The sequence below is a fragment of the Streptomyces typhae genome, assembly GCF_009755605.1.
GTDB classification, from domain to species: domain Bacteria; phylum Actinomycetota; class Actinomycetes; order Streptomycetales; family Streptomycetaceae; genus Streptomyces; species Streptomyces typhae.
In genome coordinates this window covers 1-57,671 of sequence record NZ_WPNZ01000027.1, presented here as the reverse complement: position 1 = coordinate 57,671, position 57,671 = coordinate 1, and the positions used below count along the sequence as shown (strand labels likewise).

Here is a 57,671-nt window from a genome sequence, read left to right as displayed (position 1 = left end):
TCGGAGGTCGCCGACCAAGACGTACCGCCGACCTCCCACCCGCTGCCGCTGACGAACGTCATGCGCGCGGACGAGGTCCGTCCGTCGCTCACCCCCGAGCAGGCGCTCTCCGGAGCCCCGGCCCAGGAGCAGCAGCGTTTCAAGGTGCCGCAGATCCTGGGGGAGGACTAACCACCATGACGGACAGCAACATCATCAAGCTGGGCGCGGCCGAGATCGCCGCGAAGATCGCCGGTGGCGAGCTGACGGCCGTCGAGGTCACCGAGGCGCACCTGGCCAGGATCGACGCCGTCGACGAGAAGGTGCACGCCTTCCTGCACGTCGACCGTGAGGGCGCGCTCGCGCAGGCCCGCGCCGTCGACGAGAAGCGCGCGCGGGGCGAGAAGCTCGGCCCGCTCGCGGGCGTCCCGCTCGCCCTGAAGGACATCTTCACCACCGAGGGCGTCCCGACCACGGTCGGCTCCAAGATCCTCGAAGGCTGGATCCCGCCGTACGACGCGACGGTCACCCGGCGTCTGAAGGCCGCCGACGTGGTCATCCTCGGCAAGACCAACATGGACGAGTTCGCCATGGGGTCGAGCACCGAGAACAGCGCCTACGGCCCGACCGGCAACCCCTGGGACCTGACCAGGATCCCCGGCGGCTCCGGCGGCGGCTCGTCCGCCGCGCTCGCCGCGTACGAGGCCCCGCTGGCCATCGGCACGGACACCGGCGGCTCCATCCGCCAGCCCGCCGCCGTCACCGGCACGGTCGGCGTCAAGCCGACGTACGGCGGCGTCTCGCGATACGGCATGGTGGCGTTCTCCAGCTCCCTGGACCAGGGCGGGCCGTGCGCCCGCAGCGTCCTGGACGCGGCCCTGCTGCACGAGGTCATCGCCGGGCACGACCCGCTGGACTCGACGTCCGTCGACGCCCCGGTGCCGCCGGTCGTGGAGGCCGCCCGCAACGGCTCGGTCGCCGGGATGCGCGTCGGCGTCGTCAAGCAGTTCCGCGGCGAGGGCTACCAGGCCGGTGTCGTGCAGCGCTTCGACGAGTCGGTGGAGCTCCTCAAGGGGCTCGGCGCCGAGATCGTCGAGCTCGACTGCCCCTCCTTCGACCTGGCCCTCTCGGCGTACTACCTGATCGCGCCGTCCGAGTGCTCCTCGAACCTCGCCCGGTTCGACGCCATGCGCTACGGCCTGCGCGTCGGCGACGACGGCACGAGGTCCGCCGAGGACGTCACCGCGCTCACCCGCGAGGCCGGCTTCGGCGACGAGGTCAAGCGCCGCGTGATGCTCGGTACGTACGCGCTCAGCTCCGGCTACTACGACGCGTACTACGGCAGCGCCCAGAAGGTCCGCACGCTCATCACCCGGGACTTCGAGAAGGCCTTCGAGCAGGTCGACGTCATCGTCTCGCCGACGACGCCCACCACCGCCTTCCCGATCGGCGAGCGCGCCGACGACCCGATGGCGATGTACCTGGCGGACCTGTGCACCATCCCGACCAACCTCGCGGGCAACGCCGCCATGTCGCTGCCCTGCGGCCTCGCGCCGGAGGACGGCCTGCCCGTCGGGCTCCAGATCATCGCCCCCGCCATGAAGGACGAGCGCCTCTACAAGGTGGGTGCGGCCGTCGAGGCCGTCTTCGTGGAAAGGTGGGGCCACCCGCTTCTCGAGGAGGCACCGTCGCTGTGAGCAACAAGGCACTGTCCAAGGCCAAGGGCTTCAAGAAGTCCAGGACCGGTACGTATCTGTCCATCGGCACCACCGCGTTCGGCGCGCTCAGCACGCTCAAGCAGGTCAAGAAGGCCCGCGCCGAACACGACACGCTCAAGCTCGTCGACGCGGTCGTCTCCGCAGCCGCCATCGTCACGGGCATCGCCATCCTGGTGCGTGAGCTGAAGCGCATCGGCGACGACGACGTTCTGCTCGGCTGAGAGGGAAGTTCCAACACCGTGACTGTCACGACCACCCCCGATCTGGTGCCGTACGAGGACGCGCTCGCGACGTACGACCCGGTCATGGGCCTCGAGGTCCATGTCGAGCTCGGCACCGAGACGAAGATGTTCTGCGGCTGCTCCACCGCGCTCGGCGCGGACGCCAACACGCAGACCTGCCCCACCTGCCTCGGACTGCCCGGCGCCCTGCCGGTCGTCAACGAGGTCGGCGTGGAGTCCGCCATCAAGATCGGCCTCGCGCTGCACTGCGAGATCGCCGAGTGGTGCCGTTTCGCCCGGAAGAACTACTTCTATCCGGACATGCCGAAGAACTTCCAGACCTCCCAGTACGACGAGCCGATCGCCTTCAACGGCTATCTGGACGTCCAGCTGGAGGACGGCGAGGTCTTCCGCGTGGAGATCGAGCGCGCCCACATGGAGGAGGACACCGGCAAGTCGACGCACGTCGGCGGCGCGACGGGCCGTATCCACGGCGCCTCGCACTCCCTGCTCGACTACAACCGCGCGGGCATCCCGCTCATCGAGATCGTCACCAAGCCGATCGTCGGTGCCGGGGAGCGCGCCCCCGAGGTCGCCAAGGCCTACGTCGCCGAGCTGCGCGAGCTGATCCGGGCCCTCGGCGTGTCCGAGGCGCGGATGGAGCAGGGCCAGATGCGCTGCGACGTGAACCTCTCGCTGCGCCCGCACGGCCGGGAGAAGTTCGGTACGCGCTCCGAGACGAAGAACGTCAACTCGCTGCGCTCCGTGGAGCGGGCCGCCCGCTTCGAGATCCAGCGGCACGCCGCGGTGCTCGACGCCGGCGGCACGATCGTGCAGGAGACCCGGCACTTCCACGAGGACGACGGCTCCACGACGTCCGGCCGGGTCAAGGAGGAGGCGGAGGACTACCGCTACTTCCCCGAGCCCGACCTGGTGCCGGTGGCCCCGTCCCGCGAGTGGGTCGAGGCCCTGCGCGCGGAGCTGCCGGAGCTGCCGCTGGCCCAGCGCAACCGGCTGCGTGAGGAGTGGGGCGTCTCCGCCCACGACATGCAGTCGATCCTCAACGCCGGTGCGATCGGCCCGATCGTCGCCACCATCAACGCGGGCGCGGACGCCGTGTCGGCGCGCAAGTGGTGGATGGGAGAGCTGGCGCGCAACGCCAACGAGCAGGGCGTGGACCTCGGTTCGCTGCCGATCACCCCGGAGCACGTGGCGCGCGTCTCGGCGCTCGTCGCCGCGGGTGAGCTGAACGACAAGCTGGCCCGCCAGGTCATCGACGGCGTCCTCAAGGGCGAGGGCACGCCCGACGAGGTCGTCGAGAAGCGCGGTCTGAAGGTCGTCTCCGACGAGGGTGCGCTGACCACCGCCGTCGAGGAGGCCATCGCCGGCAACCCGGCCATCGCGGACAAGATCCGCGGCGGCAAGGTGGCCGCGGCCGGCGCCCTGGTCGGCGCGGTCATGAAGGCCACCCGCGGCCAGGCCGACGCGGCCCGCGTCAAGGAGCTGATCCTGCGACAGCTCGGCGTCGAGGGCTGACGGCCCGAGCGCTTCTGGAGCAGCTCCGGAGCTTTTCCGCAGCGGAGAGGGGCCCCGCGACTTCCGAGTCGCGGGGCCCCTCTCCGCTGCGCGGAAGGCGTTCACCGCGACTTCGGTCCGCGGCCTTCCCCGTGCCATCGGGAGTCACTACCGTCCCAGCTCAAGAAGCCAATGGGTCAATGGACAACCATTGGGTACCGACTGGAGGTTGGGCGTGGCGGAGATATCGCGCAGGCGAATGATGGCTGTGGGCGGTGGCGCTCTCGGGGCCGCCGCGGTGGGTTCCTTCCTGCCGCCGTCCCTCCAGGAGGCGCTCGCCAAGACGCCGCCGAAGGGCGGGCTCGGCGCGATCGAGCACGTGGTGATCCTGATGCAGGAGAACCGGTCCTTCGACCACTACTTCGGGTCGCTGCGCGGGGTGCGCGGCTTCTCCGACCGCAACGCCCTGCGACTGCCCGGCGGCAAGAGCGTCTTCGAACAGCCCGCGGGCCTGCGTACCGTGCTGCCCTTCCCGGTCCGCGAGGCCGCCGCAGCCCAGCAGAAGGACCTCCAGTACATCGGCGCCCTCGACCACTCCTGGAGCGGCGGCGCCAAGGCCTGGCACGACGGCTGGATGGACGGCTGGGTCACCGCCAAGACCGCGGCCACGATGGCGTACTACACGCGCGAGGACATCCCGCTGCACTACGAGCTCGCCGACACCTTCACCGTCTGCGACGCCTACCACTCCTCCATCCACACCTCCACCAGCCCCAACCGCAACCACCTGTGGAGCGGCAAGACCGGCTTCGAGGCGAACGGCAAGCGGGCCGTCGGCAACGACGCGTACGACGAGGGCAGACACCCCGGGTACGGCTGGAGCACCTACGCGGAGCGCCTGGAGAAGGCCGGGGTGAGCTGGCAGACGTACACCGAGTGGGAGAACTTCACCGACAACCAGATCGAGTTCTTCACCACCTTCAAGGCGATCGCGCGCAAGGTCCTCGCGGGGACCGGCCACACCTACATGGAGGCCTTCTACGCCAAGGTCCGCGACGCCAAGGACGAGGCGGAGCGGGACAGGCTGCTCGCCGCGCTCGACGCGGGCGTGAAGACGCTGAGCAGGCGCGAGCGATCCCTGTTCGAGCGTGGCCTGCGCCGGGTGCCCACCGGCAGGCTCGCCGAGACGTTCGCCGCCGACGTCGCGGACGGAAAGCTCCCCCGCGTCAGCTATCTGGTGCCGTCCGCCCTGGACTCCGAGCACCCCTCGGTGTCGTCCCCCGTCCACAGCGCGACCATCGTCTACAAGATCCTCGACGCGCTCGCCTCGCACCCCGAGGTGTGGCGGCGCACCGCCGTCTTCATCAACTACGACGAGAACGACGGCTTCTTCGACCACGTGCCGCCGCCGGTGCCCGCGGCGGGCAACCAGGAGGAGTACTGGGAGGGCCGGCCGACCGGACTCGGCGCCCGGGTGCCGATGCTCGTCGTGTCGCCGTGGACCGTCGGCGGCTATGTGTGCTCCGAGGTCTTCGACCACACCTCCGTCGTGCGCTTCCTGGAGAAGTGGACGGGCGTGCGCGAGCCCAACATCGGGGACTGGCGGCGCACCGTCGCCGGTGACCTCACCAGCGCCTTCGACTTCCACCGCGGCTACCGCCAGCCGGAGGTGGAGCAGCCCGGCGAGATCCCCGTGTTCTCCGGGCGCTGGCAGCCGAAGCCGCCGGAGAAGCAGTCGATGCCGGTCCAGGAGCCGGGCCTCCGCCGGGCCCGCCCGCTGCCCTACCAGCCGGACGCCGACCTCAGGCGCGCCAAGGACGGCACCCTGAAGGTGCGCCTGCGCAACGGCGGCCGGCGCAGCGCGCACTTCGCGCTGTACCCGTACGCGGCGGAATTCCCCGTACCGCAGCATCAGGACGTGGCGCACGAGGGCTCCTGGGCCCTGCCGGAGAAGAGTGACGCCTACCACTTCACCGTCACCGGGCCGAACGGATTCCGCCGCGAATTCACCGGACGCGGGGAAGGCGCGGCCGCGCTCTCCTCGGCGATCACCCGGCGCGAGATCCACCTCACGCTGGCCAACCGGGGCAAGGAGCCGTTGGTCTACACGGTCCGGCCGCTCGGCTATGTGGAGGAAGCGGACGTGCGGCGCCGGACCCGCACGGTACGGGTCAGGGCGGGGAGCAGCCGGACCCTGGCCTGGGCCACCGGCGACGAGCGCGGCTGGTACGACGTCGAGGTGACCGTCGAGGGCGACGAGGGCTTCAGGCGCCGCCTGATGGGGCACATCGAGAACGGGCGCGCGAGCGTATCGGGCTGATCCACCGGGGCCCGCGACACCCCTTGTGACCTTGTGACTAAGGACACGAAAGGGACCAAGGATCTCCAAGGGCTGCAAAAGTGTCTGGACATGGGTCATGTCCACTTCGGTGAAGATCGCGGCATAAGCGAAGATCTTCGGTGGAGGTCACGGCGACCCCGCTGAAGATCCGCGAATCACCCAGGGAGCCAGTCCGTGGCAGCACTAGCCCGGTGGTGCGTACGGCACCGCCTTGTCGCCGTCCTGCTCTGGCTCCTGGCCCTCGGCTCCACCGCCGCCGCGGCCGCCGCGGTCGGCTCCGCCTACTCCAACGACTACGAAGTCCCGGGTACGGAGTCCGACCGCGCGTCCCGGCTGCTCGCCGAGGGCTTTCCCGACCTCGGCGGGGACGGCGATTTCGTCGTCTGGCACACCGGCGCCGACCAGACGGTGCGCGCCGCGGCCGTCGAGCAGACCATGACCGAGACCCTCGACCGGATCGCGGAGCTGCCCGGGATCGCCTCCGTGGCCGGCCCCTACACGGACGGCGGCAGCGGGAGCGCCGCCCGGATCAGCGCGGACGGCCGCACCGCCTACGCCACCGTCACCTTCCGCGAGCAGCTCGACTCGGTCGACCCCGCGCAGGCCGAGGCCCTCGTCGCCACCGCGAAGGCCGCCGCGGCCGACGGCCTCGACGTGGAGCTGGGCGGCGGCGCGATCGGCCTCACCGAGTCCAAGAGCGCCAAGACCGCAGAGATCGTCGGGGTGGCCGTCGCCGCGGTCGTCCTCTTCCTGGCCTTCGGCTCCCTGGCCGCCTCGCTCCTGCCCATCGCGACGGCGGTCGTCTCCGTCGGCACGGCGTACGCGGGCATCGTGCTGCTCGGGCACGTCATGACGGTCGCGGACTTCGCCCCGATGCTCGGCACCCTCATCGGGCTCGGCGTCGGCATCGACTACGCGCTGTTCATAGTGACCCGGCACCGCAAGGGCCTCAAACGCGGCCTGCCGGTGGCCGAGGCCGCCGAACAAGCCGTCGCCACCACCGGCCGGGCCGTGGTCTTCGCGGGCGCCACCGTCTGCATCGCCCTGCTCGGCATGCTGATCCTGCGTCTCAGCTTCCTCAACGGCGTCGCCATCGCGGCGTCCCTCACCGTGATCCTCACCGTCGCCGCGTCCGTGACGCTGCTCCCGGCGCTGCTGTCCCTCATCGGCCCGCGCGCCCTCAGCCGCCGCGAGCGGCGCAGACTCGCCGAGCGCGGTCCTCTCCCGGAGGTGCCGACCGGGCTCGCGGCCCGCTGGTCGGCGTTCGTGGAACGGCACCCGAAGGCGCTCGGCGGCGTCGCCGTCGCCGTGATCGCCCTGCTCGCCGTGCCCACCCTCTCTCTGCACCTCGGCACCTCCGACCAGGGCAACAACGCGTCCACCGCCACCACCCGGCAGGCCTACGACCTCCTCGCCGACGGCTTCGGCCCCGGCGTGAACGGCCCCCTCACCCTCGTCACCGAGATCCACGGCGCCGCGGACCGCCTCGCCCTCGACAACCTCGGCGCCACCCTGAGGGCCACCCCCGGCGTCGACTCCGTGAGCCCCGTGACCTACGGCGACGGCGCGGCCTTCCTCACCGTCGTGCCCGACTCCGCCCCGCAGTCGCAGCGCACCAGCGACCTCGTCGACCGGCTGCGCTCCGACGTGCTGCCCCGCGCCGGGACCGGCACCTCCCTCGACGTGCACGTGGGCGGCGTGACCGCGGGCTACGACGACTTCGCGGAGATCATCGTCGGCAAGCTGCCGCTGTTCGTCGGTGTCGTCATCGGCCTCGGCTGCGTCCTGCTGCTGCTCGCGTTCCGCTCGGTCGGCATCCCGCTCAAGGCCGCCGTGATGAACGTGGCGGCCGTCGCCGCGTCGTTCGGGGTGGTCGTGGCGGTGTTCCAGTGGGGCTGGGGGAGCGAACTCCTCGGGCTCGGCCGGGCGGGTCCGATCGAGCCCTTCCTTCCCGTGATCATGGTGTCGGTCCTCTTCGGCCTGTCCATGGATTACCAGGTGTTCCTGGTCAGCCGGATGTACGAGGAGTGGCTGGAGACCGGCGACAACCGCGTCGCGGTCCGGGTGGGCCTCGCCGAGACCAGCCGCGTCATCAACTCCGCGGCCGTCATCATGATCTCGGTCTTCCTGGCGTTCGTGCTCAGCGGGGACCGCGTGATCGCGATGTTCGGCATCGCCCTCGCGGCGGCCGTCGCCCTCGACGCCTTCGTCCTTCGCACGCTCCTGGTCCCGGCGCTGATGCACCTGCTCGGCGGCGCCAACTGGTGGCTGCCCGCCCGCCTGGACCGCTGGCTGCCGCGCATCAGTATTGAGGTGCCCGAGCCCCGGCATCGTGCGAGGATCCCCGGGCGGCGCGATCGGCAGGACGAACGTTCGCGCCTGCCGATGTGACATCGAGCGGCACGGGAGCGCGCGGTAGGGCGCGCGGGCGTGCCGGAACGTGTGAGGAGCGGGGATGTTCGCGATATCCGTGGGCGAAGGGGCCGAGCTGCGGCCCCTCGAACCCTGGCAGGCCGAGGAGCTCCTGGCCCATGTGGAGCGGGCGCGGGAGTACGCGGGGCCCTGGGTCCCGTTCACGGTGAAGGTCACGGACGTGGAGTCGGCACGGGCCCACCTCCAGCACTTCGCCGAGCGGCAGGCCGCCGACACCGGGCGGTTCTACGGGATCTGGCTCGACGGGACCCTGGTGGGCGGCGTCCTCTTCCGGATCTTCGACACCGCCACCGACTCGTGCGAGGTCGGTGTGTGGCTCGAACCGTCCGCCGCGGGCCGCGGCCTGATCACCAACGCCACGCGCGTCATCGTCGACTGGGCAGTCGACCGGCGCGGCATGCACCGCGTGGAGTGGCTGGTGTCCTCGCGCAACGAACGCAGCAAGAACCTGGCGAAGCGGCTCGGCTTCGTGCGGGACGGGGTGCTGCGGGAGAGCTTCCCCTGGCAGGGGATCCGGCACGACATGGAGGTGTGGTCGGTCCTCGCGCCGGAGTGGCGCGCGGCCCGCGACGCCCGGCGGGCGGCGGACGCCGGGACCGCCGACGGACCGAGTTAAGGCGGCTCTCAGAATGGGCCGGTCGCGGTAAGGGAGCTCTCAGACTCCGTCCGTACGGTGCGGGGCATGGGAACCAAGGCAGTTGACGAGACCGTGGACACTTCCGCGGCCGGCGCCGAAGGCGCCCCCGGGGCCGACGTCGAGGGCCCCGGGGGCCCGCAGGGCGCCGAGGTCACCAAGAGCGGCGAGCAAACCCGGAGTACCGCCGACGCCGACGCCGAGGGCGGCGCGGCGGGCGAAGCAGCGTACGACGAGTCCGACGACGAGCCCGACGACGCGGACAGCGCGGCCGAAGGCGCGGTCGGCGAGCCCGCGGCGGCGTCCGCCGGGGTCGGCCAGGGCGCCGGTGCCGTCGTCGCCGCGGCCCTCGGCGTCGTCGGCCTCTCCGGCGGCTGGCTCGGCACCGTCGCCTCCGCGCGCGAGTCGCTCATCGGCCAGCTCAAGACCTCGCGGAGCGCGAGCGTGGCCGACCAGGTCCAGCAGGTGTACGGCGACTCCTGGAGGACGACCGCGCTGATCGGCGGGTTCTTCGCGCTCGCGGCCCTGGTGGTCGGCGTCGGCGTGCTGCTGCGGCCCGCGTTCGGCGACCCGGAGCGGGTACAGGCGCCGTGGATCAAGTCGGTGGCGTGGGGCGGCGTCGCGCTGGGCGTGATCGGACTCGTCCTGGCGATCGCCAAGTACACGGACCTGCTGCTCGGGCTGCCGTCGACGAGTTGACCCCACAGGGCCTCTCCTCGTCCTTGAGGCCCTCCTCAGGCCCCCCGGCCCCGGCACCTCAGACCCTGAGGCCGGGGCCTAAGGCCGTGCCGGCGCACCCCTAAGGCCCCCGCCCGCCCCAAGATGCGGCAGGCTCCCGATGTGGCGCACCCCCCTCACGGACGACAGTGGACCCATCGCAGCAAGCGATCACGGAACACTCCACCGAGAACCCAGGGGAACGCCATGAACGAGACGTTTGCGTACGAACTGCACGGAATCCGCACCGCCGAGCTGGCACGGCAGGCCCAGCACGACCGCCTCGTACGGGAGGCCAAGCGGGCCCGCCGCGGTGGCCGCAACGGCAGCCACGAAGCCGAGAGGCGGGTGAGCGCGACGAGGGCCACGGACCGCTTCACGCGCGCCGCATGACGACCACGGGGGTGTCGTCAGGAGCGCGGCCGGGGGCGGAACCAGAGCCCCCGGTTTCGCCCACCGGGAAACGCGCTGCCGTGAAGTCCCAGGTCTGTGCCATGCTCACGACCGTGGAAACCAGGTCCGTCAGCCCGGTGTTCGTCGGCCGAGCCGGCGAACTGGGCGCACTCGACGACGCGCTCGCCCGCGCCGAGGCCCCCACCGCGGGCCCGGCGGGCGAGCCCCAGGCGCTGCTGATCGGCGGGGAGGCGGGCGTCGGCAAGACCCGCCTCCTGGAGGAGTTCGCCGCCGGGGCCTGCGTGCGCGGCGCGGTCGTCGCCGTCGGCGGCTGCGTCGAGATCGGCGCTGACGGGCTCCCCTTCGCCCCGTTCTCGACGGCCCTGCGCACCCTCCGCCAGAAGCTGCCGGAGCAGTTCGCCGCCGCCGCGTCCGGCCAGGAGGAGGAGCTCGCCCGGCTCCTTCCCGAGCTGTGCGACGCGGTGCCGCGCCCCGGCACCGGCGGCAGGAACGGCGAGGAGGCCATGGCCCGCCTCTTCGAGCTGACCGCCCGCCTCCTGGAGGCGACGGCCGCCGAACACACCGTCGTCCTCGCCATCGAGGACCTGCACTGGGCCGACGCCTCCACCCGCCACCTCCTGTCGTACCTCTTCCGCACGCTGCGCCGCGGCCGCCTCGTCGTCCTCGCCACCTACCGCTCCGACGACATCCACCGCCGCCATCCGCTGCGCCCCCTGCTCGCCGAACTCGACCGTCTGCGCACCGTCCGGCGCGTCGAGGTGAGCCGGTTCAACCGGGACGAGGTCGGCCGCCAGATGGCCGGGATCCTCGCGGCCGAGCCCGCCCCGGCCCTGGTCGACGACATCTTCGAACGCTCCGACGGCAACGCCTTCTTCGTCGAGGAACTCGCCGTCGCCTCGCACGGCGGCAGCTGCGCGGGCCTCACCGACTCGCTGCGCGACCTGCTCCTCGTACGCGTGGAGGAACTGCCCGAGAACGCCCAGCGGGTGGCGCGGATGGTCGCCGAGGGCGGCTCGACCGTCGAGTACGACCTGCTCGCCGAGGTCGCGCAGCTCAGCGAGGACGACCTGCTCGACGCCCTGCGGGACGCCGTCGGCGCCAACATCCTGATCCCCTCGCGCGACAACGGCGGATACCGCTTCCGGCACTCGCTGGTCCGCGAGGCCGTCGGCGACGATCTGCTGCCCGGCGAGCGCTCCCGCATCAACCGCCGCTTCGCCACCGCCCTGGAGGCCGACCCCGCGCTCGTCGCCCCCGACCAGCGCACCACCCGCCTCGCCGGCTACTGGTACCACGCCCACGACGCCGCGAAGGCCCTGCCCGCCGTCCTCGACGCCTCCGTCGAGGCCCGCCGCAGGCACGCCTACGCCGAACAGCTGCGGCTCCTGGAACGCGCCATGGAGATCTGGGACGGCGCCCCCGACGACGTCCGCGTCCGGCTGCGCCCCGTCGACTACACCGAGGTCTATCCGCCCTGCGGCTGCGACCCCGAGACCACCTCGCTGCGCTATCTGGACCTGATGGCGGAGGCCGCCGTCGCCGGTCGTCTCTGCGGTGAGCGCGAACGCGCCCTGAAGATCACCAAGCGGGCCCTGCGGCTTCTGGACGACGACACCGACGAGCCGGACGCGCTGCGCGCCGCCTGGTTCTGGGTGCAGCGCTCCCGGCTCGTGCAGAGCCTCGCCCGCGGCGACGGCTGGAAGGAACTCGCCACCGCCCAGGACCTGGTGCGGGGCCTGCCGCCGTCGGTCGTGCACGCCGAGGTGCTCGCCATGGTCGCCGGCTGGTCGATGCTCCACGAGCCGGGTCCCGACGCCTTCGCCGCCGCCGAACAGGCCGTGGAGTACGCGCGCATGGTCGGCGCCCGCGACATCGAACTGACCGCGCGCCTCACGCTCGGCGGCCTGATGGTCGACGCGGGCGACACCGCGTCCGGCTTCGCCGAGCTGTTCGACGTACGGGAACAGGTCGTCGCGAGCGGCAGCGTCGGGCAGATCGGCCGCACCTTCATCAACCTGCCCTCCGTCCTCGAAGGCGCGGGGCGCTCCCGCGAGGCCGTCGAACTCCTGGACGAGGGCATCCGGCTCGCCCAGCGGTACGGACTCCTGGAGTCCGAGCCCTGGATGTGGTCCAACCACGCCGAGTCGCTCTACGCGCTCGGCCGCTGGCAGGAGGCCGCCGAGTCGGCCCGCCGCGCCGGACTGAGCGCTAAGCCGCGCGGCGGTGCCTGTCTGCGCCTGGCCCATCTGGCGCTCGCCCGCGGTGACATCGCCGAAGCGGGCGGGCGGCTCGCCGAGTCCCGCAAGCACTTCGGCACCCACGACCCGCTGCCGCAGAACGTGCTGCCGCTGCGCCGCGTCGCCATCGGCGTCGCCGCGGGCGAGGGCCGCATCCTCGACGCCCGCGCCGAACTCGCCAGGGCAGTCGCCGAGGGCTTCCCGCCCGGCACCCAGCGCTACGGCTGGCCGCTGCTGCTCGCCGCCGCCACCGCCGAGGCCGACGCCCGCGGCCTGGCCGTCGCCGAGCCCGGCCGCGCCGACACCCTGGACCTCATCCGCACCACCGCGAAGTCGCTGCCCGCGAGGGTCCCGGTCTGGCAGGCGTACGAGCTCTGGGTCCGCGCCGAACTGCTGCGCGCCGAGGGCCGCGCCACCCCCGACGACTGGCTCGCGGTCCTCACCGCCACCGGCGGCATCGAGCGGCCCTACGACCTCGCCCGGGTGCGCCACAGGCTCGCCGAGTCGCTGCTCGCTTCTGGCGTGGGCGCCACCGCGGGTGCCGGGGCGGGCGCGTCCGGCTCCGCGTCGGCTTCCGGGGTGGGCGCGTCCGGCTCCGCGGGCCCGGCTGCGGGCTCCGCTGCGGGCTCAGTGCCGGGCTCCGCGTCCGGTGGGGGCGACGCCGAGCGTGACCGGGCCGCCGAACTGCTCCGGCAGGCCGGTGCCGTCGCCGAGCACTTGGGGGCCCGGCCCCTCGCCGACGCCGTCGCCCGCCTCGCCCGGCGCGCCCGGCTCTCTCTCACCGGCACGCCGCCGCCCGCCCCCGCCGGCTCCGCCGAGGCCCTCGGCCTGACCTCCCGCGAGCGGGACGTTCTGCGCCTGGTCAGCGTGGGCCGCACCAACCGGCAGATCGCCGAGGAGCTCTTCATCTCCCCGAAGACCGCGAGCGTGCACGTCTCCAACATCCTGGGCAAACTCGGCGTGGCCGGCCGAGGGGAGGCGGCGGCTCTCGCACACCGCCTCCACTTGTTCGACGCCCCGTAAGGGGCGCGGGGAGCTGCGCGCTCAGCGCGCGAAAAGCCGCAGACGTGTCTGCCGAGCGGGCACGCAGACGCGTCTGCGGCTTCTCTGTGGCCGGCCGCGCCGTTCCCCGCGCCCCTTACGGGGCACGGCTCGCTTACGCTGGGAAGGGCAGGATCACCGTCCGGCCCAGGAGGCGCAGTGTTCAACGTGTTCGAGCAGCTCTTCGCGCCGGGGCGCAAACACACGGACGACGAGAACAAACGCCTGGAACTGTCCCGGGTCGACGTGGACGACGGCGACCCGGGCCGCGGCCCGATCGACCTCAGCTCCGGCACCGTCGTCGTCCGCGTACCCCGGCAGAGCACCCCGCGGGACCCGGAGGGCGTCCCGGACCACGGTCCAGAAGAAGACGGCGCCTAGACCCGAGGCGCACTACTTCACCCGGACCTCCAAGATCTTGTCGTCGCCCTTCTCCGGCGTCCCCCGGGAATCCGTCTCGCTCGTGACCAGCCACAGCTTGTCGCCGCCCGCGGCGACCACCGTACGCAGCCTGCCGTGCTTCTCGGTGAGGAAGGCCTCCGTCCCCGGCTCGCCGCTCACCCCGCGGACCGGGATGCGCCAGAGCCGCTGCCCCCGCAGGCCCGCCATCCAGACCGAGCCCCGCGCGTAGGCGATGCCGCTCGGGGAGGCCTCGGACGTCTTCCACTGGGCGACGGGGGAGTGGAACTCCCCCGAGTCGCCGTCGCCCTTGCCCTCGACCTCCGGCCAGCCGTAGTTGTCCCCGGCCTTGATCTCGTTCAGCTCGTCCCAGGTGTCCTGGCCGAACTCCGCGGCCCACAGGCGCTTGTCCTCGCTCCAGTCCAGGCCCTGGACGTTGCGGTGGCCGTACGAGTACACGGGGGAGTCGCCGAAGGGGTTGCCGGGGGCGGGTTCGCCGTCCGGGGTCAGGCGGAGGATCTTGCCGCCGAGGGACTTCTTGTCCTGGGCGAGGTCCGTCTCGCCGGTCTCGCCCGTGCCCGCGTACAGCATCTTGTCCGGGCCGAAGGCGATCCGGCCGCCGTTGTGGATCATGCCCTTGGGGATGCCCTTGAACACCGTGTCGGGCGCGCCGAGTTGCTGGCCGGAGGGCTTCTTCTCGTCGTACAGCATGCGGGCGACGCGGTTGTCGGACTCGGTGGTGAAGTACGCGTACAGCTGGTGGTCGGAGGCGTACGTGGGGGAGAGCGCGAGGCCCATCAGGCCGCCCTCGCCCGCGGCCGCGACCCCGGGGACCGAGCCGACCTTCGTCTTCTTGCCGGTGCTCCCGTCGATCCGGGTGATCGTGCCCTCGTCGCGCGAGGACACCAGGAGGTCGCCGCCGGGCAGCGGGGCCAGGCCCCAGGGGGACTTCAGGTCCGTGGCGAGCGTCTTGGTGACCTCGGCGGAGCCCTTCTCCGGCGGCGCGTCGGCGCCGTCTCCCGGGCCGTCGCCCGAAGGGGAGGCTCCGGACTCGGCGGGGCCGGACTCCGCGCTCTTGCCGCTCCAGGGGCCGTCGCCGTCGTCGTCGGAGGAGCATCCGGCCGCGAGGAGCGCGGCGGTCGTCAACACGGCGGTGAGGGCGGCACGTCGTGAACGGCGGGCACGGTGGATAAGGACGGTACTCAGCACGGTCGGGATCCCTTCGGCGCGGCACTTCTCCTGTTCATACACCGCAGCCTCCCCTCAGGTTCCCACCACCGCACCCCCGTGGCGTTCCGCTTGCGTTCCGCTTCCGGTCCGCGCCCGCCCCGCGCGGCCGGGCCCACGGAGACGCGGTCCGCGCCTCGCGCGGCCGGGCCCACGGCGACGCGGTCCGCGCCTCGCGCGGCCGGGCCCGCGGCGACGCTGCCACGGCCTCAGTCCCACGACCCCTGCGCGGGCGGCAGCGCCGCCAGTTCCGCCCAGTCCCCGGCCGTGAGGCGCAGCCCCGCGGCCTCCGCGTTCTCCCGCGCCCACCGGTCCCGCTTGGCACCGGGCACCGGCACCACCTGCGGCCCCTGCCCGAGCACCCACGCGAGCGCCACCTGCGCGGGCGTCGCGCCGTGCCGTTCGGCCACCCGGCGCAGGCCCACCACGAGCGGCTGGTTGGCGGCCATCATCTCGGCGGTGAACCGGGGGTGCCTGGCCCGCAGATCGTCCGGCTCGAAGCCCTGCCCCGGCGTCAGCGTGCCCGTGAGGAAACCGTTCCCCAGCGGCATCGCGGCGAGCAGCCCCACGCCGCGCGCTGCGCACCACGGCAGCAGCGACTCCAGCGCCTCCGGCGACCACACCGACAGCTCGGCCTGCACCGCCGTCACCGGGAAGACCTGCTGGACGCGTTCCAACTGCCGGATCGTGGCGTCGTAGAGACCGGTGCGCGCCCCCGCGCGCTGCCCGGCCCTGCGGCCCGCCCGCGCCCCCACCGCGCACATCCCGAGCGCCCGCACCTTCCCGGCCGTCACCAGCTCGGCCATCGCGCCCCACGTCTCCTCGACGGGCACCTCGGGGTCGGCGCGGTGCAGTTGATAGAGGTCGATGGTGTCGGTCTGAAGGCGTCGCAGCGAGGCGTGGCAGGCGCGTTTCACATAGCCGGGGCGGCCGTTGGCGACGATGTGCTGATCCCCGACGAGCAGCCCGCACTTCGTCGACACGAAGGCCTCCGCGCGGCGCTCCTTGAGGACGCGGCCGAGCAGCAGCTCATTGGTGAAGGGCCCGTACATGTCCGCCGTGTCCAGGAGCGAGGAGCCGGCGTCGAGCGCCGCGTGCACGGTCCGCAGCGAGTGCTCGCCGTGCTGCCGCGAGCCGCTGTACGCCCAGTTCATCGGCATGCAGCCGAGTCCGACGGCGCCCACCCCGAGCGCCCCGGCGCCGATCGTCCTGCGCTCCACCTGGCCGTACCCTCCCCTGTCCGGTGATCTTCGTCCGGGCGGCCCCCAACGTAACCTCTGCGTTCCCCCGGGCCGCGTGCGGCCTGTGCGCACTAGCCTCCTGAGCATGACGACAGACGTATGGCTGCCATGGGAAGCATCCGACCTCCAGGGACTGCCCGACGCCTCCGCATCGGGTCTCACCTACCGATTCTGGAACGGCAGCGAGGAGTACCCCGCCGACCCCGCCGACTGTGTCTTCTACGGCGTTCCGTACATGATCGATCCCGAGATCTGCGTACGCCCGCTGCCCAGGATGACGTCGCTGCGCGTGGTACAGACGCAGACGGCGGGCGTCGACCACGTCCTCGCCGCCGTGGAGGGGCTCGCCCCGGGAGTGCGCCTGTGCAACGCCCGCGGGGTGCACGAGGCCAGCACCGCCGAGCTGGCGCTGACGCTGACCCTCGCCTCCCTGCGGGGCATTCCGCGCTTCGTGGAGGGGCAGCGGGTACAGGAGTGGCGGCAGGGGTTCTATCCCGCGCTCGCCGACAAGTCCGTTCTCATCGTGGGCTACGGAGCGATCGGGTCGGCGATCGAGGACCGGCTCGCGGGATTTGAGTGCGCGCGGGTGGCGCGCGTCGCGCGCTCCGGGCGCACAACGGAGCGCGGTCTGGTGCACCCGCTCGCCGAGTTGCCTCGACTGCTGTCCGAAAGCGACGTCGTCATCCTGTCCACGCCCCTCACCGAAGCGACTCGTGGCCTGGTCAACGCCGATTTCCTGGGCCATATGAAGGACGGCGCACTTCTTGTCAACGTGGCGCGCGGTCCGGTGGTCGACACCAAGGCGCTCCTCGCCGAACTGGAGACCGGCCGCATCACCGCCGCCCTCGACGTGACCGACCCGGAACCGCTGCCTCCGGGGCATCCGCTGTGGCAGGCGCCCGGCGTTCTGATCAGTCCGCACGTGGGCGGCCCCACCTCGGCTTTCGCCCCGCGGACCAGGCGTCTCCTGGCCGCTCAGGTGAACCGGTACGCAGCCGGAGAACCCCTTGCCAACGTCGTTCTGACCACGTCGTGACACAGGGGCGCGGAAACGGTGGGGACCCGTTCCCGTACGCTCCGCAGCCGCCCGCGTGCGCCGCGTGTCTGTATTGACGCCGACAGTCACGCAGAGTAGAGCAGCCCTGTCCCTGAGTGACGAGACTGGTGTATCGTCCCCGGCAAGGGGCTGCGCCGGACATCGCCCGGCGCTGGGGATTGAGCAACAGAACTGCGTAGGGGGGCGACGGGCGATGCACGGCCTATGGGCGAACGATCCGACGCGGCGGGACGACCGCCGACGACTCTCGCGCACACCGACCCGCAGACACCGACCAGGTGTCCGGCGCCGTCACTCCCTGTGCAGGTCCGGCCGACAGGACACGCGTCCGTCGAGCCCGCGCCCGCCGGGCCGTGGCCGAGCGCCCGGACACGGAGCGTGCCCGAGCACGCCGCCGGTGCACTCACCGTGTGCGTCCCCGCGCAGGACCGCGCGGCGGACCAGCGACTTCCGTACGGTGAGCCCGCCCTGTCGGGGCCCCGCACCGCGGCGCGCCCGCGCAGGCGCCTTCGCAGAGGGACACGCACGGAGCGGAGCGGGCCGGTGAGCGGGCAGTCGGTCTCCGTGACCGTCCTGGAGGGCGGGCTCAGGTCGCCGCTGCCGTCGTCGGGAGCGCCGATGGCCCGCCGCCCGGCCCCGAGCGGCGGCACGGGACTGCTCTCGCAGGTCATGCTGCTCCTCGTCTGCGGCGGTTACGCCACCGGATCCGCGCTCGGCTGGGGATCGGACCGACTCGCCCTCATCATGGGCGACTTCGGCCTCAGCGCCGCCGCCGCGACCGCCGCCGTCTCCTGCTTCCGGTACTCCCGCACCCGTCGCAGCCGCTTTCGACCCGCATGGCTGCTCTTCGCGCTCTCCTCCGCGATGGCGGCCTGCGGCAACGGCGTCTGGGGCTGGTACGAGGTCGTCCTCGGACAGCCCGTGCCCAGTCCGGGCTACGCGGACCTGTTCTTCCTGTGCTTCGCGCCGCCCGCCATCATCGGGCTCCTCGTCCTCGCCAAGCGGCCGGTCACCAGGGCCGGCTGGGTGTGCCTCGGGCTCGACGCCTGGCTCATCGGTGGTTCGCTGCTCACCCTGTCGTGGAGCCTCGCCCTCGCGCACAACGCGCAGTTCGAGGGCCCGAGCGTCGCGCACGCGGCCCTGTCGCTGGCGTATCCGCTCCTGGACATCGTGCTCGTCAGCATGGTCCTGGCGCTGCACTTCAAACGGTCCTCGGCCAACCGCACCGCCGTGAACACCGCCATCGGCGCCCTCGCCCTCACGGTGATGTGCGACGCGCTGTTCACCTCGCCGCTGCTGCACTCCAGCTACCGCTCGGGGCAGCTTCTCGACGCGGGCTGGTTCGCGGGATCGCTGCTGCTCGCCTACGCGCCCTGGGCGACGACCCCGCGCGGCGAGAGCCCACCGCGCCCGGTACGCCGGACGTACGCGCAAGGACGCCTCCAGGACGGGCGGGGCAGGGAACTCGCCGACGGCCCCGGCCGTGACGTCCCGGACGGGCGGGGCCGCGACGTCCCCGCCGCAGCCCGCGCCGGAGTCTCCGTCACCGGGCCCGCGGGAATCCCCGCAGGGCGCGGCCGCGAGCGCGACGGCCGCGACGCGCGGGCCGGGGACCGGCCGGGTGAACGACCCGGGGACCGCCCCGGCGAGCGCCCGGCGGAGCGCGGCGACGGCCGCGGGCGGTATGCGACGACCCGGCCCATCGCCGGATCGCTCGCCGCCCTCACGCCCTACCTGGCCGCAGCGGTCTGCACCCTCGGGATCCTCTACAACGTCCTCAACGGCCGCAGCGTCGACGAGGTGGTGCTGCTCACGGCCGGCACGGTCGTCCTCGCCCTCGTCGTGCGCCAGGGCATCATGCTGCTCGACAACATCACGCTGACGCAGGAACTGGCCCAGAAGGAGAATCACTTCCGCTCCCTGGTGCAGGGGTCGAGCGACGTCATCATGATCGCCGCGCCGAGCGGCATCCTGCGCTACGTCAGCCCCGCCGCGGCCGGGGTGTACGGCCGCGAGGCCGACGAGCTCATCGGCTCCGAACTGGCCACGCTGATCCATCCGGAGGACCTCGGCCGCGTCGTCCACGAAGTGCGGCGCTTCCTCACCGCCAACCCGGTGGAGGAGCCGACCACCCGCATCGAGTGCCGCTTCAGGTCCGGCACCGGCGACTGGCTGAACGTGGAGTCCACGGTCAACCGCCATCACGGCGGCCTCATCTTCAACAGCCGTGACGTCACCGAACGCGTGCGCCTCCAGGCGCAGTTGCAGCACAACGCCGAGCACGACCCCCTCACCGACCTGCCCAACCGGGCACTGTTCACCCGCCGGGTCGCCGCCGCTCTCGGCGGTCGCAGGGTCACCGACCGGGGCACGGCGGTCCTCTTCATCGACCTCGACGGATTCAAGGCCGTGAACGACACGATCGGGCACCAGGCGGGCGACGAGCTGCTCATCATGGCCGCGCAGCGCCTCCAGGAGGCGGTCCGCAATTCGGACACCGCCTCCCGGCTCGGCGGTGACGAGTTCGCCGCGCTCATCGTCGGCGACGGCACCCGGGACCAGGCCGCGCGCGAGAAGCACATCTTCGAGCTGGCCGACCGGCTGAGAATCCGCCTCTCCCAGCCTTACGAGATCGGTGGCAACGACGTCCGGGTGGCCGCGTCCATCGGCGTCGCCTTCGCCGAACCGGGCGTCGGCGCGGGCGAGCTGCTGCGCAACGCCGACCTCGCGATGTACCGCGCGAAGGCCGCGGGCAAGGGCCGCGTCGAGTTGTACGCGCCCCAGATGCAGGCCGACGTCGCCCGCAAGGCGGAGCTGGCGACCCGGCTGCGCAGCGCCCTGACCGACGGCGAGTTCGTGCTGCTCCACCAGCCCGTGGTCTCCCTGGAGACCGGCCGGATCACGTCGGTCGCGGCCCAGGCCCGCTGGCGCTCGGCCCAGGGCATCCTGTTCACGCCCGCCGAGTTCCTGCGCACCGCGGACGGCGGCGACCGCGCCGCCGAGCTGGGCCGCTGGCTCTTCGAGGAGGCCGTGAAGCAGGCCGCCGAGCGCGGCAGGACCGGCCACGCGGTGCCCGTCAGCGTACGGGTCAGCGCGCGCCGCCTGGTGGACCGCTCGCTGCCGCTCGGCTCCGTCGAGGCGCTGCTCACGCGGCACGGACTGCCCTCCGGCGGTCTCGTCATCGAGCTCGCGGACAGCGACCCGAGCGTGTCCCTCGACGATCTGGAGCGCCGTCTCGCCTCCTTGCGGAGGCTCGGCGTCCGGATCGCGCTCGACGGCTTCGGGAGCGGCTGCGCGGCGATCGGGGCGCTGCGCAGGCTCCCCATCGACGTGCTGAAGCTCGACCGCGGACTCGTCGAGGGCGTGGTGGAGTCGGCGCGTCTGCACAAGATCACGTCGGGGCTGCTGCGGATCGCGGGCGACCTCGGCCTCTCTTCGGTGGCCGAGGGTGTCGATCTGCCCGAGCAGGTCACGGCCCTGCGCGGGATGGGCTGCACCCACGGGCAGGGCATGGCGTTCTCCGGGCCACTCGACGAGTACCGGCTGCGGCGCGCTCTGACGGTGGCGGAATATCCCCTTCCGCTCGGCCCCGTCGGGGCCGTCCGAGTGGGTGCCGCCATGGCCGAAAGTGTGGGCTACCGCGACGGTGCACCGATCCTCAAGGCGGCCTCGGTAGCGTACGGAGAGTCGGCGGCGCAGTTCGTCGGGCCCACCACACCCTTCGGTGGCGCGGGCACCTGCGTGGCTGGGTCGGCGGCCGGTTCCACGTCCTATGCGCGCTCACATAATGAGACGCCCGTCCCACCTACTTGACAGGTGTGGCGGGCCGGAGGGAAGGTCAGAGCCATGCGCACCCGAATTCTCGTACTTGGAAAGCGCGTCGGCTGAAGCTGGGACGCCCCGGTCCGGACACCGGAGATCACCAGCGACCGCACCCGGCGCGCTCCCCTCGCTTGCCTCACGGCACGAGGGGTTTTTTGTTGCACCGGAACCTGCCAAACCCTGGCAAAAACCCCGCGACACCCCCGCAAAGACCCTCAGCTTCGAGAAGAGAATGCCGATGACCGAGCAGGCCACCGGGGCCCATCCGCAGCCGCGGCCCCGATCCTCTGGACCGCAGTCCGCCCCCGTCGAGCACGTCACGGGCGCGCAGTCCCTGATCCGTTCTCTCGAGGAAGTCGGGGCCGACACGGTGTTCGGCATTCCCGGGGGTGCGATCCTGCCCGCGTACGACCCGATGATGGACTCCACCCGGGTGCGCCACGTCCTGGTCCGCCACGAGCAGGGCGCCGGTCACGCCGCCACCGGGTACGCGCAGGCCACCGGCAAGGTCGGGGTGTGCATGGCGACCAGCGGCCCCGGTGCCACCAACCTCGTCACGCCCATCGCGGACGCCCACATGGACTCCGTCCCGCTCGTCGCGATCACCGGCCAGGTGGCCTCCAAGGCGATCGGCACGGACGCCTTCCAGGAAGCGGACATCGTCGGCATCACGATGCCGATCACCAAGCACAACTTCCTGGTCACCAAGGCGGAGGACATCCCGCGCACCATCGCGGAGGCCTTCCACATCGCGTCCACGGGCCGACCGGGGCCGGTGCTGGTGGACATCGCCAAGGACGCCCTTCAGGCCCGCACCACGTTCTCCTGGCCGCCCCAGCAGGAGCTGCCCGGCTACCGCCCGGTGACCAAGCCGCACGCCAAGCAGATCCGCGAGGCCGCCAAGCTGATCACCGCGGCCATGCGCCCCGTCCTCTATGTCGGCGGCGGCGTCATCAAGGCCGGGGCCACCGCCGAGCTGAAGGTCCTCGCCGAACTCACCGGAGCGCCCGTCACCACCACGCTGATGGCGCTCGGCGCGTTCCCCGACAGCCACCCGCTGCACGTGGGAATGCCGGGCATGCACGGAGCGGTCACCGCCGTCACCGCGCTCCAGAAGGCCGACCTGATCGTCGCCCTCGGCGCCCGCTTCGACGACCGCGTCACCGGCAAGCTGGACAGCTTCGCCCCGTACGCCAAGATCGTGCACGCCGACATCGACCCCGCCGAGATCGGCAAGAACCGCGCAGCGGACGTCCCGATCGTCGGTGACGCCCGCGAGGTCATCGCCGATCTCGTGCAGGCGATCCAGGCCGAGCACACGGCCGGTCACACGGGCGACTACACCGCTTGGTGGGCCGACCTCAACCGGTGGCGCGAGACGTACCCGCTCGGCTACGACCACCCGGACAACGGCCAGCTCTCGCCCCAGCAGGTGATCGAGCGGGTCGGCCAACTGGCGCCGGAGGGAACGATCTTCGCCGCCGGCGTCGGCCAGCACCAGATGTGGGCCGCGCACTTCATCCAGTACGAGCAGCCCTCCACCTGGCTCAACTCCGGCGGCGCCGGGACCATGGGATACGCGGTCCCCGCGGCCATGGGCGCCAAGGCCGGGCAGCCCGACCGCACGGTCTGGGCGATCGACGGCGACGGCTGCTTCCAGATGACCAATCAGGAACTCACCACCTGCGCCCTGAACAACATCCCGATCAAGGTCGCCGTCATCAACAACGGTGCCCTCGGCATGGTCCGCCAGTGGCAGGCGCTCTTCTACAACCAGCGCTACTCCAACACCGTGCTGCACAGCGGCCCGGACGCGGACGGCAAGCAGCCGAGCGCGGGCACCCGTGTCCCTGACTTCGTGAAGCTGTCCGAGGCCATGGGCTGTTACGCGATCCGCTGCGAGGACCCGGCCGACCTCGACAAGGCCATCGAAGAGGCCAACGCCGTCAACGACCGCCCCGTCGTGATCGACTTCATCGTCCACGAGGACGCCCAGGTCTGGCCGATGGTCGCCGCGGGCACCTCCAACGACGAGGTCATGGCCGCCCGGGGCGTGCGCCCCGACTTCGGCGACAACGAAGACGACTGAGAGCCCAGGAAGAGACCCCGCCATGACGCCCATGTCCAAGCACACGCTCTCGGTCCTCGTCGAGAACACCCCCGGCATCCTCGCCAGGATCGCCGCCCTCTTCTCCCGCCGCGGCTTCAACATCGACTCCCTCGCCGTCGGCGTCACCGAGCACCCCGACATCTCCCGCATCACCATCGTCGTGAATGTCGCGGACCTGCCGCTCGAACAGGTCACGAAGCAGCTCAACAAGCTGGTCAACGTCCTGAAGATCGTCGAACTCGAACCGGGCTCGGCCGTCCAGCGCGAGCTGGTCCTCGCCAAGGTGCGCGCCGACAACGAGACCCGCTCGCAGATCGTCGAGATCGTCCAGCTGTTCCGCGCCAAGACCGTGGACGTCTCCCCGGAGGCCGTCACCATCGAGGCCACGGGCAGCAGCGACAAGCTGGAGGCCATGCTCAAGATGCTGGAGCCCTTCGGCATCAAGGAGCTGGTGCAGTCCGGCACCATCGCCATCGGCCGCGGCTCGCGCTCCATCACCGACCGCAGTCTGCGCGCGCTCGACCGCTCCGCGTGACGGCGCTCCACCGGACCGCGCCACACTGACCCTGTGCGCGCGGGAGCGGCGCCTGGCTCCCGCGCGCGCCCGGGGCCGGTCCCGGATGGCGAGACCCGACAACTTCCCTCATCCAGCCCGCCGTACGGTGGGACGCAACACCAGCACACATAGGAGATTCCCAGTGGCCGAGCTGTTCTACGACGCCGACGCCGACCTGTCCATCATCCAGGGCCGCAAGGTCGCGGTCATCGGATACGGCAGCCAGGGCCACGCCCACGCCCTCTCGCTGCGCGACTCCGGTGTGGACGTGCGGGTCGGCCTGCACGAGGGGTCCAAGTCCAAGGCGAAGGCCGAGGAGCAGGGCCTGCGTGTGGTCACGCCCGCCGAGGCCGCCGCCGAGGCCGACGTCATCATGATCCTGGTCCCGGACCCGATCCAGGCCCAGGTCTACGAGGAGTCCATCAAGGACAACCTGAAGGACGGCGACGCCCTGTTCTTCGGGCACGGCCTGAACATCCGCTTCGGCTTCATCAAGCCCCCGGCCGGTGTCGACGTCGCCATGGTCGCCCCCAAGGGCCCGGGTCACCTGGTGCGCCGTCAGTACGAGGAGGGCCGCGGCGTCCCGTGCATCGCGGCCGTCGAGCAGGACGCCACCGGCAAGGGCTTCGAGCTGGCTCTGTCCTACGCCAAGGGCATCGGCGGCACCCGCGCGGGCGTCATCAAGACGACCTTCACCGAGGAGACCGAGACCGACCTCTTCGGCGAGCAAGCCGTTCTCTGTGGTGGTACGTCCGCCCTGGTCAAGGCGGGCTTCGAGACCCTGGTCGAGGCGGGCTACCAACCGGAGATCGCCTACTTCGAGTGCCTGCACGAGCTGAAGCTCATCGTCGACCTGATGTACGAGGGCGGCCTGGAGAAGATGCGCTGGTCGGTCTCCGAGACCGCCGAGTGGGGCGACTACGTCACCGGCCCGCGCATCATCACGGACGCCACCAAGGCCGAGATGAAGAAGGTCCTCGCCGAGATCCAGGACGGCACGTTCGCCAAGAACTGGATGGACGAGTACCACGGCGGTCTGAAGAAGTACAACGAGTACAAGAAGCAGGACGAGGACAGCCTCCTGGAGACCACGGGCAAGGAGCTGCGCAAGCTCATGTCCTGGGTCGACGACGAGGCGTGAGCCGCCGCGGCGCGGACGCGGTGCCGGGTTCCCCCCCGGTGTCGTGTCCGCGCCGCCGTCGTGGGTTTCCGGGGCGCCGCCCCGGCCCCCGCTCCTCCATCGCCGGAGGGGCTTGATGGTGCGCGGACCGGGCGCGAGGTGCCGGTCCGTGTTTGTCCGCGATGGCCGGCCACGTCCGGGTGATCCTTCCGGTCAGGCGCAAGCAGTGCCCCGACGCGCCACTAGACTGCACTCCACATACGCGTCAGGCCCACAGCGTCGTGCGTCTTCCACGCGGCAAGCACCCTCCACCGCCTGCGGCCGTCGGGACGGCCGTCCGCATTGGACTTGTGAGGACTCACGTGAGCACTGCTGCCAACGGCAAACCGGTCGTACTCATCGCTGAAGAGCTGTCGCCCGCGACCGTCGACGCCCTGGGCCCGGACTTCGAGATCCGGCACTGCAACGGCGCGGACCGCGCCGAACTGCTGCCCGCCATCGCCGACGTCGACGCCATCCTGGTCCGCTCCGCGACCAAGGTGGACGCCGAGGCTGTCGCCGCCGCCCGCAAGCTGAAGGTCGTGGCCCGCGCGGGCGTCGGCCTGGACAACGTCGACGTGGCCGCCGCCACCAAGGCCGGCGTGATGGTCGTCAACGCCCCGACGTCCAACATCGTCACCGCCGCCGAACTGGCCTGTGGCCTGATCGTCGCCACCGCGCGCAACATTCCGCAGGCCAACACGGCCCTCAAGAACGGCGAGTGGAAGCGCTCCAAGTACACCGGTGTCGAGCTCGCCGAGAAGACGCTCGGCGTCGTCGGCCTCGGCCGGATCGGCGCGCTCGTCGCGCAGCGCATGTCCGCGTTCGGCATGAAGGTCGTGGCCTACGACCCCTATGTACAGCCCGCGCGCGCCGCCCAGATGGGTGTGAAGGTCCTCTCCCTCGACGAACTCCTCGAGGCCTCCGACTTCATCACCGTGCACCTGCCGAAGACGCCCGAGACCCTCGGCCTCATCGGTGACGAGGCGCTGCACAAGGTCAAGCCGACCGTGCGCATCGTCAACGCCGCCCGCGGCGGCATCGTCGACGAGGAGGCGCTGTTCTCCGCGCTGAAGGAGGGCCGCGTCGCGGGCGCCGGCCTCGACGTGTACGCGAAGGAGCCGTGCACCGACTCCCCGCTCTTCGAGCTCGACCAGGTCGTGTGCACCCCGCACCTCGGCGCCTCCACCGACGAGGCCCAGGAGAAGGCGGGCATCTCCGTCGCCAAGTCGGTGCGGCTCGCGCTCGCCGGTGAGCTGGTCCCGGACGCCGTGAACGTGCAGGGCGGCGTCATCGCCGAGGACGTGCGCCCCGGACTGCCGCTCGCCGAGAAGCTCGGCCGGATCTTCACCGCCCTCGCGGGCGAGGTCGCGGCCCGCCTCGACGTCGAGGTGTACGGCGAGATCACCCAGCACGACGTGAAGGTGCTCGAACTGTCCGCGCTCAAGGGCGTGTTCGAGGACGTCGTCGACGAGACCGTCAGCTATGTGAACGCCCCGCTGTTCGCCCAGGAGCGCGGCGTCGAGGTGCGACTCACCACGTCCTCGGAGTCGCCCGACCACCGCAACGTGGTCACGGTGCGCGGCACGCTCGGCGACGGCGAGGAGATCGCCGTGTCCGGCACCCTGGCCGGGCCCAAGAACCACCAGAAGATCGTCGCCGTCGGCGAGTACGACGTCGACCTCGCGCTCGCCGACCACATGGTCGTGCTGCGGTACGCGGACCGGCCCGGCGTCGTCGGCACCGTCGGGCGCGTCCTCGGCGAGGCGGGCATCAACATCGCCGGAATGCAGGTCGCCCGCGCCGACGTGGGCGGGGAGGCGCTCGCCGTCCTCACGGTCGACGACACGGTGCCGCAGCCGGTGCTCGGTGAGCTCTCCGAGGAGATCGGCGCCACCTCCGCCCGCTCGGTCAACCTGGCCGACTAGGGCCGCCTGGCCCGCTGCGGGGGATCGGCCTTCGGCCTCGTCCGCAAACGCCGGACGGGCTTGGAACGCATGCTGCCGCCCGCCCCCCTCAGGGGCGGGCGGAGTCGTGTTCCAAGGGCCGCTACCGCAACCGTGACGCCTTCAGGACCATGTGCAGGAGCAGCCGGTCCTCGCCCTCGTCCAGGTCGAGCTTGGTGAGCTGCTCCACGCGCGAGAGGCGGTAGTACAGCGTCTGGCGGTGGATGCCCAGCTCCGCCGCCGTCCGGCCCGCCTGGCCCGCGAGGTCGAGGAAGACCTCGGCGGTGCGGGCCAGCTCCCGGTGCGCCGGGGTCAGCAGCGCGCGGCCCACCGCGTCCCCGGCCGCGTCGCCGGGCAGCGCCGTGAGCAGGCGGTAGGGGCCGATGTCCGACCAGCGGGCGAGCGGCCCGAGCCGGGGCTCGGCGAGCGCCGCGCGAGCCGCCGCCGCGGCCTCGCCCCAGGCCGCCCCGAGGTCGTCGAGACCGGTCCTCGCCTCCGCGACCCCCGCCGCCGCGCCCCGGCCCGCCGAGTCCACCAGGCGCGACGCCACCGTGACCGCGGGGGTCACGGCGTCCGCCGACCGCAGCCGTACGAGGACCGCGAGCGACTGCCCCGCGGCGGCCCCCCGGGCCCAGGGCACCGTGCACAGCGCCGTGGCCCCCGGCACGGTGCGCAGCGCGGGCGTGTCCTCGGGGTTCACCATCGGCCACGGCGCCACGCACACCACCGCGTGCAGGCCCTCGCCGCGCGTCCCCAGCGCCGTGCGCAGCTCCGCCACCGCCATGTCCCGCTGCCAGCCACGCTCCGCCGTCAGGACGGCACGGAACTCCCGGGTCAGGTCCGCGCCCGCCTGCGCCTCGTCGGCGAGCAGCGCGCCGATCCGGGCGGCCACCTCCATGGCGGCACCCAGCTGCCCGTCCGTGGGGCCCGGCTCGTCGTCGAGCAGCCAGACGTAGCCGAGGGCATAGCCCCGATGGCGTACCGGGAGACAGATCCGGCCGCGGTGCACGCCCGCCTCCGGGGTGGGCGGAATACGGACGGGGCTCGTGGCGCGCGTGATGCCGAAGCTCTCGAACCAGGCACGGACCTGGGCGGTGGAGCGCCGGGTGAGGATCGAGCGGGTCCTGACCGGGTCGAGGTCCGGCGCGTCCAGGCCGTCGCCGCCGTCGTGCGCGCCGAAGGCGATCAGCTCGAAATCGCGGTTCTCCAAGGTCGCGGGCGCACCGAGCAGGGCCGAGATCTCGTCGACCAGTTCCTGGTAGTCGCCCTTCACCCGTCGTAGCCCTTCGCTCGCGCCGTGCCGTCGTGCCCTGCCGTGGCAGATCCATTGTCGCCCAGCCCGCGACCGGACTCATACATCTGTCTGAGATCCAGCGCACGGATGCGTGACAGGTGTCGATAGCTCAGGATCGGCGGGATCCTTAGGTTTCACGGTGGTTCTCCGTGCCGTACCAGTTCTGTCGCAAAAACGACGCCGGTGCGGCACTCGTTCGTACTCCCGTGGAGGTGCCCGTGCTGGGTCCCGTGATCCTTGCCGCGTCGCGCAGTGACAAGATGCGCCGTTTCGTGTCGGCGGCGCCGGGCACCAAGCAGGTCGTCGACCGGTTCATCGCCGGTGAGACGGTCGACCAGGTGGTCCCGGTGATCGTGGACTCCGCCGACAAGGGCCTCGAGGTCACCCTCGACGTCGTCGGTGAGGACATCACCACCCCCGAGCAGGCCACCGCCGCCCGGGACGCCTACCTGGAGCTGGTCGGCCGTCTGAAGGACCTCGGCCTCGGCGAGCGCGCCGAGATGTCCGTGAAGCTGTCCATGTTCGGCCAGGCGCTGGAGAACGGCCACGACCTGGCCCTCGCCAACGTCCGCCCCGTCGTCGAGGCCGCCGCCGAGATCGGCACCACCGTCACCCTCGACGCCGAGGACCACACCACCCTCGACTCGATGTTCGCCATCCACGAGGAGCTGCGGAAGGACTTCCCGAAGACGGGCTGCGTCATCCAGGCCTACCTCTTCCGCACCGAGGACGACGCCCGCCGCCTCGCCGCGAACGGCAGCCGCGTACGCATCGTGAAGGGCGCCTACAAGGAGCCCGCCTCCGTCGCGTACCAGGACAAGCCGGAGATCGACAAGGCGTACGTCCGTATCCTGAAGATCCTGATGGACGGCTCGGGCTACCCGATGATCGGGTCGCACGACCCGCGGCTCATCGCCATCACCCAGGAGCTCGCGCGCCGTGCCGGGCGCAAACTGGACGAGTACGAATTCCAGATGCTGTACGGCATCCGCAGCGACGAGCACCTGCGGCTCGCCGCCGAAGGCCACCGGATGCGCGTGTACACCGCGTACGGCACCGACTGGTACGGCTACTTCATGCGCCGTCTCGCGGAGAAGCCCGCCAACCTGCTGTTCTTCGCGCGGTCCGTCCTCACCAAGGGCTGAGCCCGCCGCCCGGCCGCCAGATTTCCCCCGCACAAAGGAGTTACGGAACTCATGGACGCTGTGACCCAGGTCCCCGCCCCGGTCAACGAGCCGGTCCACGGCTACGCCCCCGGCTCCCCGGAGCGCGCCCGGCTCGAGACCAAGCTCAAGGAGCTGTCCGAGAACCCGATCGAGCTGCCGATGACGATCGGCGGCGTGAAGCGCCTCGGCGGCGGCGAGCCCTTCCAGGTCGTGCAGCCGCACAACCACAAGGCCGTCATCGGCACCGGCCGCCACGCCACGCAGCAGGACGCCCAGGACGCCGTCGACGCCGCCCTCGCGGCCGCCCCGGCCTGGCGCGCCATGTCCTTCGACGACCGCGCCGCGATCATCCTGCGCGCCGCCGAGCTGCTGTCCACCACGTGGCGCGAGACGCTGGCCGCCTCCACCATGCTGGGGCAGTCCAAGACCGCCCAGCAGGCCGAGATCGACACCCCGTGCGAGCTCGTCGACTTCTGGCGCTTCAACGTGAAGTACGCCCGTGACCTGCTCGCCGAGCAGCCCCCGGCGAACTCCACCGGTGTGTGGAACCGGCTCGACCACCGCCCGCTCGAGGGCTTCGTCTACGCCATCACGCCGTTCAACTTCACGGCCATCGCCGGCAACCTGCCGACCGCCCCGGCCCTGATGGGCAACGTCGTCGTGTGGAAGCCGTCCCCGACGCAGACCCACGCCGCCGTCCTGCTCATGCAGCTCCTGGAGGAGGCGGGCCTGCCCAAGGGCGTCATCAACCTCGTCACCGGCGACGGCATCGAGGTCTCCAAGGTCGCCCTGCACCACCGCGACCTGGCCGGCATCCACTTCACCGGCTCGACCCCGACCTTCCAGCACCTGTGGAAGACGGTCGGCGAGAACATCGCGAAGTACCGCACCTACCCGCGTCTCGTCGGTGAGACCGGCGGCAAGGACTTCGTCGTCGCGCACCCGAGCGCCGACCGCGCGATCCTGAAGACCGCGCTGACCCGCGGCTCCTTCGAGTTCCAGGGCCAGAAGTGCTCCGCGACCTCGCGCGCCTACATTCCGGCCTCGATCTGGAACGACGGCTTCAAGGAGGAGTTCGCGGCCGAGGTCGACGGCATCAAGATGGGTGACGTCACCGACCTGTCGAACTTCATCGGCGCCGTCATCGACGACCGCGCGTTCGCCAAGAACAAGGCGGCCATCGACCGCGCCAAGGCCGACGAGACCTGCACGATCGTCGCGGGCGGCAGCTACGACGACTCCGTCGGCTACTTCGTGCGCCCGACCGTCGTCGAGTGCACCGACCCGGCCAACGAGGTCTTCTCGACCGAGTACTTCGGCCCGTTCCTCGCCGTGCACGTGTACGACGACAGCAAGGCCGACGCGTACGAGGAGATGCTGACCCAGATGGAGTCGGTCTCCGACTACGCGCTGACCGGCTCGGTCATCGCGGGCGACCGCGCCGCGGCCGCGTACACGATGGAGAAGCTCCGCTACGCCGCGGGCAACTTCTACATCAACGACAAGTCGACCGGCGCCGTCGTCGGCCAGCAGCCCTTCGGCGGCGGCCGCGCCTCCGGCACCAACGACAAGGCCGGCGCCCCGCAGAACCTTCAGCGCTGGACCCTGACCCGCGCCATCAAGGAGACGCTGGTCCCGCCGACCGAGTACGGCTACCCCCACATGGGCTGACGCCCCACCGGGGTGCCCCTCTCCTGAACACCCCCTGAACCCCGCCCCCGGCCCGGGCCCCACCCCGGCCGGGGGCGGCGTCGTGTGCGGCTGGCCCCGCCGTACCCGTCAGACCTCCACCAGGACCTGGTTCAGGGACTTGCGTACGAGGTCGGGGACCTCGCAGTCGGGCGCCGGATAGCCGACGGGGATCACGGCGAACGCCTTCTCGTTCTCGGGGCGGCCGAGCACCTCCGACAGGAACCGCATCGGGCTCGGCGTGTGCACCAGGGCGGCGAGGCCCGACAGGTGCAGCGCGGAGAGCAGCATCCCGACGGCGATGCCCACGGACTCGTCCACGTAGTAGTGCTTGTGCTTGGTGCCGTCCTCGCCCAGCCAGTACCGCTGCTGGAAGACCACGATCAGCGCGGGCGCGTCCGTCAGATGCGGCTTCACCTCGTCCGTGCCGAGCGGGCGCAGCGCGGCCAGCCACTCCTCACCGAGCCGCCCGTCGTAGGAGATCTGCTCCTCGTGCTCGGCCGCCTCCCGTATCAGACGGCGCACCTCGGGGTCCTGCACCAGGACGAACGTCCAGGGCTGCTGGTGCGCGCCCGACGGCGCGGTGGCCGCGCAGGCCACGGCGTCCCGCACGACCTGCGGGGGCACGGGGTCCGTGGAGAACTGCCGCACCGTGCGCCGCTCCCGCATACGGGACTTCAACTCGGCCGCGTGCGCGAGCGATTCACCCGCGGGCATACGGGCGGGACGGTAGGGGACGGAGCGGTAGGGCTGCCCGTGGATGGGGGTCCAGTGCTTGTCGGGGTGCCCGTCGGAGTGCTGGTCGGCGTGCTCGGCGGGGCGTCCGGTCTCCGGCTTGCTCTGTTCGGTATCAGACATGCTGCGATTCTGGGGCGGAGGGCCCGGGAGCGCCATGGTGCGTACCAATCTTCACGCGGCGGTGGCGCGTCAGCTCCGCTTCGCGACGACGACCGCGAGGCCCGCCGTGCAACCGGTGCCGAGCAGGACCGGGTACGTGCCGTAGAAGCGCCGCCACCGCTTCGCGGACCTCGTCGGGCGTCACCGTCGGCGGCAGCGGCTCGCCGATACGTACGCGCACCAGGGCCGGGCGGAGCCTGCCGTGCTTGGGGAGCAGGCGGTCCGTGCCCGCGATGCCGACGGGCACGACGGGCACGCCCGCCCGCCGGGCCAGGACCAGGGCGCCCTTGTGGAACGTGCCCAGCTCGCCCGCGCGGGCCCGGGTGCCCTCCGGGAACAGCACCACCGCACGGCCCGCGCGCAGCGCGCCCTCCCTGGCCAGGAGGTCGTCCATGCCACCGCCCGTGCGGCGCACGGGGAACCCGGCGGCGAGCCGGGAGCAGAAGCGCCTGCGCCAGGGCGAGGCGAACCAGTAGTCCGCCGCGGCGGCGATCGTGGGGGAGTGGGCCGCGTCCAGGGCGGCGAGGAGTGCCGCCGTGTCGGCGTGGGAGGAGTGGTTGGCCACGACCACGCAGCCGCCGCGCGGAAGGCGGCCGCGGCGGCTGACACCGCCGGTGAGGGTGAGCAGGGTCCACCACAGGGCCCGGCGGAGGCGGGCGGCGAGGCGTCCGGCCGCCCGCCTCCGCCGGGGAGTTCCCGTCTGCGGCTCCTGCTCGTACCGGGTCTGCCGGGTCTGCGGTTCCTGCTTGTACCGGACTTGCCGGGTCCGCGGTTCCTGCTCGAACCGGGCCTGTGGGGTCCGCTGTTGCCCGTACCGGGCCTGCCGGGTGTCCGCCTGCCGGGTGCTCACAGCGTCACCGCCATCGCCATCGGCAGCGCGAGCAGCAGCGAGTCGACCCGGTCCAGGAGGCCGCCGAAGCCGGGCAGCCAGGTGCCCGCGTCCTTCACGCCCGACTCCCGCTTGACCATGGACTCCAGCAGGTCGCCGAGGACGCAGCCGGTCAGCACCGCCGCCCACAGCAGGGGAGCGAAGGCGCCCACGGCCGCAAGGCCCGCGGCCGTCGCGGCGGCCGAACCCGCCACCCCCGCCCACGTCTTGTTCGGGGACAGCGGAGAAAGGGGACGGGCCAACGGGCCGCGGCGGCCCAGCGCCGTGCCGCCGCACCACGCGCCCACGTCACCGAACGCCACCGCCACGCCCACCGCGACCGCCGTGTCCCCGAGCAGCACCAGACCGGTCAGGGACAGCGGGATCCACAGCAGCCCGAACACCGTCCGGCTCGCCCGCGTGAAGCCGTGCCCCGCGTCGCCGGAGAACAGCGCGGGCAGGACCGCGAGCAGCAGCAGCGCCCCCACGGTCCGGGCGTCGAGCAGGTCCACCGTACCGAGCAGGTCCAGCGTGCCGGGCAGGTCCACCGTGCCGAACAGATCCACCATGCCGGACACGTCCAGCGCGCCGAGCGCCGCCGGAGGCCGCCACCCGGCCGTCGCGAGCGCCGCCGCCGGGAGCAGCACGGCCGCCGCCCACAGCACCGCGCGCTCACCCCGCGGCAGCCCGGTCATCCGCGCGTACTCGGCTACGGCGACCACCCCGAGCCCGGCGGCGAGCAGGAACGCGCCCCCGGGCCCCGCCCAGAGCGCGCCGAGGAACACCGGTGCCGCGAACGCCCACGTCCGCCAGCGCCTGCGCAGCTCGGCCCGCATCCGCACCCGGGCGGGCAGCGCGGCCACCGCGACCCCGCCGGCGCCGAGGACCCCGGCGACCACGGGCACGGCCCGCGCCGCCGCCTCCCCCGCGAGCAGTGCCGCACTCATCGGACCACCGGCTCCCGCGACCGCCCGAGCTCCCCGCACAGCCGGGCGCACCGGATCACGACCGTCAGCGCCGAACCCGCGGCGATCACCGCGAGCACCGGCACCCACAGGCCGGAGGCCGCCGCGACGACCACCAGGGCGCACCGTTCCGTCTTGCCGACCGGGCCGCCGTTGAGCCGCCCCGCGCCCGCCGCCGCGCCCGCGAGGGACACCCACGAGGGGAGCGTCGCCGCCAGGGCCGCCGTCACCACGAGCCACAGCGGAGCGAGGGTGAGGAACCCCGCGAGCATCACCGAGTCCGCCGCCCGGTCACCGAGTTCGTTGAAGAGGGCGCCGCGCGGTGTGCTGCGGCCGGTGTCGCGGGCGAGGGCGCCGTCGAGGTTCGCGCACGCCAGGCGCGCGGCGAGCAGCACCGCCACGGGGAGCGCGGCGAGCGGCGCGGGCAGCCACGCGAGGGCGGCCGCGGCACCCGCCGCGCACCCCACGCCCGCCGCCGTCAACGCGTCCGGCGACACCGCACGCCGGGCCAGGGCGCCCCGCACACCGGCGAGGCGCCGCGCGTACCAGGGCTTCAACGCGTACAGGCCGAGGCCGGAAGCGCGGGAGGGCCCGGGAGCGTCGGAGGGCCCGGACGCGTCGGAGGGCCCGGGAGCGCCGAAGGGTCCGGGAGAGCCGGAGGAACCGTTCATACCTTCGACTCTGCCGCCGCGCGGGACACCGGATAATCGGGATGCGTACTCAATCGGGCTCTGAGTACGGTGAGCCCGTGACCGCACCCCTCGCCCCTTCAGGGAGCCACGAAGCTCCCCGCGCCGCCCTGCGTACGGCCCACACGGCCGATCTGGCGGCCGCCGAACTCACCGCCGCCCGCGCCCTGATGGACCTCGCCTTCGAGGGCGACTTCAGCGACGAGGACTGGGCGCACGGCCTCGGCGGGATGCACGCGCTCCTGCACGACGCCGACGGCACCCTGCTGGCGCACGGCAGCGTCGTCCAGCGCCGCGTCCTGCACAACGGCCGCTCCCTGCGCGTCGGTTACGTGGAGAACGTCGCCGTGCGCCCCGACCGGCAGCGTCAGGGCCACGGCGGCCAGGTGATGAGCGCCCTGGAGCGGATCGTCGACGGCGGCTACGACCTCGGTGTCCTCTCGCCGTCCGACGAGGGCGAGAAGCTGTACCGCGCGCACGGCTGGGTGCCCTGGCCGGGCCTCGTCGGCACCCTCGGCCCGCAGGGCGTCGAGCACATGCCGGACGAGGACGCGCCGATGCTGTGGAACGCCGACCTCGACCCGGCGCACCCCCTGCTCATCGACTGGCGCGACGGCGACGTCTTCTAGCGGGCCAGGGGCCCTTCCAGCGGGCCGGAGGCCCCGGGGCCCCGCCGGTCCCAGGCGTCCGCGGCGCCCGCCGCGGCCGACGAGCGCACGATCATCTTGCCCGTGTTCTCGCCCCGCAGCATCCCGAGGAAGGCCGTCACGATCCGGTCGAAGCCGTCCACGACCGTCTCGTCGAGCGCGATACGGCCGGACTGGATGTGCGGCACGGCGAAGTCGTACAACTCCTCCTGGAGATCGCGGTGGTTGCGTACGTGGAAGCCCTCCATGCGCAGGCTCTTCTCCACGATCTCGGTGAGGTTGCGGGGCGCGGCCAGCGGCTGCGGGTCGTTGTACTGCGCGACGGTGCCGACGCGCACGATGCGCCCGAACTCCCGCAGGGACCAGATCGCCGCCTCCAGCTGCTCGCCGCCCACGTTGTCGACGTACACGTCGAGGCCGTCGGGCGCGGCCTTCGCGAGGAGCTGCGCGGCCGGTCCTTTGTGGTAGTCGAAGGCCTCGTCGTAGCCGACGTGCTCCTTGAGGTGGGCCACCTTCGCCGGTGACCCCGCGCTGCCGACGATCCGCCCGGCGCCCATGACGCGGGCGAGCCGCGCGGTGGCCGTGCCGACGCCGCCCGCCGCCGCCGAGACGTACAGGTCCTCGCCGGACCGGAGCCGGGCGACGCGGGTCAGGGCCACGTACGCGGTCAGACCCGTACCGCCGAGGATGCTCAGATACGCCGAGAGCGGCACCCCGTCGAACGCGGGCAGGCGGCGCACCTCCTGCGGAGTCACCACCGCGTGCGTGCGCCAGCCCTGCCGGTGGAAGACGATCTCGCCCTCGGCGAGGTCCGGGGTCCGCGACGCGGTGACGCGGCCGATCGTGCGGCCTTCGAGGGGTGCGTGCAGCGCGAACTCGCCATCCATCATCTCGCGGTGGTACGGGTCGACGGACCAGTAGAGGTTCTCCACCAGGGCGGTGCCGGGCGCGGGCGCGGGCACCGCGGACTCCACGAACGCGAAGTGCTCGGGCGTGGGGAAGCCGTGCGGGCGGGTGGTCTGGTGGACGGTGAGGGCGCGGGCCCCGGCGGTGGTGTTCATGGCGCCGACCGTAGGCGGGGAATGCGGGGGCGCGGCAGAGGGTTCGGTTCATGGAACGCGCCGGACCATGAGCGCGCCTCATGGAACGACAGCGGCACCCGAGCGGTACGAGAACGAGGGAACGACAGCGTTACCCGAGCGGTACGAGAGCGGTACCCGAGCGGTACGAGAACGAGGGGGGACCCGGTGGCCGAGCACGATCTCGCCCCGCACGAACTGCGGGTCGTCGTCGCCGTCGAGCAGGCCCGCAGCTTCTCCGGCGCCGCCCGGGACCTCGGCCTGACCCAGTCCGCGGTCTCGCACTCGGTGCGCGGCACGGAGAAGAAGCTGGGCGCCGTCCTCTTCGAGCGCGGCCGCAGGGGTGCCGTGCCCACCCCGGCCGGCGAGCGCGCCGTGGCCCACGCCCGCCGCGTGCTCCGGCTCCTGGAGACCCTCGCCGCCGAGACGCGCGCCGCGGCCGCCGCCGAAGCCGCAGGCGGTGGCCCCTGTGCCCCGGACGGCGGCACGGTCGCGGGCCCGCTGCGCATCGCCGCCTTCCGCAGCGCCGCCCTGCATCTGCTCCCGCCCGCCCTCGCCGCGCTGCGGGCACGGCACCCCGGCATCGAGCCCGAGGTCCGCGTGGTCCGCGAACTGGGCCGGGGCACCGCGGGCGAGGTCGCCGACGGGCGCGCGGACATCGGCATCGCGACCATCGGTACCAGCTCGCCGATCCCGCGGGGCCTCGTCGGCGGCGTGCTCGTCGAGGAGCCGTACAGCTTCGTGCACCCTGCGGGCCACCCCGCACCGCGCACCCTGCCGCTCGTCGACTGGGCGGAGAACTGCACCTCGTACACCCGCGACTGGTGGGCGGGCCAGGACTGGATCCCGCGGGCCACCACCCGGACGGAGGACGACGGCGCGGTGCTCGCGATGGTGAGCGCCGGGCACGCCATGGCGATCATGCCCGCCCTGTCCCTGACCGGAGCGCCGCCGTCGGTGGCCGTGGTCGACCTCGGACCGGCGCGGCCGACCCGCTCCGTGGGCTATGTCACCACCTCTGAGCAGGCCGGATCCCAGGTGGTCCGGGCGCTGATCCGGGAGCTGCGGGCCCTGCGGGCACAGCCGTAAGCGGAACAGCGGGCGGTCGTCGGGCTCCCGCCGTCTCAGATAGTAGGAAGCCCGACTATTTGTAGAGACAAGAAGCCGAAGCTGTCCTAGCGTTGTAGGAGCCGAACGTCTCGCTCGATCAAGCGAATGGCGGTCGAGAGCCGGGCACCGCGCAGGCGAACCCTGTGGCCCTTGCTCCCCGCCCCTTCCGGCGTCTCGAAAACCGCCGCTTCCGCGCCGCTCTTCGAGCCCGCGGAACCGCACTCCCGGATGCCTGATCAAAGGAGTCGATTTCTCATGGCCGAGACGACCGTCCGCCGAGTCCGCCACACCGCCCGTGGCAACGAGTCCGAGCGCAAGAACGCCGCCGCCGCCCTCCAGCGCGCCCTCGACCGCAGGGACAACGGCGGCGAGACGGGGCACTGAGCCCCGCCCCACCACCCGCACCACCCCCGGGCGCGGCTACTTCCCGCGCGCTATCTCGAAGTGGTCCACCCGCTCGCCGGTCTCGGCGAGCGCCGAGACCGTGAGCTTCGGGCTCGGCCCGGCACTCACCTCCACGGCGAGGAACGAGAAGCCGGTGTAGCGCACCCGTGACCACTCGACCGTGTCGGGGTCGGGCAGGTGCTGCTTGGTCCAGTGGAACGTGAGGATCGTCCCCTCGTCGTGCTCGTGGCCCTCGTAGCTGTCCCTGACCCCGACCGGGAAGCCGTACAGGTCCTTGCCGGCGCCGCCCGCGGTGACGTACACGATGCCGTCGCGCGTCGGATCGGTCGACGCGCCGACCGGCACCGGCTTGCCGACCTCGCCGCCCTTGACGGCGTCGGTCCGCTCGTACACGTGGTTGTGGCCGTTGATCACCAGGTCCACCTGGTGCTTGGTGAACAGCGGCAGCCACGCGTCGCGCACGCCGCCGTCGGACGCGTGCGTCGACGTCGAGTACATGCAGTGGTGGAAGAACACGACGACGAAGTCGATGTCGTCGTCCGCGCGCAGCCGCCCGAGCCGCTCGTCCAGCCAGGCCGTCTGCTTGCCGTCCGAGTAGCCCTTGTTGGCCGTGATCTCGTACGAGACGTCGTTGGCGTCGAGGGCGACGACGCCGACGTTGCCGTAGCGGAACGAGTAGACGCCCGGCGCCCGCTCGGGGTCGAAGCCGTTGTCGGGCAGCGACCAGCGGGCCGACTGGCCGCCGTAGCCGTTCGGCGAGTACCACGCCTCCATGTCGTGGTTGCCGGTCGTCACCATCCACGGCACGGACTTCGCCACCGACTCGGTCTGGGCGAGGAACTGGTCCCACACCCGCGCGTCGTAGGTGTCGCCCTCCTTGCCGTGACCCGTGGTGTCCGCGTAGCAGATGTCGCCCGCGTGCAGATGGAACGCCGGGTTCTGCCCCAGGATCAACTGGTCGTTGGCCAGCGCCTCGTAGCTGACGCCCTGGTCGCCGAAGGCCGTGAAGACGAACGTCTCCGGGCGCGCGGGTGCCGTGCGGAACGAGCCGATGGTGGACATCCGCTCCGGCGACGCCGGGTCGAAGCCGTCGTGGCCGACGCCGTAGTAGTACGTCGTGCCGGGACGCAGGCCGTCGAGGGCCGCGTGCAGGTAGTACTGCTCGACCTTCGGCAGTCTGCGGGAGAGCGCGGGCGTATGCAGGTCGCGCACCTCCGCCTCGATCTTCTCGCTCAGCTCCCAGGGCGCGGTCCCCACCCGGATGTAGGGGTCCTTCACCGCGAGCGGCACCTGCCAGGAGACCCGCATCTGTGTGCGCGGATCGCTGCCGAAGGCGAGGTGCCGGCCGAAGGGCGCCACCATCCGGCCGTCGACCTTGGCCGCCGGCCCGCGCTCCACGGCGAGGGGGGACGCGGCCGGCGCGCGCTCGGCGTGGGCGCTGCCCGAACTGCCGGCGAGCAGGCCCGCGCCGCCCGCGGTGACCATGGAGGAGACGAGGACCTTGCGGCGCGACAGCTTCCGGCGCAGGTACTCGTGCTGCTCCGGCATGCTCAGGCGCTGCGCGAGGTGCTCGGGGATGCCGACGTTGGGAGTGTCCATGACCAGTAACTTCCCAGCGGCTCCCCATCCGCGGCCCACACCGCGGTGAACTCCTGTGGACCGGAGGGGAACCGGCCGGAGCGGACCGGGGCGGGCCAGGGAGGACCGGGCCGCCCGGCGCGCACACTCGACTGTCCGCATCATGGACGGCGTGTGTCATGGGATGGGACGAGGAGTACGGTGCCGACATGTCTCGCAGCATCGATCTCGCAGTGATCCCCGGTGATGGGATCGGTCAGGAAGTCGTGGCCCAGGGGCTCAAGGTCCTCAACGCCGTCCTCCCCGAGGACGTGAAGCTGGAGACCAAGGAGTACGACTTCGGGGCCCGCCGCTACCACGCCTCCGGGGAGACCCTCACCGACGCCGACCTCGCGGACCTCAAGGCGCACGACGCGATCCTGCTCGGCGCCATCGGCGACCCCTCGGTCCCCTCCGGCGTCCTGGAGCGCGGCTTCCTGCTCAAGCTCCGCTTCGCCTTCGACCACCACGTCAACCTGCGCCCGTCCCGGCTGCTCCCGGGCGTCGCCACGCCCCTCGCGGGCCAGCCCGAGATCGACTTCGTCGTCGTGCGCGAGGGCACGGAGGGCCCCTACACGGGCAACGGCGGCACCATCCGCAAGGGCACCCCGCACGAGGTCGCCACCGAGGTCTCCGTGAACACGGCCTTCGGTGTGGAGCGCGTCGTCAGGGACGCCTTCGCCCGCGCCCAGGCCCGCCCGCGCAAGAAGCTGACGCTGGTCCACAAGAACAACGTCCTCGCCTTCGCGGGTCACCTCTGGACGAACGTCTTCAACAAGGTCGCCGAGGAGTTCCCCGAGGTCACCACGGACTACATCCACGTGGACGCGGCGACGATCTACCTCGTCACCGACCCGGGCCGATTCGACGTGATCGTCACCGACAACCTCTTCGGCGACATCATCACCGACCTCGCCGCGGCCGTCTCCGGCGGCATCGGCGTCGCGGCCTCCGGCAACATCAACCCGAGCCGCGAGTTCCCGTCGATGTTCGAGCCGGTGCACGGCTCGGCGCCCGACATCGCGGGCCAGGGCAAGGCGGACCCGACCGCGACGGTGCTGTCCGTCGCCCTCCTTCTGCGCCACCTCGGCTACGACGACGAGGCGAGCAGGGTCGAGGGAGCCGTCTCCGCCGACCTCGGCGCCCGCGGGGACTCCCGCCGCACCACCGACGAGATCGGCACCGCTCTCGCCGTACGCGTAGCGGGCTGACCCGCCGGCTGCTCCCACGTCACAGCAGGCCGCCGGGTCGCACCAGCACCCGGCGGCTTCTCCTTTGCGGCCACCGGGTGTCACCATCGAACCCAGGGCCGCCAGGACCGCCGTTTCATTCGAGCCGCACCACGAGCGATAATCGGACGTGGGGCCGCGAAGCGGCGTATGCCCGTACGCCGTGCAAGCGCGCGTGCGAGCACGAGCGCGGTCCGTCACACACAAACCGGTGAAGGACACGCAACCATGACGACGCCCTCGATCGAGCTCAAGCCCACCTCGACCCCGGCCCAGGCCGCGGAGCGCGAGGCGATCCTGGCCAGCCCCGGGTTCGGCCGCCACTTCACCGACCACATGGTGACGATCCGCTGGACGGAGGGGCGCGGCTGGCACGACGGCCAGCTCGTGCCGTACGGCCCGTTCTCGCTCGACCCGGCGACCACCGTCCTGCACTACGCCCAGGAGATCTTCGAGGGCCTGAAGGCCTACCGCCAGCCCGACGGCTCCGTCGCCCTGTTCCGCCCCGAGGCCAACGCCCGGCGCTTCCAGTCCTCCGCGCGCCGCATGGCCATGCCGGAGCTGCCCGTCGAGACCTTCATCGAGGCCTGCGACGCCCTGGTCGCGCAGGACATCGACTGGGTGCCCGCGCACGGCGGCGAGGAGTCGCTCTATCTGCGCCCGTTCATGATCGCCACGGAGGTCGGGCTCGGTGTGAAGCCCGCCAACGAGTACCTCTTCGCGGTCATCGCCTCGCCCGCGGGCGCCTACTTCCCCGGCGGTGTCAGGCCCGTGTCCATCTGGCTCTCCGAGGACCGCGTGCGCGCCGTCCCCGGCGGCATGGGCGACGCCAAGACCGGCGGCAACTACGCCGCGTCCCTGCTCGCCCAGGCCGAGGCCGCAGCGAAGGGCTGCGACCAGGTCGCCTACCTCGACGCCGTCGAGCACAAGTGGGTCGAGGAACTGGGTGGCATGAACCTGTACTTCGTGTACGGGGACAAGATCATCACCCCGGAGCTGACCGGCTCCCTGCTCGCGGGCATCACCCGCGACTCCCTCCTGTCCGTCGCCCGCGACCTCGGCTACACCTCCGAGGAGCGCCGCGTCTCCATCGACCAGTGGCAGGCCGACACCGAGAACGGCACGCTCACCGAGGTCTTCGCCTGCGGCACCGCCGCCGTCATCACACCGGTCGGCACGGTGAAGTCCGCGCGCGGCGAGTGGGCGCAGAGCGGCGGCGAGCCCGGCGAGGTCACCATGAAGCTGCGGGACGCGCTGCTCGACATCCAGCGGGGCGTGGCGGCGGACCCGCACGGGTGGATGCACCGCCTGGGCTGAGCCCCCACCCGCATCCCGCACGCACGCCGACGAGGGCCGGGTCCGGCAGTCACCGACTGCCGGACCCGGCCCTCGTCATGCCGGGGCGACCCCGCGGGCAAGGGCGGGACACTGCGCGGCCTCGGCGAGCAGGAGGCCCGGCCCTTCCCGCGCAGGGGCCACTGGGGGAAGGACCGGGCCGGTCACCTGGTGGATCGGCGGCTGGAACAGCCGCTGGACGAGCCGGTGGATCAGCCCGTGAATCCGGCGGTGATGGAGGTGAACTGCCAGGACGGGCGATCGCGGTTGACCGCCCAGAAGGCGAGGCGGCCGATGTGGTGGGCGTTGGACCAGTCGCGGATCTGCGTCCAGATCTGCGGCGTGGTCACCTCGCCCACGTCGCTGTTGCCGTTCATGCCCGAGATGCCGATGTGCGCGTAGGCCTCGGCGTCGGACCAGCCGTACACGGCCTTGAGCTTGTTCTTGAGGCCCTCGGTGGACTTGACGGTGTTGCCGTACATGTCGGCGTGGCCGCCGAAGTTGAACGGCATGATCGTGAAGTTGTCGATGTTCGCATCGAGGGCCTTGGACCGCTCGATGAGGCGGTTGCCCCAGGAGTTGGGCCCGGTGTTGAGCGTCGGGAAGGTGAGGATCGTCCTGAGGCCCGGGTTGTTCTGCTTGACGATCTTCAGGGCGCCGAGGACGCGGTCCTGCACCGCCGGACTCTCGAACTCGTCGGTGTTCTCGATGTCGACGTCGACCGCCTTGAGCTTGTAGGCGTCGATGACCTTCTGGTACGCGCCCGCGAGCGCCTGCGGGGTGGAGCAGTTCGGGCCGAGCTTGTTGCCGCTCCAGCCTCCGATGGAGGGGACGATGTCGCCGCCCGCGGCACGGATCGCCTTGATGGTGGTCTCGTCCACGCCGCCGGTGAGGGGGCGTTGGCTGTCCCAGGCGGGGTTGCAGCCGTTGCGGGCGAGGATGAACGCCATCGTGAACCACTTGATGCCGGTGGCCCGCATGACCTCGGTGGCGCTCGGCGGGTTGCCCCAGCCGAGGTAGAGGTAGGGGGCGGCCTGCACGAAGCCGGGGGCGCGGGCCTCGGCGGGGGCGGCCGCGGGTGCGTCGGCTGCCCGTGCCGGGGCGGTGAGGGCGGTGAGCGGGACGACCAGGGAGATGAGCGCGGTCGTGAGCCGCAGCGGGAAGCGTCTGGCTGTGGGGGTTCTCAAGGGCACTCCCTCGAGTGGGTTTCCGGATGGGGGTGTGGTGCCGAACGCTGTACGGGACGCGAGGCTATTGGCATGGACCAATCAAGTCAACGGTCTGGACCAATTCCCGGACGGCCTCGCTCCTAAGCCCGTCCGGGCAACGAGGGCGGGGCGCGAAGCGCCGATGCCCCGCGGGATCGCTGGTTAGAGTGCCGCTCTAACAGTTAGAGTGCCGCTCTAACCGATGGTCGGCCACGGCCGTCGGCGATGACTGCCGCCCACGGCCGGCGGCGGTGACTCCCAACCACCGATGCGAGGTGCGGCGGCGTGCGACTGACCCCCACGGAGCGCGACCGGCTGCTGCTCTTCGGCGCCGCCGAGCTGGCGAGGGCCCGCAGGGCGCGCGGCCTGAAGCTGAACGTGCCCGAAGCGACCGCCCTGATCGCCGACACGGTGTGCGAGGCCGCAAGGGACGGGGCGCGGCTCGCGGAGGCGATCGAGCGGGCGCGGTCGGTGCTCGGCCCCGACGACGTGCTGCCGGGCGTCGCCGACGTGGTCACCGAGGTGCATGTGGAGGCCGTCTTCGACGACGGCTCGCGGCTCGCCGTGGTCGCCGACCCCGTGGGCGGCGGCTCGCTCGGCCCGGACGCGCCCGGCGCGCTGCGGCCCGCGCCGCCGGATCCGGAACCCGGCCCCGCCCTCACGCTCACCGTGCGCAACACCGCGACCGTGCCCGTCAGCGTCACCTCGCACTTCCACTTCTTCGAGGCCAACCCGCGGCTCGACTTCGACCGCGGCGCCGCCTACGGCATGCGGCTGTGCGTGCCCGCCGGGTCGTCCGTGCGCTTCGCCCCCGGGGACACGGCCGAGGTCGGCCTCCTGCCGATCGGCGGCGACCGGATCGCGATCGGCTTCGCGGGTCTCGTGGACGGACCCCTGGACGCGCCGGGAGCACGGGACGAGGCCCTGCGGCGCGCCGCGGCCTGCGGATACCTGGGCGCGCGCACGCCGTACGAGCACCACCCCGAGACCCCCGAGGAGGGCGAGTGATGGACCCCTACGAGTACGCCTCCGTGCACGGCCCCCGCGCCGGTGACCGCCTCGTCCTCGGTGACTCCGGGCTCGTCGTGCGCGTCGAGTCCGACGCCCAGCGGCCCGGCGACGAGTTCCTCGCCGGGTTCGGCAAGACCGCCCGCGACGGACTGCACCTGAAGGCCGCCGCGGTGCGCGAGACCTGCGACGTCGTCATCAGCAACGTCGTCGTCGTCGACGCGGTGCAGGGCATCAGGAAGGTGTCCGTCGGCATCCGCGGGGGGCGGATCCACGCCATCGGGCGGGCCGGCAACCCCGACACCCTCGACGGCGTCGACGTGGTCGTCGGTACGGGCACCTCGATCGTGTCCGGCGAGGGCCTCATCGCCACCGCCGGTGCCGTCGACACCCACGTGCACCTGCTGTCGCCGCGCATCATGGAGGCCTCGCTCGCCTCCGGCGTCACCACCGTCATCGGGCAGGAGTTCGGCCCGGTATGGGGCGTCGGCGTCAACTCGCCATGGGCGCTGCGGCACGCGTTCAACGCCTTCGACGCCTGGCCCGTGAACATCGGCTTCCTCGGCCGCGGCTCGTCCTCGCACGCGGCGCCGCTGGTCGAGGCACTCGCCGAGGGCGGGGCGTCCGGCTTCAAGGTGCACGAGGACATGGGCGCCCACACCCGCGCCCTGGACACCGCGCTGCGCGTAGCCGAGGAGCACGACGTCCAGGTCGCCCTGCACAGCGACGGCCTGAACGAGTGCCTGTCGGTCGAGGACACCCTGCGCGTCCTGGACGGCAGGACCATCCACGCCTTCCACATCGAGGGCTGCGGCGGCGGTCACGTACCGAACGTCCTGAAGATGGCGGGCGTACCGAACGTCATCGGGTCCTCCACCAACCCCACCTTGCCCTTCGGCCGCGACGCCGTCGCCGAGCACTACGGCATGATCGTCTCCGTCCACGACCTGAAGACCGACCTGCCCGGCGACGCCGCGATGGCCCGCGACCGCATCCGCGCCGGGACCATGGGCGCCGAGGACGTCCTGCACGACCTCGGCGCCATCGGGATCACGTCGTCGGACGCGCAGGGCATGGGCCGCGCGGGCGAGACCGTACGCCGCACCTTCGCCATGGCCGGAAAGATGAAGGCCGAGCTCGGCCCGAGCGAGGGCGACGGCCCGCACGACGACAACGGCCGCGTCCTGCGCTACGTCGCCAAGCTCACCGTCAACCCCGCCATCGCCCACGGCCTCGCCCACGAGATCGGCTCCATCGAGGTCGGCAAGCTCGCCGACATCGTGCTCTGGCGCCCCGAGTTCTTCGGCGCGAAGCCGCAGCTGGTGCTGAAGTCCGGCTTCCCCGCGTACGGCGTCGTCGGCGACCCGAACGCCGCCACCGACACCTGCGAACCCCTCGTGCTCGGGCCGCAGTTCGGCGCGTACGGCGCGACGCCCGCCGACATCTCCGTGGCCTTCGTCGCGCAGGCCGCCGTCGACCAGGGCAACGACACCATGCCCACGCGCCGCAGGCGGGTCGCCGTCCGCGGCACCCGCGGTATCGGCCCCGCCGATCTGCGCCTGAACTCCCGTACCGGAGCCGTCGACGTCGACCAGGACTCCGGCCTCGTCACCCTCGACGGCGACCCGCTGCGCTCGGCGCCCGCCGACTCCGTCTCCCTCAACCGCCTGTACTTCCTGTGAGGACCCCGCGATGACCTTCCGCATGCCCGCCGAGTGGGCCCCGCACGAGCGCACCTGGATGGCGTGGCCCGGCCCCAACCCCACCTTCACCACCGAGCGGGAACTCGCCGACGCGCGCGCCGCCTGGGCCTCCGTGGCCTGTGCCGTGCGCCGCTTCGAGCCCGTCACGATGGTCGTCGGCACCGGCCAGAGCGCGTCGGCCCGCGCGCTCCTCGGCCCGGACGTGGACCTGGTCGAGCGGGACCTCGACGACGCGTGGATGCGGGACATCGGCCCCACCTTCGTCCGCGACGGCGACCGGCTCGCCGCCGTCGACTGGACGTTCAACGGCTGGGGCGCCCAGGAGTGGGCCCGCTGGGACCACGACGCGAAGGTCGCCCGGCACGTCGCCGACCTCGCGGGCGTCCCCGTGCACTCCTCGCCGCTCGTCAACGAGGGCGGCGGCATCCACGTCGACGGCGAGGGCACCGTGCTGCTCACCGACACCGTGCAGCTCGGCCCCGAGCGCAACCCCGGCTGGACCCGCGAGCAGGTCGAGGCGGAGATCCACGCCCGCATCGGCACCACCAAGGCGATCTGGCTGCCGCGCGGCCTCACCGCCGACTACCCGGGGCACGGCTTCGGCACCCTCGGCCATGTCGACATCGTCGCCGCGTTCGCCGCGCCCGGCGTCGTCCTCGTGCACGCGCAGCGCGACCCCGCGCACCCCGACTTCGAGGTGAGCAAGGAGGTCGTCGCGACCCTGACGGGGCAGACGGACGCGCGGGGCCGCACCCTGCGGCTCGTCGAGGTGCCCGCGCCGACCGCCCTGAAGGACGACGAGGGCTTCGTCGACCACTCGTACATCAACCACTACCTCTGCAACGGCGGCGTCGTCCTGTGCGCCTTCGGCGACCCGAACGACGAGATCGCCGCGGGCATCTTCCGCGGCCTCTTCCCCGACCGGACCGTGACGCTCGTCGACGCCCGTACGATCTTTGCCGGGGGTGGTGGCATCCACTGCATCACCCAGCAGCAGCCGAAGGTGTGACCAAGGAGTACGAGGAGTACGGGATGGCCGGTCCGGCCCGCGCGCGGAAGAACGCCCCACCGCGTGAGGACGTCATGGCGGCCGCCATGGAGATGATCGCCGAACGCGGCCTGGAACAGCTCACCATGGCCGCGCTCGGCCGCGAGGTCGGCATGAGCAGCGGCCACCTCCTCTACTACTTCGGCTCCAAGGACGAACTGCTGCTCCGCACCCTGGAGTGGAGCGAGGGCAGGCTGGGCGCCGAACGCGGCCGGCTCCTCGCCCGCACGGGCCCGGTGCGGGCCCGCCTCGACGCGTACGTCGAGCTGTACGTGCCCGACGGGCACCGCGACCCGCACTGGACCCTCTGGCTGGAGGTGTGGAACCGGTCCCTGAACGCCGACGAGAAAGGCCGGGACCGGCAGGCCGCCATCGAGCGGGCCTGGCACCGCGACCTGGTGGCGCTGCTCGCCGAGGGCGTCTCGCGCGGCGAGTTCGGGGCCGTCGACGCCGACCGCTTCGCGACCCGCCTGCGGGCCCTCCTCGACGGCTTCTCCATCCATGTGGCGATCGGTCTGCGCGGCACCTCGCGGGACCAAGTCCTGTCCCACGCAAGGGAGTTCCTGGACGAAGCGCTGGTCCCGAAGAGCTAGCGGGCGTTCTGCGTACGGACGCGTGAGGGGCCGTGGAGGTTGTACGTACTCCAGCGGATTGCGGGCCGCCGGGGGGCGCGCTTGTATCCGGGTGGGCCCTCGGCGCCGGGCCGGGGGAGACGCGTCCGACGCGTCCACACGGACTTCGGGCGCTCCGAGGGGATTCCGGGGGGAATCATGCACAGAGCCGTACATCTGGTGTCCGCAGCCGCTCTCACCACGGTGCTCACCGCCGTCGCGTTACCCTCGGCGGCGCAGGCCGCCCCGTCCGCCCCGTCGTACGACCGTCGCGCGCCGCACATCGAGCGCGTGAGCGTCGCCGCAGACGGCACCGAGGGCAACGGTGCCTCCGGTGGCGGGACCGTCACCACCGACGGCGGCCACGTCGCCTTCAGCAGCGCGGCCACCAATCTCACGCCCGACACCTATCCGCGGCCGCAGAGCTCCGCGCACGTCCGCGACCAGGCGTCCGCCGAGGTCACCAGGATCCGCGACAGCCTCACCGCCCCCGACATCAGCGACGACGGCCGCTTCGCCACGTACCTCGACTGGGGCACCCACACCACGGCCTCCTTCGTGGTCGACCTGAGCACGGGGGAGAAGCGCCGCGTCGACGCCAAGGGCTTCAAGGAAGGCTCCGGCGAGGCCGCGATCAGCGCCGACGGCCGCTACGTCGCCTACGTCCTGCGGCCGCAGCACCCCGCGGACCCGTACCGCGTCGAGGTCTACGACTGGACCACGAACACCCGCGAAGTCGTCAGCGAGGGCCCGCCCGACGCCGCACGCGACATGGTGAACCCCTCGATCAGCGCCGACGGCCGTTACATCGCGTACGAGGACGCGGGCACCAAGCAGGTCTGGGTCCGCGACCGCACGACCGGAACCCTCACCCGCGTCGACGACGGCACCGCCGCCACGCTCGTGGAGATCAGCGGTGACGGCCGCACCGTGGCGCTGAACTCCGCGAACGGCGCCTACGTACGCGATCTGCGCACCGGCAAGGTGCAGCACTGGTCCGGCACCACGGCCAGGGCACTCGGCCCGGAGGGCAGGCACCTGCTCTACACCGACGACGCCTCGACGCTGCGCCTGCGCGACCTGCGCACCGGCGACGTGCAGATCGTCGGCACCGGCTCGGCCGTCCCCGGCTCGGTCGGCGCCAAGGGCCGCACCGTCGTCTTCTCCTCCGGCGAGACGGACCTGGTGCCCGGCGACACCAACGGCCTGAACGACGTCTTCAAGTGGACGCGCCGATGACGCGATCCCGCGAGCGATCGCGCCCCGCGGCCCTGTGGACGGCGGTGCTGGGCCTCGCGCTCGGCACCGCCCCGCTCGCCGCCGCCACGACCGCGCACGCGGACACGGTGCCCGCGACCGCCCACGCCCCCGCAGCCCCGGCACACGCCGCCCCCCGCCTCGAACGCCTCAGCACCGCCGCCGACGGCACCCAGCTCGACGGCGCCTCCGGGGGCGGCGCCCTCAGCGCCGACGGGCGCCACGCCGCGTTCGTGACCCGCGCACCGGCGCTCGGCTGCGACCAGTACTCGCCCTGTCTGAAGGTCGAGGACCTGACCACGGGCACCCTGACCGGCATCGACCTCGGCAGCGGCCACCTCTACGGCAGCCCGCTCCTGAGCGCCGACGGCAGCCGGGTCGCCTTCACCGCGACCAGACGGTTCGCCGCGCCCTACCTGTACGACCGGGCCACCGGCACCGCGACCCGCCTCTGGCCGCAGAACCCGCCGGGCTCCAACGAACTGGGCGCCGTGCACGCCCTGAGCCCCGACGGCACCCGCGTCGCGTACACCCTCGGCAACCGCCACGGCACCCAGCACGCCCGCCTCCTGTACGTCCGCTCCACCACCACCGGCACCGACGAGCTGATCTCGGGACCGGAGGAGGGCTGGAAGGGCGCGGCGTCGGTCACCGACGACGGCAGCCGCGTCGCGTACCAGATCGGCGGCCACAGCGAGGGCCCGGACGACACGGCGGACATCTTCCTCAAGGAGCCCGCCACCGGCATCCGCACCCAGCTCGACACCGGCCTCGGCACCGCCGAGCTGCTGCGCCTCACCGACGACGGCCGCCGCGTCCTGTTCACCGCGCAAGGCGGCCTGTACGTCCACACCGTGCGCACCGGCACCACCGAGCGCGTCGCGGAGGGCCGCGCCAGGTCGGTCACCGCCGACGGGCGGTACGCCGCCCTGTCGGACGCGGCCGGGCTGCGCCTGCTCGACCTGCGCACCGGCCGCGGCGAGACCGTCGGCCCCGCCGACGCCCAGGCCGCACCGGGCGCGGTGGCGGCCGGGGGCCGCGCCGTCGTGTTCGGCTCGGAGGCCGCCGACCTCGTGCCCGACGACACCAACGGGGTGGCGGACGTCTTCCTGTGGACGGCGGGACGCGGCCGGCCGTAGCCGCACGGACGGGTCCCCGGTCGCCGGACCGGGGACCCGTCCGCCACGCCGCCCGCATCGTGAGACGGGGCGGCGCGGGCGGCCCCGGCTGTGGCAGGCTGCCGTGCATGCTCGTGTTCGCCATGATTATTGGCAGCAAGCGCGCCGGTCCGCAGTGATCGCCTCGTACACATCACGTACGGGCGGACACCGTCGTCCTCGACCCGCGCGCAGACCTCTCGCACCGCGAGGGGTTTTTTCGTTTTCCGGCCCACCCACGACCGGGAGACGGAGCGCGAGGGATCATGGGGGGTGGTGGAACCGGTCCTCCCGGTACACCGAGATCCGACACAGGAGCCAGACAGCATGACGGAGAAGAGCAGTACTCCCGACGATTCCTTTCATGTGTTCGACACCACGCTGCGCGACGGCGCACAGCGTGAGGGCATCAACCTGACCGTCGCGGACAAGCTGACCATCGCCAGGCACCTGGACGACTTCGGCGTGGGCTTCATCGAGGGGGGCTGGCCCGGCGCCAACCCCCGCGACACCGAGTTCTTCGCCCGCGCCGCAGCCGAGATCACCTTCAAGAACGCCCAGCTCGTGGCCTTCGGCGCCACCCGCAGGCCGAACGCCAAGGCAGCCGACGACCCGCAGGTCAACGCGCTCCTCGCGTCCGGCGCCCCGGTCGTCACGCTGGTCGCCAAGTCCCATGACCGGCATGTCGAGCTGGCCCTGCGCACCACCCTCGACGAGAACGTCGAGATGGTCCGCGACACCGTGTCCTATCTGCGCTCCCAGGGCCGCCGGGTGTTCGTCGACTGCGAGCACTTCTTCGACGGCTACCGCGCCAACCCCGAGTACGCCAAGGCCGTGGTGCGCGCCGCCGCGGAAGCCGGCGCCGACGTCGTCGTGCTCTGCGACACCAACGGCGGCATGCTGCCCGCCCAGGTCCAGGCCGTCGTCGCCACCGTCGCCGCCGACACCGGCGCCCGGCTCGGCATCCACGCCCAGGACGACACGGGCTGCGCGGTCGCCAACACCCTCGCCGCCGTCGACGCGGGCGCCACCCATGTGCAGTGCACCGCCAACGGCTACGGCGAGCGCGTCGGCAACGCCAACCTGTTCCCGGTCGTGGCCGCTCTGGAGCTGAAGTACGACAAGCGGGTCCTGCCGCAGGGCGCCCTGCGGGACATGACCCGTGTCTCGCACGCCATCGCGGAGGTCGTGAACCTCGCCCCGTCCACGCACCAGCCCTACGTCGGCGTCTCCGCGTTCGCCCACAAGGCGGGCCTGCACGCCTCCGCCATCAAGGTCGACCCCGACCTGTACCAGCACATCGACCCCGAACTCGTCGGCAACCGCATCCGCATGCTGGTCTCCGACATGGCGGGCCGCGCCTCCATCGAGCTCAAGGGCAAGGAGCTCGGCCTCGACCTCGGCGGCGACCGCGAACTGGTCGGCCGGGTGGTGGAGCGGGTCAAGGAGCGCGAACTGCGCGGCTACACCTACGAGGCCGCCGACGCCTCCTTCGAGCTGCTGCTCCGCGAGGAGCTGCGCGGGCGCGACGGCGGCGCGGGCGCGCAGCAGTACTTCCGCACCGAGTCCTGGCGCGCCATCACCGAGGACCGCCCCGACGGCACGCACGCCAACGAGGCCACGGTGAAGGTGTGGGCCAAGGGCGAGCGGATCGTGGCGACGGCGGAGGGCAACGGCCCGGTCAACGCCCTCGACCGGGCCCTGCGTGTGGGCCTGGAGCAGATCTACCCGCAGCTCGCCAAGCTGGAGCTGGTGGACTACAAGGTCCGCATCCTGGAGGGCAAGCACGGCACGTCCTCCACCACCCGGGTGCTGATCTCCACGGCGGACGGCGAGGGCGAGTGGTCCACGGTCGGCGTCGCGGACAACGTCATCGCCGCGTCCTGGCAGGCACTGGAGGACGCGGTGACCTACGGCCTGCTGCGCGCGGGGGTCGAACCGGCCCCGTAAGGGGCGGGACCCTTGCGGGGCGGTCAGGCTGGGCCGCTTGCGGGGCGTTCTGGCTGGGCCCCTTTTAGGGGCGCGGGGAACTGCGCGGCCAGCTACGGACCGGGCCGCAGGCGCGTCTGCCGGGCTATTCGGCAGATGCGTCTGCGGGTTTTTGGGGGTTGCGCGCGCAGTTCCCCGCGCCCCTTGCGGGGTGCTCTGGCTGGGCCCCTTTTAGGGGCGCGGGGAACTGCGCGGCCAGCTACGGACCGGGCCGCGGACGCGTCTGCTGGGCCGTTCGGCAGATGCGTCTGCGGTTTTTCGTGGGTTGCGCGCGCCGTTCCTCGCGCCCCTGGCGGGGCACACGCCGGGGCCGGAAGAGTTAGCGTGGAGTATGAGGCCCACCAGGCAGGCGGCGTCGTGGCTGAACCTGGTCCTGTCCGGACTGCTCCTGGCCCTAGGCGCCACGCTCGCCGCGGCGCCGGGTGCCCAGGCCGCGACGGACGTCCAGGCGGTGGCCGACGCCTTGAAGAAGAAGCCGGTGTACGTCGACGAAGCGGCGTCCTCCCAGCTGTCCGCGGCCGACGCGGACGCACTCGCCGACCGGATCGAGAAGGCGGACAAACCGGTGTTCGTGGCCGTGCTCCCCGCCTCGTTCCCCGACCGCGACGACCTGTTCCGCAAGCTGCGCACCGCCACCGGCATCACTGGCGTGTACGCCGTCCGCCTCGGCGACCGATTCGACGCCAGGGCCGACGGATCGGTGCTCTCGGCCGACGCCGTGAAGAACCTGTCCGCGTTCGTCCAGGGCGAGCGCGCCGACCCGCAACTCGACACGTTCGTCGACCGTGCCGTGTCCGAGGCCTCCGGCTCCGCCCCCGCGTCCTGGGGCGGCGGCGGTGACGCCGACGGCGCGCCCGTCGGTGCGCTGATCGGCGTCGGCGCGGTGGTGGCCGCGGGTGGCGCGGGCGCCTACGCGATCGCCCGCCGCAAGCGCCGCAGGCACGAGGAGGAGCAGCGCGCGGCCCTGGAGAAGCTGCGCGTGGTCGTCGACGAGGACATCACCGCCTTCGGCGAGGAACTCGACCGGCTCGACTTCCACCCGGCGGAGGCCGGCGCGGACGACGCCATGCGCGCGGACTACGAACGGTCCCTGGACGCCTACGAGAAGGCCAAGTCGTTCATGGCGGCGGCCCAGCGGCCCGAGCAGGTCCGCGCCGTCACCCAGGCCCTGGAGGACGGCCGCTTCTCCCTGGCGCTGCTCGCCGCACGACGCGAGGGGCGGCCCCTGCCCGAGCGCCGCGCCCCGTGCTTCTTCGACCCCCGGCACGGCCCCTCCGTGCGGGACGCCGAGTGGACCCCCGCCGGGGGCAGCCCCCGCGAGGTACCCGTGTGCGCCGCCGACGCGGTGCGCCTGGCCGACGGCGACGACCCGATGACCCGCACCGTGGCCACCGGGCCCGGCGAACGGCGGCCCTACTGGGAGGCCGGGCCCGCCTACGGCCCCTGGGTGGGCGGCTACTTCGGCGGCGGCATGCTGCCGGGCCTCCTGGTCGGCACGGCGCTCGGCTCGATGATGGCGAGCCCCGCCTACGCGGCGAGCTACGGCGCCGGGTACGGCGACTTCGGACCCGGAGCGGGCTACGAGGGCGGCGACGTCTCCGGGGCGGACTTCTCGCCGGGTGACTTCGGGGGTGGCGACTTCGGCGGGGGCGGCGACTTCGGGGGCGGCTTCGGCGGCGGGGGCGGCGACTTCGGGGGCGGCGGCTTCTGAGGCGGCGGCGCCTGCGCGCGGGGCGGCGCACGGTACCGTTCGCCGGTGTCCGAGTTCCTGTCTCAACTGCCCGCCCTGATAGGCGTGGTGATCGGTGCCATGGGGTCGTACGTCGCGGTGATGCGGGGCGAACGGATCCGCTTCCGGCGCGAGCGCGAGACCCGCTGGGAGGAGCGGCGTCTCGCGGTCTACAGCGACTACGCGCGCGTCCTGAAGCGCAACGTCACCCTGACGTACCGCATCGCCGCCCACCAGGGCAACGACCCGCACCCCCACCCGCTGTCCGCCGCGGAGGCCGAACCGCTGCTCGCCGAGGCCGCCGACGGCCGCGACCCGGCGGGCGAGGCGCTGCTGCTGCTCGGTGCGGCGCCGGTGGTGGAGCAGGCGCGGGAGTGGGTGGTCGTCGTGATCGAGATGGAGCGGTTCCTGCGGGCGGGCGCCCACGACCCCGACGCGTGGGCGGCGCTGCTCGCCCGCCAGCGGGCCGCCCGTGCGCGGTACTACTCCGCCGTACGCGACGACTTGGGGCTGCCGCCGGGGCACTCGGGCCGCTGGGAGCTGCCCGCGGGCCGGACCCCGGCCTCCTGAGGCGCACCGCCCCTCGCACCCCCGGTGAGGTCAGGCGGCGTTCTTGACCGCCGAGACGTCGAAGGTGAGCTTGATCTTGTCGGAGACGAGGACGCCACCGGTCTCCAGGGCCGCGTTCCAGGTCAGGCCCCACTCCGAGCGCAGGATCTCCGCCTTGCCCTCGAAGCCGACGCGCTCGTTGCCGAAGGGGTCCTTGGCGGCGCCGTTGAACTCCAGGTCGATGGTCAGCGGCTTGGTGGTGCCGAGGATCGTGAGGTCGCCGGTGATGCGGTAGTCCGCGCCGCCGAGCGCCTCGGCCTTGGTGGAGCGGAAGGTCATCTGCGGGAACTCGTCGGTCTTGAAGAAGTCCGCGCTCTTGAGGTGGCCGTCGCGGTCCGCGTTGCCCGTGTCGATGCTGTCCATGCTGACGTCGAGGGTCGCCGACGACGCGGACGGGTCGTTGCCGTCCAGGTGCAGCGTGCCGCTGAACTCCTGGAAGGAGCCCTTGACGTTGGTGACCATCGCGTGCCGGGCGACGAAGCCGATCGTCGTGTGCGCCGGGTCGAGGGCGTAGTCACCGGTCAGGGCCGTGAGGTCCGGGGCGGCCTCGGTGGTGGCGGCGGTGGTGGCGGTGGTGTCGTCCTTGCGGCTGAAGATTCCCATGACGTGCTCCTCGGGTGCTCGGGATGAATAGTTGACTGTTCAACGACTTCGACGGTAACGCTATCCCGTTCAATATTCAATATCAAGCGGAGCGTGTCGAGGCGATTACACGCCGAGTGGGTGCGGGCGTGTCGCGGCGCGGGGGGTTTCGGCCGGGGGAGGGTCGGGGTGCGTCCGGCGTGGACTTCGCGCGAGTCCGGGACGTGGTGCCATGTGTGGTGCCATCGCTCAGGCGCGCGCGAAGTCGACGAGGTCGCGGTTCGCGAGGCGGTGACGCTTGCTATGGCACCATTGTGGTGCCATAGTGGTGTCATGAACCTCACGCCGTATGTCGCCCAACTCCGGCAGGAGCTCGCGGTCGCCGCGGAGGCCGGGGGTGAGGACGCTCGCGCGATCGCCGAGCGTCTGATCGCGCCGCTGGAGTCGGCCACCCGGCTGACCATGCTCAATGTGCTGTCCGCGGCCATGGACGAGATTACCCGAGACCTGGCCCCCGGCTCGGTCGACGTGCGTCTGCGTGGCGGCGACCCGGACTTCGTGGTGACGCCCGCGCCGACCGGCGAGGGCTTCGAGGCGCCGCCGATGGAGGTCCGCGCCGCCCGCCCCGCGCCCGCCCCGGTGTCCGTCCCCGAGTCGGACGAGGGCGGCACGGCCCGGATCAACCTCCGCCTCCCGATGCATCTGAAGGCCCAGGCCGAGGAGGCCGCCGCCGCCGAGAGCCTCTCGGTCAACGCCTGGCTGGTGCGCACCGTCGCCGACGCGCTCAAGCAGGGCGACGCGAGCAGGCAGCCCACGTCGCACGCGTCCCAGAACGTCGGGAACAGCTTCACGGGATGGGCGCGCTAGGACGGGCCCCAGCGGCTCCGCCCGTGCGCAGCCACGCCGCCGCCCTGTCCGGATCCGGCCCGGACGGTTCACAGGACGCGCCGGGACGACGATCCGGACGACCCATCAGGATGAGGACAGCCCCATGCCTACCTTCGACACCGCCAAGCCCGTCTACGCCACGGTGATCGTGGAGATCGGGTCGCTGCGGATCGCCGCCTCCGACCGCACCGACACCGTCGTCGAAGTGCGCCCCACCACCGAGTCCCGGCAGGTGGACGTGCGGGCCGCCGAGCAGACCCGGGTCGAGTGCTCCGGCGGGCGGCTCCTCGTGAAGGGACCCAAGGAGCGCTCGCTGTTCAGCAAGGGCTCATCCGTCGACGTGGAGATCCTGCTGCCCGAGGGGTCCCACCTCCAGGTGAACACGTCCATGGCCGACTTCAGCGCCGAGGGCCGCCTGGGGGAGTGCGAGGTGAAGACCTCGGCCGGGGACATCCGGATCGACTGGGCGGGCTCCGCGCGCCTGCACACCGGGTACGGCCAGGTGGTGGTCGACCGCGCCGAGGGCCCCGTCGACGTCACCACCGCGTCCGGCGAGGTCCGGCTCCGCACGGTCGGCGGCACCGCCGTGGTCAAGAACTCCAACGGCCCGACCGAGATCGGCGAGGTCGCCGGCGACCTCCGGGTCAAGGCGTCGAACGGCACGATCACGATCGGCAGCGCCCACTCCGACGTCAACGTCAGGACGGCCAACGGCGGCATCAGTGTCGGCGAGGTGGTGCGCGGCACGGTCGTCCTCCAGACCGGCATGGGCGGCCTGGACATCGGCATCCGCGAGGGCACGGCGGCCTGGCTCGACGTACAGACGAAGGTCGGGGCGGTACGGCAGGCGCTCGGCAGCTCCGAGGGGCCCGGGGACTCGGGGGAGACGGTGCAGGTGCGGGGGCGCACCGGGGCCGGGGACATCCTGATCCACCGGGCTTGATGTCATCGGGCTTGGTGTCGCCGGGCTTGGTGGTACCGGGCTTGGTCGCCGGGCTCGATACCGGCGAACGCGATCGCCGAACGTGATCCCTGGGCGTGATCCCTGGGCGTGATCCCCGGGCGCGATCCCCGGGCCTTGAGAGCTGACCCCCAAAAGCCTCACGAGGAGCCCACGGGAGCCCTCCCGAGGACCGTTCCGCGCCCGTTTCTCGCCCTCCGAGAGCGCCCGGGCGGTTGTCGGGCCCCGCCAATTCACTTGCCCCACGTAAGGTGACCGGTCCGTGACCGCGCCGGTAACCGGTGATGTCGGAGTGCGCCGGGCGACACCTGAGGTTCTGCCCGGTGGCCTGCGGCGACGGCGGTGGCCCGTGGGGCGGGGCGGTGCGGCACCCCGGCCGAGCGGTGTGCCGCACCCGGGCAGGCATCGGATCCGCCCTGATGTGAGCTGACTCTCACTCGCGCAGATTGTGGAATCTCTACAGCCGCATGGGCCTCTGAGCAGTCACTTCGGCTGCATCTCCGAAGGGTTCTGTTCGGGGGTGCCAGGAAAACGGGCCGGAGACTGTGCGGAGTCGACGGTCCGTTCTCCCCCCGGTCCTCCGTAAGGTCGAGAGCATGACCGTTTTGGACGAAGCTGGATCTTCGGCGGGCGAGCCCGCGGACGCGCGGGGCCGAGTCGCCGAATTGGCGGAGATCCGTGCGCAGGCGCTGGCCGGACCGAGTGAGAAGGCGACCGAGGCGCAGCACGCCAAGGGCAAGCTCACCGCCCGCGAGCGGATCGGTCTCCTCCTGGACGAGGGTTCGTTCCAGGAGGTCGAGCAGTTGCGCCGGCACCGGGCGACCGGGTTCGGCCTGGAGGCCAAGAAGCCCTACACCGACGGTGTGATCACCGGGTGGGGCACGGTCGAGGGCCGTACGGTGTTCGTGTACGCGCACGACTTTAGGATCTTCGGCGGGGCGCTCGGTGAGGCGCACGCCGCGAAGATCCACAAGATCATGGACATGGCGATCGCGGCGGGCGCGCCGCTGGTGTCCCTCAACGACGGCGCCGGCGCGCGTATCCAGGAGGGGGTGTCCGCGCTCGCCGGGTACGGCGGCATCTTCCAGCGCAACACCAGGGCCTCCGGCGTCATCCCGCAGATCTCGGTGATGCTGGGCCCGTGTGCGGGCGGCGCCGCCTACA

At 72.4% G+C, this 57,671-nt stretch carries 46 protein-coding genes and 1 pseudogene (1 of these 47 running past the window's edge); 36 read left to right on the top strand and 11 right to left on the bottom strand.

The window, feature by feature from the left end; translation table 11 throughout:
• The 11 genes from gatC to GPA10_RS43045 all read left to right on the top strand — a co-directional run.
• Window positions 1-171, top strand: the 3' portion of a protein-coding gene (gene gatC / locus GPA10_RS34975; RefSeq protein WP_030568011.1) for an Asp-tRNA(Asn)/Glu-tRNA(Gln) amidotransferase subunit GatC. The gene continues 126 nt to the left of window position 1, outside the view; only the last 171 of its 297 coding nucleotides appear in the window; its start codon lies beyond the left edge, outside the window; the stop codon is at window positions 169-171.
• A 5-nt stretch (window positions 172-176) separates the two neighbouring features.
• Window positions 177-1,676: an Asp-tRNA(Asn)/Glu-tRNA(Gln) amidotransferase subunit GatA gene (gene gatA / locus GPA10_RS34970; RefSeq protein WP_157168956.1), complete on the top strand. Its 1,500-nt coding sequence runs from the start codon at window positions 177-179 to the stop codon at window positions 1,674-1,676.
• Window positions 1,673-1,918, top strand: coding sequence for a hypothetical protein (locus GPA10_RS34965; RefSeq protein WP_058850808.1), 246 nt, complete (start codon window positions 1,673-1,675; stop codon window positions 1,916-1,918). Before gatA ends, GPA10_RS34965 begins: the two co-directional genes overlap by 4 nt.
• An 18-nt stretch (window positions 1,919-1,936) precedes the next feature.
• Window positions 1,937-3,454 carry an Asp-tRNA(Asn)/Glu-tRNA(Gln) amidotransferase subunit GatB gene (gene gatB / locus GPA10_RS34960; protein ID WP_079086795.1) on the top strand — a complete coding sequence of 506 codons (1,518 nt, stop codon included), beginning with the start codon at window positions 1,937-1,939 and terminating at the stop codon, window positions 3,452-3,454.
• Between the two features lie 238 nt (window positions 3,455-3,692).
• Entirely contained in the window at window positions 3,693-5,753 is a 2,061-nt protein-coding gene (locus GPA10_RS34955; protein WP_157169006.1) for a phosphocholine-specific phospholipase C, read from the top strand.
• Between the two features lie 195 nt (window positions 5,754-5,948).
• Window positions 5,949-8,165 (top strand): MMPL family transporter, encoded by a 2,217-nt coding sequence (locus tag GPA10_RS34950; protein WP_343041662.1) that lies wholly within the window; start codon window positions 5,949-5,951, stop codon window positions 8,163-8,165.
• Window positions 8,166-8,229: 64 nt separating this feature from the next.
• Entirely contained in the window at window positions 8,230-8,823 is a 594-nt protein-coding gene (locus GPA10_RS34945; RefSeq protein WP_058850805.1) for a GNAT family N-acetyltransferase, read from the top strand.
• A gap of 66 nt (window positions 8,824-8,889) precedes the next feature.
• A complete protein-coding gene (locus GPA10_RS34940; RefSeq protein WP_157168955.1) occupies window positions 8,890-9,540 on the top strand; it encodes a hypothetical protein in 651 nt (216 codons plus the stop codon).
• Between the two features lie 225 nt (window positions 9,541-9,765).
• Window positions 9,766-9,951, top strand: coding sequence for a hypothetical protein (locus GPA10_RS34935; protein WP_157168954.1), 186 nt, complete (start codon window positions 9,766-9,768; stop codon window positions 9,949-9,951).
• Window positions 9,952-10,052: 101 nt separating this feature from the next.
• Window positions 10,053-13,232: a helix-turn-helix transcriptional regulator gene (locus tag GPA10_RS34930; protein ID WP_157168953.1), complete on the top strand. Its 3,180-nt coding sequence runs from the start codon at window positions 10,053-10,055 to the stop codon at window positions 13,230-13,232.
• A gap of 177 nt (window positions 13,233-13,409) precedes the next feature.
• Window positions 13,410-13,631, top strand: coding sequence for a DUF6191 domain-containing protein (locus GPA10_RS43045; protein ID WP_058850802.1), 222 nt, complete (start codon window positions 13,410-13,412; stop codon window positions 13,629-13,631).
• A gap of 12 nt (window positions 13,632-13,643) precedes the next feature.
• Here GPA10_RS43045 and GPA10_RS34920 read toward each other — a convergent pair whose 3' ends face one another.
• Window positions 13,644-14,858, bottom strand: a complete 1,215-nt coding sequence (locus GPA10_RS34920; protein WP_343041661.1) for a PQQ-dependent sugar dehydrogenase — start codon at window positions 14,856-14,858, stop codon at window positions 13,644-13,646.
• Between the two features lie 227 nt (window positions 14,859-15,085).
• Complete coding sequence (locus tag GPA10_RS34915; protein ID WP_343041660.1) at window positions 15,086-16,096, bottom strand: aldo/keto reductase; 1,011 nt, start codon at window positions 16,094-16,096, stop codon at window positions 15,086-15,088.
• Window positions 16,097-16,202: 106 nt separating this feature from the next.
• Here GPA10_RS34915 and GPA10_RS34910 point away from each other — a divergent pair, with 106 nt between their 5' ends.
• The 6 genes from GPA10_RS34910 (at window position 16,203) to serA (ending at window position 26,749) form a co-directional block, all read left to right on the top strand.
• A complete protein-coding gene (locus GPA10_RS34910) occupies window positions 16,203-17,153 on the top strand; it encodes a 2-hydroxyacid dehydrogenase (protein WP_157168952.1) in 951 nt (316 codons plus the stop codon).
• 564 nt (window positions 17,154-17,717) lie between these two features.
• Window positions 17,718-20,987, top strand: a complete 3,270-nt coding sequence (locus GPA10_RS34905; protein ID WP_425505871.1) for a putative bifunctional diguanylate cyclase/phosphodiesterase — start codon at window positions 17,718-17,720, stop codon at window positions 20,985-20,987.
• Window positions 20,988-21,228: 241 nt separating this feature from the next.
• Window positions 21,229-23,085: an acetolactate synthase large subunit gene (locus GPA10_RS34900; RefSeq protein WP_157168951.1), complete on the top strand. Its 1,857-nt coding sequence runs from the start codon at window positions 21,229-21,231 to the stop codon at window positions 23,083-23,085.
• 31 nt (window positions 23,086-23,116) lie between these two features.
• On the top strand, window positions 23,117-23,641 hold the full coding sequence (gene ilvN, locus GPA10_RS34895; RefSeq protein ID WP_058850868.1) for an acetolactate synthase small subunit: 525 nt from the start codon (window positions 23,117-23,119) through the stop codon (window positions 23,639-23,641).
• Window positions 23,642-23,804: 163 nt separating this feature from the next.
• Window positions 23,805-24,803, top strand: a complete 999-nt coding sequence (gene ilvC, locus GPA10_RS34890) for a ketol-acid reductoisomerase (RefSeq protein ID WP_058850797.1) — start codon at window positions 23,805-23,807, stop codon at window positions 24,801-24,803.
• Window positions 24,804-25,144: 341 nt separating this feature from the next.
• Window positions 25,145-26,749, top strand: coding sequence for a phosphoglycerate dehydrogenase (gene serA, locus GPA10_RS34885; protein WP_343041659.1), 1,605 nt, complete (start codon window positions 25,145-25,147; stop codon window positions 26,747-26,749).
• 121 nt (window positions 26,750-26,870) lie between these two features.
• On the opposite strand, the gene GPA10_RS34880 is transcribed toward serA, so the two are convergent.
• Window positions 26,871-28,040 (bottom strand): PucR family transcriptional regulator, encoded by a 1,170-nt coding sequence (locus GPA10_RS34880; RefSeq protein ID WP_343041658.1) that lies wholly within the window; start codon window positions 28,038-28,040, stop codon window positions 26,871-26,873.
• Window positions 28,041-28,279: 239 nt separating this feature from the next.
• Between GPA10_RS34880 and GPA10_RS34875 the strand changes: the two genes are divergently transcribed.
• Both GPA10_RS34875 and pruA read left to right on the top strand, forming a co-directional pair.
• Window positions 28,280-29,206, top strand: a complete 927-nt coding sequence (locus tag GPA10_RS34875) for a proline dehydrogenase family protein (RefSeq protein ID WP_343041657.1) — start codon at window positions 28,280-28,282, stop codon at window positions 29,204-29,206.
• A gap of 51 nt (window positions 29,207-29,257) precedes the next feature.
• A complete protein-coding gene (gene pruA, locus GPA10_RS34870; protein WP_058850794.1) occupies window positions 29,258-30,898 on the top strand; it encodes an L-glutamate gamma-semialdehyde dehydrogenase in 1,641 nt (546 codons plus the stop codon).
• A 108-nt stretch (window positions 30,899-31,006) separates the two neighbouring features.
• On the opposite strand, the gene GPA10_RS34865 is transcribed toward pruA, so the two are convergent.
• From GPA10_RS34865 to GPA10_RS34850, 4 genes are all read right to left on the bottom strand, one after another.
• Window positions 31,007-31,633: a nitroreductase family protein gene (locus GPA10_RS34865; protein ID WP_058850866.1), complete on the bottom strand. Its 627-nt coding sequence runs from the start codon at window positions 31,631-31,633 to the stop codon at window positions 31,007-31,009.
• A gap of 133 nt (window positions 31,634-31,766) precedes the next feature.
• Complete coding sequence (locus tag GPA10_RS44195) at window positions 31,767-32,663, bottom strand: lysophospholipid acyltransferase family protein (RefSeq protein ID WP_425505870.1); 897 nt, start codon at window positions 32,661-32,663, stop codon at window positions 31,767-31,769.
• Window positions 32,660-33,628, bottom strand: a complete 969-nt coding sequence (locus GPA10_RS34855; protein WP_157168950.1) for a phosphatidate cytidylyltransferase — start codon at window positions 33,626-33,628, stop codon at window positions 32,660-32,662. Before GPA10_RS34855 ends, GPA10_RS44195 begins: the two co-directional genes overlap by 4 nt.
• Complete coding sequence (locus tag GPA10_RS34850; protein ID WP_246260321.1) at window positions 33,625-34,317, bottom strand: CDP-alcohol phosphatidyltransferase family protein; 693 nt, start codon at window positions 34,315-34,317, stop codon at window positions 33,625-33,627. The genes GPA10_RS34855 and GPA10_RS34850 overlap by 4 nt, the downstream gene beginning before the upstream one ends.
• A gap of 77 nt (window positions 34,318-34,394) precedes the next feature.
• On the opposite strand from GPA10_RS34850, the gene GPA10_RS34845 reads away from it, so the two are divergent.
• Entirely contained in the window at window positions 34,395-34,964 is a 570-nt protein-coding gene (locus tag GPA10_RS34845; RefSeq protein WP_343041656.1) for a GNAT family N-acetyltransferase, read from the top strand.
• Here the strand turns inward: GPA10_RS34845 and GPA10_RS34840 are convergent.
• The gene (locus GPA10_RS34840) at window positions 34,961-36,043 is read right to left on the bottom strand and encodes an NADP-dependent oxidoreductase (RefSeq protein WP_157168948.1); all 1,083 of its coding nucleotides are present in this window, start codon (window positions 36,041-36,043) and stop codon (window positions 34,961-34,963) included. The genes GPA10_RS34845 and GPA10_RS34840 overlap by 4 nt on opposite strands.
• A 186-nt stretch (window positions 36,044-36,229) precedes the next feature.
• Between GPA10_RS34840 and GPA10_RS34835 the strand changes: the two genes are divergently transcribed.
• Together GPA10_RS34835 and GPA10_RS43525 are read left to right on the top strand one after the other, a co-directional pair.
• A complete protein-coding gene (locus GPA10_RS34835; RefSeq protein WP_343041655.1) occupies window positions 36,230-37,150 on the top strand; it encodes a LysR family transcriptional regulator in 921 nt (306 codons plus the stop codon).
• Between the two features lie 276 nt (window positions 37,151-37,426).
• The gene (locus tag GPA10_RS43525) at window positions 37,427-37,555 is read left to right on the top strand and encodes a hypothetical protein (protein ID WP_263972735.1); all 129 of its coding nucleotides are present in this window, start codon (window positions 37,427-37,429) and stop codon (window positions 37,553-37,555) included.
• A gap of 36 nt (window positions 37,556-37,591) precedes the next feature.
• Here GPA10_RS43525 and GPA10_RS34830 read toward each other — a convergent pair whose 3' ends face one another.
• Window positions 37,592-39,175 carry a purple acid phosphatase family protein gene (locus tag GPA10_RS34830; protein ID WP_058850790.1) on the bottom strand — a complete coding sequence of 528 codons (1,584 nt, stop codon included), beginning with the start codon at window positions 39,173-39,175 and terminating at the stop codon, window positions 37,592-37,594.
• 188 nt (window positions 39,176-39,363) lie between these two features.
• Between GPA10_RS34830 and GPA10_RS34820 the strand changes: the two genes are divergently transcribed.
• Together GPA10_RS34820 and GPA10_RS34815 are read left to right on the top strand one after the other, a co-directional pair.
• Window positions 39,364-40,404, top strand: a complete 1,041-nt coding sequence (locus tag GPA10_RS34820; protein WP_157168945.1) for a 3-isopropylmalate dehydrogenase — start codon at window positions 39,364-39,366, stop codon at window positions 40,402-40,404.
• A gap of 246 nt (window positions 40,405-40,650) precedes the next feature.
• Window positions 40,651-41,739 (top strand): branched-chain amino acid aminotransferase, encoded by a 1,089-nt coding sequence (locus GPA10_RS34815; protein WP_058850789.1) that lies wholly within the window; start codon window positions 40,651-40,653, stop codon window positions 41,737-41,739.
• A gap of 230 nt (window positions 41,740-41,969) precedes the next feature.
• Here GPA10_RS34815 and GPA10_RS34810 read toward each other — a convergent pair.
• Window positions 41,970-42,806, bottom strand: a pseudogene (locus tag GPA10_RS34810) (chitinase); the annotation flags it as partial.
• 444 nt (window positions 42,807-43,250) lie between these two features.
• Here GPA10_RS34810 and ureA point away from each other — a divergent pair.
• The 9 genes from ureA (at window position 43,251) to GPA10_RS34765 (ending at window position 54,037) form a co-directional block, all read left to right on the top strand.
• Window positions 43,251-43,973: an urease subunit gamma gene (gene ureA, locus GPA10_RS34805; RefSeq protein ID WP_343041654.1), complete on the top strand. Its 723-nt coding sequence runs from the start codon at window positions 43,251-43,253 to the stop codon at window positions 43,971-43,973.
• Entirely contained in the window at window positions 43,973-45,655 is a 1,683-nt protein-coding gene (locus GPA10_RS34800; RefSeq protein ID WP_157168944.1) for an urease subunit alpha, read from the top strand. Before ureA ends, GPA10_RS34800 begins: the two co-directional genes overlap by 1 nt.
• Window positions 45,656-45,665: 10 nt before the next feature.
• Window positions 45,666-46,685: an agmatine deiminase family protein gene (locus GPA10_RS34795; RefSeq protein ID WP_157168943.1), complete on the top strand. Its 1,020-nt coding sequence runs from the start codon at window positions 45,666-45,668 to the stop codon at window positions 46,683-46,685.
• Window positions 46,686-46,708: 23 nt separating this feature from the next.
• Window positions 46,709-47,317 (top strand): TetR/AcrR family transcriptional regulator, encoded by a 609-nt coding sequence (locus GPA10_RS34790; RefSeq protein WP_157168993.1) that lies wholly within the window; start codon window positions 46,709-46,711, stop codon window positions 47,315-47,317.
• Between the two features lie 177 nt (window positions 47,318-47,494).
• Window positions 47,495-48,574, top strand: a complete 1,080-nt coding sequence (locus tag GPA10_RS34785; protein WP_246260319.1) for a TolB family protein — start codon at window positions 47,495-47,497, stop codon at window positions 48,572-48,574.
• Window positions 48,571-49,731: a TolB family protein gene (locus GPA10_RS34780; protein WP_157168942.1), complete on the top strand. Its 1,161-nt coding sequence runs from the start codon at window positions 48,571-48,573 to the stop codon at window positions 49,729-49,731. The genes GPA10_RS34785 and GPA10_RS34780 overlap by 4 nt, the downstream gene beginning before the upstream one ends.
• A 345-nt stretch (window positions 49,732-50,076) precedes the next feature.
• The gene (cimA, locus tag GPA10_RS34775; protein ID WP_157168941.1) at window positions 50,077-51,699 is read left to right on the top strand and encodes a citramalate synthase; all 1,623 of its coding nucleotides are present in this window, start codon (window positions 50,077-50,079) and stop codon (window positions 51,697-51,699) included.
• Between the two features lie 370 nt (window positions 51,700-52,069).
• A complete protein-coding gene (locus tag GPA10_RS34770; RefSeq protein ID WP_157168940.1) occupies window positions 52,070-53,449 on the top strand; it encodes a hypothetical protein in 1,380 nt (459 codons plus the stop codon).
• A 45-nt stretch (window positions 53,450-53,494) separates the two neighbouring features.
• Window positions 53,495-54,037: a hypothetical protein gene (locus GPA10_RS34765; RefSeq protein ID WP_058850782.1), complete on the top strand. Its 543-nt coding sequence runs from the start codon at window positions 53,495-53,497 to the stop codon at window positions 54,035-54,037.
• 30 nt (window positions 54,038-54,067) lie between these two features.
• On the opposite strand, the gene GPA10_RS34760 is transcribed toward GPA10_RS34765, so the two are convergent.
• Window positions 54,068-54,679 carry a YceI family protein gene (locus GPA10_RS34760; RefSeq protein WP_157168939.1) on the bottom strand — a complete coding sequence of 204 codons (612 nt, stop codon included), beginning with the start codon at window positions 54,677-54,679 and terminating at the stop codon, window positions 54,068-54,070.
• Between the two features lie 312 nt (window positions 54,680-54,991).
• On the opposite strand from GPA10_RS34760, the gene GPA10_RS34755 reads away from it, so the two are divergent.
• From GPA10_RS34755 to GPA10_RS34745, 3 genes are all read left to right on the top strand, one after another.
• Window positions 54,992-55,525 (top strand): toxin-antitoxin system HicB family antitoxin, encoded by a 534-nt coding sequence (locus GPA10_RS34755; protein WP_058850780.1) that lies wholly within the window; start codon window positions 54,992-54,994, stop codon window positions 55,523-55,525.
• A gap of 124 nt (window positions 55,526-55,649) precedes the next feature.
• Window positions 55,650-56,489, top strand: a complete 840-nt coding sequence (locus GPA10_RS34750) for a DUF4097 family beta strand repeat-containing protein (protein ID WP_058850779.1) — start codon at window positions 55,650-55,652, stop codon at window positions 56,487-56,489.
• A gap of 614 nt (window positions 56,490-57,103) precedes the next feature.
• Window positions 57,104-57,671, top strand: a 568-nt coding sequence (locus GPA10_RS34745) for a carboxyl transferase domain-containing protein (protein WP_281364872.1), incomplete at its 3' end; no start/stop codon positions are given.

Bases quoted from the DNA above. Each gene is read 5' to 3' on its own strand.
- gatA (WP_157168956.1), top strand. From the start codon at position 177: ATGACGGACAGCAACATCATCAAGCTGGGCGCGGCCGAGATCGCCGCG.
- GPA10_RS34955 (WP_157169006.1), top strand. From the start codon at position 3,693: ATGATGGCTGTGGGCGGTGGCGCTCTCGGGGCCGCCGCGGTGGGTTCC.
- GPA10_RS34945 (WP_058850805.1), top strand. From the start codon at position 8,230: ATGTTCGCGATATCCGTGGGCGAAGGGGCCGAGCTGCGGCCCCTCGAA.
- GPA10_RS34940 (WP_157168955.1), top strand. From the start codon at position 8,890: ATGGGAACCAAGGCAGTTGACGAGACCGTGGACACTTCCGCGGCCGGC.
- GPA10_RS34935 (WP_157168954.1), top strand. From the start codon at position 9,766: ATGAACGAGACGTTTGCGTACGAACTGCACGGAATCCGCACCGCCGAG.
- GPA10_RS34930 (WP_157168953.1), top strand. From the start codon at position 10,053: ATGCTCACGACCGTGGAAACCAGGTCCGTCAGCCCGGTGTTCGTCGGC.
- GPA10_RS34910 (WP_157168952.1), top strand. From the start codon at position 16,203: ATGACGACAGACGTATGGCTGCCATGGGAAGCATCCGACCTCCAGGGA.
- GPA10_RS34900 (WP_157168951.1), top strand. From the start codon at position 21,229: ATGCCGATGACCGAGCAGGCCACCGGGGCCCATCCGCAGCCGCGGCCC.
- ilvN (WP_058850868.1), top strand. From the start codon at position 23,117: ATGTCCAAGCACACGCTCTCGGTCCTCGTCGAGAACACCCCCGGCATC.
- pruA (WP_058850794.1), top strand. From the start codon at position 29,258: ATGGACGCTGTGACCCAGGTCCCCGCCCCGGTCAACGAGCCGGTCCAC.
- GPA10_RS34865 (WP_058850866.1), bottom strand. From the start codon at position 31,633: ATGCCCGCGGGTGAATCGCTCGCGCACGCGGCCGAGTTGAAGTCCCGT.
- GPA10_RS34855 (WP_157168950.1), bottom strand. From the start codon at position 33,628: ATGAGTGCGGCACTGCTCGCGGGGGAGGCGGCGGCGCGGGCCGTGCCC.
- GPA10_RS34850 (WP_246260321.1), bottom strand. From the start codon at position 34,317: ATGAACGGTTCCTCCGGCTCTCCCGGACCCTTCGGCGCTCCCGGGCCC.
- GPA10_RS34840 (WP_157168948.1), bottom strand. From the start codon at position 36,043: ATGAACACCACCGCCGGGGCCCGCGCCCTCACCGTCCACCAGACCACC.
- GPA10_RS43525 (WP_263972735.1), top strand. From the start codon at position 37,427: ATGGCCGAGACGACCGTCCGCCGAGTCCGCCACACCGCCCGTGGCAAC.
- GPA10_RS34830 (WP_058850790.1), bottom strand. From the start codon at position 39,175: ATGGACACTCCCAACGTCGGCATCCCCGAGCACCTCGCGCAGCGCCTG.
- GPA10_RS34820 (WP_157168945.1), top strand. From the start codon at position 39,364: ATGTCTCGCAGCATCGATCTCGCAGTGATCCCCGGTGATGGGATCGGT.
- GPA10_RS34815 (WP_058850789.1), top strand. From the start codon at position 40,651: ATGACGACGCCCTCGATCGAGCTCAAGCCCACCTCGACCCCGGCCCAG.
- GPA10_RS34800 (WP_157168944.1), top strand. From the start codon at position 43,973: ATGGACCCCTACGAGTACGCCTCCGTGCACGGCCCCCGCGCCGGTGAC.
- GPA10_RS34795 (WP_157168943.1), top strand. From the start codon at position 45,666: ATGACCTTCCGCATGCCCGCCGAGTGGGCCCCGCACGAGCGCACCTGG.
- GPA10_RS34790 (WP_157168993.1), top strand. From the start codon at position 46,709: ATGGCCGGTCCGGCCCGCGCGCGGAAGAACGCCCCACCGCGTGAGGAC.
- GPA10_RS34785 (WP_246260319.1), top strand. From the start codon at position 47,495: ATGCACAGAGCCGTACATCTGGTGTCCGCAGCCGCTCTCACCACGGTG.
- GPA10_RS34780 (WP_157168942.1), top strand. From the start codon at position 48,571: ATGACGCGATCCCGCGAGCGATCGCGCCCCGCGGCCCTGTGGACGGCG.
- cimA (WP_157168941.1), top strand. From the start codon at position 50,077: ATGACGGAGAAGAGCAGTACTCCCGACGATTCCTTTCATGTGTTCGAC.
- GPA10_RS34770 (WP_157168940.1), top strand. From the start codon at position 52,070: ATGAGGCCCACCAGGCAGGCGGCGTCGTGGCTGAACCTGGTCCTGTCC.
- GPA10_RS34760 (WP_157168939.1), bottom strand. From the start codon at position 54,679: ATGGGAATCTTCAGCCGCAAGGACGACACCACCGCCACCACCGCCGCC.
- GPA10_RS34755 (WP_058850780.1), top strand. From the start codon at position 54,992: ATGAACCTCACGCCGTATGTCGCCCAACTCCGGCAGGAGCTCGCGGTC.
- GPA10_RS34750 (WP_058850779.1), top strand. From the start codon at position 55,650: ATGCCTACCTTCGACACCGCCAAGCCCGTCTACGCCACGGTGATCGTG.